Below are 55,965 nucleotides of genomic sequence, written 5' to 3'. Positions count from 1 at the left end.
TTCGCGATGAAGATAAGGAGAAGTACAAAACGATAGAAGACTTGAAGGGTAAAAAGGTAGGAGCGCAGAAAGGTACGATCCAGGAAACGATCGTGAAGGAACAGCTCCCCCAATCGGAGCTGAAGGCCATGGGAAAGATCTCCGACTTGATCCTGGAGCTCAAGACCAAGAAAGTCGATGCGCTGATCTTGGAAAAGCCGGTTGCGACTTCCTATATGAAAAATAAGGATTTTGTTTTTGCTGATGTCAAGCTCACCGCGGAGGATGCCGGATCTGCGATTGCTGTAAGGAAGAACAGTCCTGAGCTGGTCGAAGCGATGAACAAAACCATCGATAAACTATTGGCGGACAAGTCGATCTATCGATTTGTCGCAGAAGCCAACGAATGGGTGGAGCAGAAGTAGAACTCAGCCTGATCTGCAGCCTTTTAGAACATCTGAATTGAACGATACGGAAATGACTGGGATGCTAAGGCAGCCTGCGCTCTATATGCAACCATCAAAAGCCGAGAACATGAAGAAGCGGACACTGTGTTCAGGTGTCCGCTTCTTCCGCTTTCAATCACGGCTTATTGATTCTTCTCGCTACCTGTCTGAGGGAGCTGCTTTTCCTCGTTGGCTGCCAAGGTCTATGAAGTTAATTCTGAGCCAGGTTTAGCTGCCAGGATACGCCGAACCGGTCGGCGATCCAGGCAAATTTTTCGCTGAACGGATAGGCGGCCAGCGGCATTAACACTTTGCCATCTCGAGACAGTGCCGCGTAGACCCGGTCCAGCTCCTCTTCCGTACCGAATGTGACAAAGATGGAGATCGAAGGTGTGAACGTAAAATCATGCTTGATGCTGCTATCCATACACCGGAAGGCCTGACCATTGAGGGAAAAGGATGCCTGCTGAACGGTACCTTCGGAGCCGGCCTCGTCAGGTCCATACCGGGTAAGGCTGATGATCTTGGAATCCGGGAACAGCGAGGTATACAGATTCATTGCTTCCTCAGCCTGTCCATCAAACATAAGAAATGTAGCGATAGGGGGATGGGCAAGTTCCATGGGTATCTCTCCTTTGGCCTATTAAATTATGGAGACTCCAAAGCTCATGAGCCGCGGCCCGTGCGCCGCAGGAACTGATCTTTGACCGACTGCAGCAGCTCCGGAGACGAAGCGACCTCATAGGCTGTCATCGCCAGCGCCTTCGCCCCCAGCAGCATGCCCTCGTAAGCACGAGGCTGTTGGGCTAGATCACGGAATTCGGGTGTGTGCAGCAGATGCTTTTCGTCGATCACCTTCACGTAAGGGTGAATAGCGGGGCAATGACGGGACACGTTGCCCAAGTCCAGTGAGCCGTGATCCTTGCCGTACTGAATATCCTCATCCCGGATGCCTAAGGCATGCAGCTGACGGGTGAAAGTGTCCGACAAGGCTTCATTGGTGATCAGCTCGTCATAGGAGTACTCATAGTTGGACCAGGTCACCGTACAGCCGGTCTGCAGGGCCGCTCCTTCCGCACAGCGGATCAGCTTGCGGGCCAGATCATCGGTATAGGGACGGTCAGCGGAACGGACATAGAATTGGGCCACGGTATAGTCGGGAATAACATTCGGCGCCTGCCCGCCTTCCTTGATAATGCCGTGAACTCGGGCATCGCTCCGGAGCTGCTGCCTGAGCAAGCCGGTCGATTGGAACAGCAGCAAGACGGCATCCAGCGCATTCACACCCTCATAAGGACTTGCCGCCGCGTGGGCGGACTTGCCTCTGAATTCAAATTGGAGCGCGTCCATCGCCAGAGACTCCCCGGAACGCTCATACGCGTAATAGGGATGGGCCATCAGGGCGATATCCACGTCGTCAAATAACCCTTCGGCTGCCATGGTCACCTTAGCACCCTTGGTTTCCTCAGCCGGAGTCCCGTACACCCGGATCGTGCCTCCGGTTTCCTCGACGACGCTCTGATAGCCGACAGCAGCCGCTAGCCCCATCGCGGCAATCAGATGATGTCCGCAGGCATGGCCGATCTCGGGCAGGGCATCGTATTCGCAGAGAAAAGCCACGACAGGTCCCGGCTTGGAAGAGGTATAGGTCGCAATAAACGCTGTAGGCAGTCCCAGTACGGGCGAGGCGATCTCGAACCCATGACTGCTCAGAGCTTCCTTCAATCTGCTGGAAGCCAGCCATTCCTCATGACCCAGCTCGGGGTGGTTCGCGATAAAGGCGGACAGCTCCTGGAATTCCTGGGCATGCTGGTCGATGCAGGACGTAATTGTAGTATGCATAAGAAGTAGCCTCCTGTAACCACTGAATTGATGTGAGTAGAGCATATACCTTTTATTATAGACGTTGGAAACGTGGGGGGCAATGAAGCAGGGTTCGCTGGATAACCGCTGCTGCAACAAAAAAACCGCCGGATCTGTACCCGGCGGATTCGTTATGAGATAAGCTTATTGCAAATCTTTACGGCGGTCAATAAATTGTTCTTCCATTTGCCTCTTGATCTTGTGCATGGCATCAACTTCCAGTTGATGGTTCTGAGGGAACCGGACGCCTGTCAGGGCAAGGGCTTCGTTCCAAGTCAGCTCAACAGAGATTTTCTTCTCCTGAGCCGGTTGCTGCGCTTCGTAAGACATGGTGCATCGCTCCTTTTAACTTATTGGTGAGTGGTGCATCAGTAAGTGCGGCTATATGGAGTTCGGGGACATCATGTAAGGTATAAACCCTTGATATTCCTTGATTTCAATATAACACATCATGTTATATTTTACAAGCGAGGCTGCAAAAAAAGAGGCGCATTGATCAATGGCCTCTGTTTTACTCGACGCTCTGGTTCATCTTGATTCTTTGGATAGTCAGGACAAGGCGATCGATTTGTTGACTGAGTTCAACCACTTGGGGATCTACAAAGCTGCCTCTTTGTTCAACCAGCAAGTAGAGCTGGATTTGCATTCTCTCCAAGCGACGTTTCAATTCCACTTCTTCCATCTTACCTTACCCAACTCCCAACAAATAAGTTGTCCGTATCTCGCATCATTATAATATGGATTCCTTGTAAAGTTTGTAAATCGTTGTCGAATGGGTAATAATTTTTTTATGACATATTGAAACATATTTCGTATAGCGGATTAGTCTTTGCGGCATATTACAAGCGGAAACGGAGGTGAGTCGGAAATGAGCCAAGAGGAAGGGAAAGCGAGAAACAGCGCGAATTTTAAGGAAAACAAGTTCGTACAGGAAGAAAATCCTGTCCATGCCGGCAAAGCAGCCAAGCGCCCCGCGAGCCTGAACGGCGTATCGAAGGAAAATAATCCGCAATAATGCGTTTGAGCTTGTCAGCAAGATGAATAACTGACCCGCGCACGGCTTCGTGCACGGGTTATTTGCGTCGCGGGAAAACATGGCCAGTGGGGAGCGGGTGGTATTGTGGAGGAAAAACATGCTATAGTTAGGAAAAAGGCCGATCCGCCAGCAATATGAATGAGAACGGATTCAGGCTGTTCGCATAAAGGAGAAATCGCCCGCCATGATCATCGTACGAAACTTATCCAAGACCTACCCGCCCGACCACCGGGTGCTCGAGCGGCTCAGTTTTCAGGCCGACGAGGGCGAGCTCGTCGCGCTGCTCGGTGCCAGCGGAAGCGGCAAGACGACGCTGTTCCGCTGTCTGATGCTCAAGGAGAAATGGGATGACGGGCAATATATTTACGATGGCAAGGATATTACGGGCATCGGTCCATGGGACAAGTTCAAGCTGCGCAACCAGTGGGCGTATCTGGAGGAGAAGCCTCAATTCAATCCTAAGAAATCTGCGCTGAAGAACGTGCTCGGAGCTCTGTTATTCAAAAAATCGGTGTGGCGCTTCATTACGAATTCCGTCTCCCAGGAGGACCATATGGAAGCGATGGATTATCTGGACCGCGTAGGTCTGCTGGACAAGGCTCATGAGCCTGTAGAGAAGCTCAGCGGGGGAGAAAAGCAGCGCGTCGCGCTATGCCGTGCGCTGATCAAGGGTGCCCGGGTTATTTATGCGGATGAGCCGGTATCCGGACTTGATCCCGAAGCGGCCAGCCTTGTCCTGCAGGATTTGCAGACGATCTGCCGCCGGGAGAAGCTGCTGGTGTTCTGCAGCCTGCATCAGGTCGAGCTGGCCGAGAAGTTCGGGTCACGGATCTGGGGGCTTTCGGGCGGCAAATTTGTCGTAGATATTGCAGGACGGCGGCTTACCCAGCGCGAGAAGGAGCTTATTTTTTAACTTATATACAAGTGAACAACCCATCGGATACATGAGAACAAGGCCGGGATACGTCTGCTTCAGACGCGATCCCGGCCTTGAATCGTCAGGCATGGTAAGACAGGCTAATCCAGCTCCTGCTTGGCTGCCAGATCTGCTGCTATCCAGCGGCCGTGCAGACGGCCTGTCTCAATGAATACTTCATTGGCGTTCCGGCCTGATGCTGCTACTCCCGCGATATAAATGCCGGGGACGGTAGTCTCCATCGTCTCGGGGTTATACAGGGGAACCTCATCATCATCCTTAAACTCCGCTCCCAGCGACCTGAGCAGACTGCGGTCGGGGTGGAAGCCCGTGAGCGCCAGCACGAAGTCGTTGGCAATGTCATAGGAGGAGCCGCCAGAGGCGATGGTTACAGTCGAGGTCCCGATACGTATGACCTGTGAGCTGAATTTCATATGGATACGTTCCTTGTTGACCAGGCTTTCGAATGATGGCCGCACCCAAGGCTTGATGACAGGGGAGTAAGTATCGCCCCGGTATACGACCGTTACCTCGGCGCCCGCGCGGTGAAGCTCCAAGGCCGCGTCCACGGCCGAGTTGCTGCCCCCGATCACAGTAACCCGTGTTCCCGCGTACGGATGCGCTTCGCGGAAGTAATGAGTTACTTTAGGAAGCTCCTCCCCGGGGATGCCCAGCAGGTTCGGATGGTCGAAATAGCCTGTCGCTACGATCGCATAACGCGTGCGAATAACCTGAGTATCGCCGCTCTGGTCCACGACGCTCAGCTCGTAGGTGCCGCCCGCTGCACGGCTAATCTCGGTAACGCGATGATACGGACGGACCCGAAGCTTGCGCCTGGCGGCGACGGTCCGATAATAATTCAGGGCTTCGAGCCGGTAAGGCTTGTCATGCGGCGTGGAGAACGGATGGTCTCCGATTTCCAGCAGCTCCGGCGTACTGAAAAATTGCATGTAAGTAGGATACAGATAGATGGAGTGCACGACATTTTCCTTCTCAATAAGAAGCGGATCAATGCCGATCTTCTGCAGCTCCAGTGCGGCAGACAGCCCGCAGGGGCCTGCCCCGATAATAACGACTTTCTCCAAGACTGTTCACCTCGCTGCTGCGGTTCTTTAGGAATAAGTGCTCCAGCACATTCATTTCCATAGTAACCGATCGGGCGCGGCGATTCCAGCATGTCCGGCAGTTCCCTGCTGAAGAACATCATGATGGTTCTGCACCGGAGGAGGACATCGACCGGGTAGGCCTGTCAAAACGAAACAAGGCCGCATCCGGATGCTTGCCGTCTTTCACGAGTCCGGTGACAATTCGTGAGGCGATAGCACTGTAAATCGTCCCGTTCCCTCCATACACCAGAGCAAAGTAACAATGCGGAAATCCTTCCTGCTCTCCAATCAGAGGAAGACCATCATGAGTGCTTCCGAAGGTTGCGGCCCAGGCATAGTCGATGCGCGTCCCCTCCAGCGCAGGGAAGAGTTTGATCGTCTCTGCCAGAAGCTTCTCCCCCTTGGCCTTCAAGCGTCGATCCCGCTCGGCAGGCTCAATGCCGTTAATATCCAGCCCTCCTACAACAACCCGGTTGTCTGCTGTTCGGCGCAGGTACAGAGAGGGTTTTGCCGTTTCCCAGATCAGACATCTGTCGGACCAACCTGCGATGTCACCGCCAGGGATAGGTTCGGTTGCGATGACATAGGTGCTGGTCAGCACAGCATTCGGATTATGTTTGATTTCTTGTGATTCGTAGCCCATTGTCAGCACGGCTTTTTTGGCCTTAATCGTCTTGCCGTCAGTCGTTAGAAAGGAAATACCGTCTTGTCCAGCCGTATGGCTCTGGACCTCTGTATGCTCAAAGACGCGAATACCGCGCCGGCTGGCTGTAAAGGTAAGGGAACGAGCGTAGGCAAACGGGTTAATCTCCGCATTGTCCCGGCTTAGAATTGCCCCTGCCTTCTCAAAGGAGAATCGGGTACGAAGCTCGGCTGAGTCCAGATAACTCACGGGAAATCCGTAAGCGGAGAGCGCAGCGAATTCATCCCTGAGCTTGGCCTCGTCCATAGGGTGCGAGGCATAGTAGAGACTGTCTCTGCGGTAAAAGTCCGGGAAAAGATCAAGCTCTGCAATCACGGCCTCCAGATCGTTGAGCGCTTCAAGGCACATCCGGTAGAAGCCGACGCCTGATTGCTCGCCGAACGTGTGGATGCACGAAGTCAGCATTTTGTCATTGCTGAATTGCAGCAGGCCCGTATTGGCTGACGTGCTGCCGAAGCCAATACGGCGTTTGTCGATAAGCACCGTATCTACGCCGGCTTTTTGCAGGGCGTAGGCACAGGAGGCACCTGCCACGCCGCCCCCGATCACGAGGCATTCACAAGAGATATCTTCCTCGAGCTTGGGATATTCAGGCTTCAGGCTTTTTTGGATATCCACCCAGTAGAGCTGTCCGGATGTCAGATTCATAAGAAGGGCTCCTTCAGCTATAAGAATACATGCAGCGACATATGTAGTATGGAGGGATAACGACCATTTCATTCTTATATAGGGGATAAATTCCATAGGGGCTGGGGCAATCTATGCGAGTAGGGATGGAGGAGAGGCCTATCCGCTCCTTTCATCCGGCAGGAATCAGAGTGATGACAAGCAACAGGGAGAGGAGAGAATTTCATGCATATGCAACCCATGACCTCCAAGGAGCTGGAGTACATCGTAGATTCGATGTCAAATGAAGATTTGCTGATTAAGCACAATGCCGCAGTAGCCGCTAGCATCAAGCTGCCTGCCGCCAGCCAGCTTTGCTCGGAGATGGTATCCATCCACCGCAGACATTATGATTTGCTGCTGCAAAGCCTGTATCAGCATCAGGAAGCTGCTCCAACGCAGCCCCAATAAGGAAGAAAGGTTGATAACATGAACGCCAACTCAAATTTAAATGCTTTTATGCCAGACGGTGACCTGCTTCATACGATTCTCGCCGATCTGAAGCGAACTTGTCGCGAATATACAACAGCCGCAACCGAGGCGAATTGTCCGGCTATCCGCCAGTTGTTCACTCATCTGCTGAATGAAACACTGCAGCTTCAGGGCCGTCTGTATCAATTGATGCAGCAGCATAACCTGTACAGCACATCGTCCTCTGCCCTGCGGCAGGAGATCGACAAACAAGTGCGGGAATATGCCCAGACCGCCCAGGAAACCGCTCAGTTCGTGCAAAGTAAGTCCTACAACCAAGGGTTCCAGGTTCCGCCAGCCTTCACCATCGGACAAGGTCAGAGCGGTAGTGCAACTCACTACTATACGTCTTAGCTGCTTGACACTGATGCGATAGGGTTGGGAGCGGTTGCAGGAATCAATAAAGGTCTGGCCGTGAGGTCAGGCCTCTTGGGGCGCGTATCCATCTTGGAATCTCCCGGCATAAGGCATAACACTAGCAGTCCGATCATAGACTGGTTGCTAGAGGGATGCTACCGGAGAGGACGATGAGGATGCGAACGCCACGGTCTGCCCGACTGAGTATGCCCCGCTGGACGCGGGCGGATACGAATTACTTGCTGCTGCTGCTGACCGGATTTGTGCTGGGCACATGGATCGGCTGGCTTTGGGGCGGACAAGCCTCGAATCACACAGCCAGCCTTCAGCAGGAACGGGGAGCCTATCAATATGCCGCCTATCAGGCTGCCGACGGGACGCTTCTGCATACGATGCGGACGAGCCCGGATAATGTGAAATTGCTCGCGATCGGGACGAATGTGACGGATACGGATGAATACGGGATCAACGGGGGATTTTTCTGGAATGGCGATCTGCTCAGCATCGCGGTCGAGGGCGACCTGCCGCTCAAGGGGCAGCCGCATGATTATGGTTCAGGCTGGAGCAATATTGATGTACCCAAGGGGACGCTGGTATGGGATAAGCAGTCCAGGCAGTTCTCCGTACAAATCGTGGAGGCGGCCAATCAGCTGCAGGTTAGCGATCGGGGACGATATTGGGCTCAGGGAGGTGTCAGTATGTCGCTGCAAGCGGAGGACCGTTGGCGCAGCCAGGCTATAGCGGAGGATATGCCTCTGATCGATCAGAGGCGGCTGCGTTCGGCCGCCGTCTATGATAGTGATGGCCAGCTATGGATGATTGTGTCGGATAAGCCGAGCACAACCTCGCAATTCCGTCAGGCGATCCTGGAAACGGTGGCCCCTGGCAAGCTGGTGGACGGGGTGTTCCTGGACGGGGACGGATCGTCCCAGATGCGGAATGCCGAGACCAAGCTTCTTGGCGACAGGCGAGCGGTATACCAGATGATGTCGCTGATCCGTCAATCCCTCGACCGCTAAGCCGAATATACAGGCTGCGGTTTTTTTTGCCTGGGAAACGGTCGTTTTTTGTCAAATGGGAGAAAATGTGCAACTAAATGGAGATTTTCACGTATTAACTCATGTATAGCAGGGCAGAGACCGGGAGGGATGGAAATGCTGGACGTGTATGCGGGGATGCTGGTAACAGGAGTGTTGTTCGCTCTGGTGACGGTATTGTTCGGGGATTTTCTGAGCAATGCGCTAGACGGCATATTCGATTGGATGAGCGGGGATTTGCATCATGCTCTGCAGCCCATGGTAATCTTCAGCGGAATTACGGTTATGGGAGGAGCAGGCTGGCTGCTTACCCGGTACAGCGCATTCGGAACGGCCGTGATCCTCATACTGGCCGTTCTCACGGCAATCGGCGGCTCCATCCTGATCTACCTGGGCTATGTCAAGCCGATGCAGAACACGGAGAGCTCGGTGGCCTTCTCCATGAGGGATCTGGTCGGCCGCATCGGCGAGGTTTCCGTCCCGGTGCCGGCATCCGGCTGCGGCGAGGTAGTGTACCGGATCGGAGGAAGTCTGACCAATCAGATTGCCGAGAGCTTCGACGGGGAGAATATTCCCTCGGGCGTACGCGTAGTGACGGTCGACATCCGGGACGGAGCGGTGCTGGTGTCGCCGTTGGACACCCATTCTACAACAAGGAGTGATGTGAATGAACTTTAGCGACGTATTGGTGGTTCCAGGGATTATCGTTGGCGTGATTATCGTGCTGGGTCTCGCATTCTGGGCCCGGTACAAAACGGTTAGCCCGGATGAGGCGATGATTGTAACCGGTTCCTTCCTAGGAAGCCGCAACGTGATGGAGGATGAGACGGGGCGCAGTATTAAGATCGTTCGCGGTGGCGGCTCCTTTATCCTTCCGGTGTTTCAGCAGGCGGATTTTCTCTCGCTGCTTTCCCACAAGCTGGACGTATCCACCCCTGAGGTTTATACCGAGCAGGGCGTTCCCGTGATGGCGGACGGTGTCGCCATTATCAAGATCGGAGGCGCGGTAGAGGATGTCGCGACAGCGGCCGAGCAATTCTTGGGCAAGCCTACGGAAGCGCTGAAGAGCGAAGCTCAGGAAGTGCTGGAAGGACATCTGCGGGCGATTCTCGGATCGATGACGGTAGAGGAAGTATACCGCAACCGGGATAAGTTCGCTCAAGAGGTGCAGAGCGTGGCAGCCAAGGATCTGAAGAAGATGGGGCTGCAGATCGTTTCCTTCACGATCAAGGATCTGCGCGACAAGCACGGCTATCTCGATGCGCTCGGGAAACCTCGGATTGCAGCGGTCAAGCGTGATGCGGAGATCGCTGAAGCGGAAGCGGTGCGGGATTCGCGGATCAAGAAAGCGCAGGCGGAGGAAGAGGGACAGAAGGCCGAGCTTGTGCGCGATACGAACATCGCGGAAGCGAGCAAGGAGAAGGAATTGAAGGTTGCTTCCTTCAAGAAGGATCAGGATATGGCCCGCGCCGAAGCGGACCAAGCCTATCATATCCAGGAAGCGCGTGCTAAGCAAAGCGTGGTCGAGGAGCAGATGCGGGTCGAGATCGTCCGCAAGGAGCGGGAGATCGATCTTGAGGCGAAGGAAATTCTGCGTCGTGAGAAGCAGTATGACGCCGAAGTGAAGAAGAAGGCGGATGCTGACCGGTACTCGGTCATTCAGGCGGCCGAGGCGGATAAAGCCAAGCAGATTACACAGGCCGAAGCGATGCAATTCCGCATCGAAGCCGAAGCGAGAGCCAATGCGGAGCAGAAGCGTCTGGAAGGTCTCGCGATCGCAGACGCAGAGCGTGCGAAGGGTACAGCGGAGGCCGAGGTTATCCGGCTGCGTGGTTTGGCCGAGGCGGAAGCCAAGGAGAAGCTCGCTATTGCGTTCGAGAAGTTCGGCGAAGCGGCGATTCTAGATATTATCGTCAAGATGCTGCCTGAGCTGGCCGGACGGATCGCGGAGCCGATGAAATCCATTGATAAGCTGACCGTAGTCGACACAGGCAATGGTCAAGGCGCTGCCCGCGTCAGCAATTATGTGACCGAGCTGATGGCGACAGCACCGGAGATGTTGAAAAGCGTAAGCGGAATCGATGTTGAGCAGCTGATCAAAAATTTCACCGGAGGCAAAATCGCACCAGCACCTGCACCAGCATCCCAAGCGCCTGCACTTGTGCCGGTTCAAGCTGAGCCCAAGGTTAAGCCGCTGGCTCCCGAAGCCGAGTAGCAGACTGTAAAAAATTAGTTTACTTGCAAAGTTTCAAGCGGTATAATATTAGGTAATCGTCATATACAACGCACAAGGGCAGCGCAAGCTGCCTTTTTGCATGGGTGGAGGAAGAGGGCATGGCTGCAACGCTGCAAAATGGAATGAATCTGACCGAAGGTCCACTGGCGAAGAAGCTGCTTCTTTTCGCTATGCCGATCCTGATGGGGAATGTCTTGCAATCGCTTAACGGGACAATCAATGCGATCTGGGTAGGCAATTACTTGGGTGAAAGCGCATTCGCGGCCACCTCTAATGCAAACAATATTATGTTTTTTCTGCTCAGCCTTGTATTTGGAGTGAGTATGGCCTCGACGATTCTAGTCGGTCAGCGGATTGGAGCGAAGGATGAGGCAGGGGCCAAGCGCGTGGTCGGAGCTAGCGCCTTGTTTTATGTGCTGTTATCGCTCGTGATTGCAGCTGCGGGTCTCCTGCTCAGCACCCAGATTCTGCGGTGGATGCAAACGCCGGATGACTCCATGGGCTATGCGCTGGCCTATCTGCGCATCACCTTCCTGGGGATTCCATTCATGTTTTTCTTCAACTTTGTGATGACGGTGCTTCGAGGCGCGGGCGATGCGAAGACGCCCTTTTATTTCCTTCTGATGTCGGCGGTCCTGGACATCGCGTTGAACCCGCTGTTGATTTTCGGCCTCGGTCCTATACCGCGTATGGAGACAGCAGGCTCGGCACTGGCGGCCGTTATCGCTCAAGGGGTTAGCCTCGTCGCGTTTATCCTCTACCTGTACCGCAAGAAGCATCCGCTCCGGCTGACGAGAGCCGACCGGGGATATGTTCGTCTGGACCCGCAGATTATCAAGCTGCTCGTACGCAAAGGCATCCCGATGGGATTGCAAATGCTGATCGTCTCCACGAGTGCGATCGCAACGGTGGCGCTCGTGAACGGGTTCGGCTCCGCTGCGACCGCCGCCTTCGGGGCGGCCATGCAAATTTCCGGCTACGTGCAGATGCCGGCGATGGCGATCGGCGGGGCGGTGTCCGCCGTAGCGGCCCAGAATGTCGGGGCGGGGAAGTGGGAGCGCGTTCACCGGACCACGTGGATCGGCTGTATATTCAATCTGGGGATGACAGGACTTCTCGTAGCCTTGATTTACGCATGGAATGAGCCTATTCTTCATATTTTCTTGAAGGATGAAGCGGCAATCCGAATCGGAGCAAATATCAATCACATTACACTATGGGCCTATATCTTATTCGGCATCACCTTTGTCGTCTCCGGCGTCGTCCGATCCACGGGGGCGGTCATGATACCTCTGCTGACAACCTTTCTTGCTCTGTGGTGCTTCCGTATTCCTCTAGCCTATTACCTGGGCAGTGCCTATGGGCTGGATGCCGTCTGGTGGAGCTTCCCGATCGGCTTTATGTGCGGGTTGCTCTTGTCTGTTATGTACTATCTGTGGGGGAATTGGAGAAAGAGCAGCATGATTCTGAATTCACCGGCCTCGCAGAAGGCTCCTGCGTCTTGAAGAGAGCTAAGGCCTAAAAAATAAACGACATGAATAATTCATGTCGTTAAATACTTTTCTGTCAGGATAGACAGTAATTGAATGCCGACTTCGTTCTGCCCGCCCTCGGGGATGATGATGTCGGCATATTTTTTGGAAGGCTCGATGAATGCCTCGTGCATAGGCTTGACGGTGTTCAGATATTGATCATGAATCGACTGGATCGACCGACCGCGGTCATGGATATCGCGCAGTACACGGCGAAGGATGCGTACATCCGGATCGGTGTCGACGAATACCTTGATATCGAGCATCCCACGGAGCTGCTCGTCCGACAGCACATGCAGACCCTCGATAATGACGATCTTATTGGGCTGGAGATCCAGCTTCTCCGTAACCGAACGAGCATGATTGGAGAAATCGTAGACGGGAACCTGGATTGAGCGCTGCTCCCTCAACTGCTGCAGGTGCTCATAAAGCAGCTCGTTATCGAATGCCAGAGGATGATCATAATTAATCGATTCACGTTCGATCAGGGATAAATGTGCGTGATCCTTATAGTAATTGTCCTGAGAAATGAAGGTGACCTTGTTCCTGCCGAGCCGGTCGATGACGGATCTCGCCACCGTCGTCTTGCCGGAACCGGTGCCTCCGGCGATGCCTATAATTAACATGCTGATGCTGTCCTCCTGCGGCTTTCGTATTCGATTGTATATTGTATCACAACCAGCCTGGGAAAACGAGCAGGCAAGGGACTGGACCGCACTTGACGGGATAATCTTGCTTCGCATGGCAAAAGGTGATTACAATGGTCTCAAGAGACGGATTATTGTACAGACAGGAGTGCTTGGGTTTGCGGGTGCTGGTAGTAGAGGACGATAACCGGTTGCTGGATGCAATCGCAACGGTGCTGGAGGATGAGCATTATCAGGTGGACCGTGCCGATAATGGCCACGAAGGGCTGGCACTTGCGGAGCAGGGGTGGTATGACTTATTGGTGCTGGATATTATGCTTCCGGGCATGGATGGAATTTCCCTTATTCAGGAGCTGCGCAAGGAGGGAGTCCGTACGCCATGCCTGTTTCTGACGGCCAAGGATTCCGTCGATTCCAGAGTACGCGGACTGGATGCAGGTGCGGATGATTATCTCGTCAAGCCGTTCGCGATCGACGAGCTGCTGGCCAGGCTGCGGGCGCTGCACCGGAGGAAGGGAAACGAGCCTGAGACCGGGCTCGCCTACGGAGGACTATCCTTGTCGGAGCCGGATTGCGAGGCGCTGCATGGGGGGAATCGGGTCAAGCTAACGGCGAAGGAATATGATCTGCTTGCCTTTCTAATCCGCCACAAGGAGCAGATCGTCAAGCGTGATCAGGTGTTTGCCCGCGTGTGGGGCGTCGACTCGGAAGCCAATGAAACGGCCGTTGACCTGTACGTGCACTATCTGCGCAAGAAGCTGCATGCCTGCGGCTGCGAGCATTATATCCGTACGATCCGCAGCGTAGGCTATATGCTCAAGGCGGAAGGTATCCATGTTTAACCGGACACGGTACCGGCTGGCGCTGTTATTTTCCATCGTATTTTTCATTCTACTGAATGCCCTTGGAGCAACGCTGTATTTTTCCACAGAGAAACGCCTGTATTCGCAGATCGACCGGGTGCTCGAGAATGAAATGAACGCCTTCGAGGGCATATTGAACCGCCAGCTGCGGCGGGATTTTCCGTTCCGTCCCGTGCGTCTGATGACGATGCTCCAGTGGGATGCGGAGGGCAAGCTGCTCTTGCAGGTTCCCCGCGATACGGACGAGAAGCTTCCTGCCTTGCTGCGCGGAGCTGGCGTAGAAGGAAAGATCGTCAATGTGACGGTCGACGAGTCCGATTACCGGCTGCTGACGAGGCAAGCCAAGAGCGGTCGCCTGCAGGTCGCCTATAACCTGGAGCCCGAACGCAAGGTACTGAAAAATCTGCTCGTCGTGGTCGGAATCGGCAGTCTCGTCAGCATCCTGGTCGCGGTGCTGACCGGCTTATTCCTGGCCAACCGTGCGCTCATCCCGATTCGGAAGGCGTGGGAGCAGCAGCAGCAGTTCGTGTCGGACGCCTCCCATGAATTGCGGACCCCGCTCTCGGTGCTGCACATTCATCTGGAACGGCTGTTCCGCCATCCGGATAGAACCGTCGAGCAGGAGAGCGAGAAGATTGCGATCATGATCGACGAGACGCGCCGCATGACCAAGATGGTCGGCGACCTGCTGACGCTGGCACGCTCGGACTCCCATGAACTGAAGCTGAACGAGACCAGTATCGAGCTGAGTGAACTGGTTGCCAAGGCGGCGACGGGCTTCGAGGAGCTGAGCGGGATGCGAGGCATCTGGTTGGAGTCCCGGATTGAGGGTGACGCCATGCTGATGGGAGACCCCGATTACCTGCATCAGCTGCTCGTTATCCTGCTGGATAATGCGCTGAAATATACGCGCGAGGGCTCGATCAGCATACGGGCCTCCGCCGATGGCGGCCTCGTTCTGCTGAAGATCGTGGATACAGGAATCGGAATTGCCAAGGAGGACCTTCCGCATATATTCGACAGATTCTATAGGGCGGACAAAGTGCGCGGACGCGCAGACGGCGGGACAGGTCTCGGGCTCTCTATCGCCAAGTGGATCGTAGAAGCGCATAACGGAACCATCCGCGCGGAAAGCGTGGAAGGGGAGGGCACCACGATCGAAGTATGGCTGCCGCTGGACCGTCACAGCAGGCCGCCCTCCAGAAAAAGCCGGATTCGTTGAGAATCCGGCTTTTTGGGCATGATTTCAGCACACTTTCAGCTAATCTTAAGCTTTTCCAATGTAGATTTAATCTAGGTCTGATTTAATAGGTACATAGTTCGTGCAGATCAGTAGTCATATCGGGAGGTACGTAGCCTGTGAACAAGAAGAAGACAATCATTATTACGGTAGCTGCTCTGCTGGTGGCAGGGGCCGGAACCACGGTGTATATGACCCGGGGACCCCAAAAAGCGAAAACAGGAGCGGTAGCCCAGCAGCAGACGGCCAAAGTAACCAAGGGCAATCTGCAGGCAACCATCACAGGTACCTCGCAATTGGCGGCAGAGCAGCTTCAGATGATTACCCCGCCCAAAGAAGGTATGATTAAAACGATCAACTTAACGCGAAACCAGAGCGTGAAGCAGGGGGATTTGCTGCTGGAGCTGACGGATACAAACCTGGTGGAGAAGCTTGATAGCGCACAGGTGTCGCTCGATCAGTACAAAAAGGACTTGCAGGATCTGCTGGAGCAGCAAGGGTCGCTGCGGATCAAGGCTCCGGCCGCGGGCAAGCTGATCCTGGCGGCTAATCTCAGCGAAGGCTCGAACGTGTCCAAGACGACGAAGGTCGCGACGATCGCAGATACAGGATCACTGACGGTTACGCTGCCTTTTATCCAGGAAGAGGTGGCCCAGCTCGCGACCGGAGATACGGTTGAATTGACGGTGGACGGATATCTGCTGTCCAAGGCGGGTGTCGTTGAATCGATAGCGGCCGGCAGCAAGGCCGATGCCAAGGGGAACCGCATCAGCGATGTGAAGGTCCGGATCGATAACGACGGCACGTTGGATGCGGACCTGAATGTACAGGGCTCGGTAACGGTGAACGGCTTGAAGGTCGAGTCGGCAGGCAGCGCAAAGCTGCAGTACAAATCGACTACGACGGTATTTGCCAATGTATCGGGTTCGATCAGCAAGCTGGACATTACGGAAAACCGGGCTGTCCGCTCCGGCGAAGCGATCGCGACGATCGTCAACGATACGCTGGCTAAGGACATTTCCACCAAGCAGCAGCAGATCGAGCAGCAGACCAAAACGATTCAAGACCTGAACGACCAATTGGCGAATCTGAAGGTGTACGCTCCGTTCGATGGCGTATTCTCGACGGATTTTGCGGATACGAAGAGCAATGTGCTGGCTTCCTACCGGGTAGGCTCGACGATCAAGAGTGACGTGAAGCTGGGAGCCGTCGCGAGTCTGGATACGCTGCAGCTGGCGATCAGTGTGGATGAGCTGGATCTGCCGAAGGTTCAGGTCGGACAGAAGGCCAGAGTCCGGGTCGATGCGATCACCGGTAAAACGTATGAAGCCTCGGTTACACAAGTATCCACCGTGGGTACGACCTCCAATGGCGTCAGCACGTACAGCGTCATCCTAAGCATGAAAAGCAGCCCCGAGCTCAAGTATGGGATGACGGCCAGTGCCGATATCATCGTCACTGATAAGAAAGGCGTGCTGCTCCTGCCTACGCAGGCTGTACAATCCCGTAACGGCCGCAGCTCGGTCGGGATCAAGAAGGCGGATGGAACGATCGAACGCAAGGACATCAAGGTAGGCGTGAACGACAGCGCAAACGTCGAAATTACCGAAGGATTGGCCGAAGGAGACGAGGTCGTACTCGGCGGAACGGCCCCGCGGGGCAATAATTTGACTGAGCAGCAGATTCAACAGATGCGCAACCAGTTCCAGCAAGGAGCGGGTGCAGGGGGCGGCACTGGCGGCGGATTCCCAGCTGGAGGCGGCAACTTCGGCGGAGGCGGCTTTACCGGCGGCGGTGGAGGCGGCAACGGCGGAGGCGGTGCTAGGAGATAAAAAGCCGGGGAGAGGTGAACCAGATGAGCTTGATTGAACTGAAGGACATCGTGAAGCAATTCAAACGGGGAACGGAGGAGCTGACGATCCTCCGCAGCGTGTCCCTATCGGTACAAAAGGGGGAATTTATCGCGATCGTGGGACCGAGTGGTTCGGGCAAGTCGACGCTGATGAATACGATCGGCCTGCTCGATATGCCGACCTCGGGCTCCTATACTCTCGATGGCGTCGTCACCGAGAAGCTGAAGGACGATCAGTTGGCCGAGGTGCGAAATAAGAAGATCGGCTTTATTTTCCAACAATTCAATCTGTTGCCCAGATTGACGGCCATAGAGAATGTGGAGCTGCCGATGATCTATGCGGGGATCTCCAAGAAGGAGCGGAGAGCGCGCGGCATGCAAATGCTCGAGAAGCTGGGCATGGGCGCACGCTATGATCACCGCCCGAGCCAGCTGTCCGGCGGTCAGCAGCAGCGTGTCGCCATCGCAAGAGCTTTGGCGATTGGCCCGGCCATCCTGCTGGCGGACGAACCGACAGGGGCGCTGGATTCCTCGACAGGACAGGAAGTGCTGGAGCTGATGATTGAATTGAATGAGACGGGCAATACGATTGTGCTGATTACCCATGATCTGCATATTGCAGAGAACGCAAAGCGGGTCGTGACGATCCGGGACGGGCAGATTGTCAGCGACAAACGCAACGATCTCCAGCGTGAGATGATCCGTCAAGTGACGGAGGTAGGCGTATGAAGGCTTCTGAACTCATAGCGATGGCGCTCAAGACGGTCACAGCGAGCTGGATGCGCACGCTGCTGACGATGCTGGGCGTCATCATCGGGGTTGCCTCGGTCGTGACTCTCGTATCGCTCGGACGGGGAACGACGGCGGCGATCGAGAAGCAGTACGAGAATCTCGGGACGAATCTGATCACGGTGAACATTCTGGGTAACGGACGCGCAAGCAGCCTGGATTATAACGAAGTGATGCAGTTCGAAGAGTTTCCTGAGTTTAATTATCTAGCTCCGGCCGTGTCCGGTGGCAATGTGAATGTTAAGTATGACCGCACTCAGGATACCTACACGATCCTGGGGACCAATGACCGGTATTTCTCGATTACCAAGACAGATCTTGCCACGGGAAGGCTCCTGTCGGAGTCTGATCTCAGCTTCCGGACCAACGTAGCCGTGCTCGGAAGCACGGTTGCGACCGAACTGTTCGAGTCGACCAATCCGGTAGGCAAAACGATCAACATCAAAGGATATGAGTTTACAGTCATCGGCGTATTGAAGGCAAAGGGCGCAGGGATCGGCGTGTCTGTCGATGAATCGATCGTGGTCCCACTGACGACGGCACAGCGGCAGCTGGCTCTCGGCAACATCCGGACGACCTATATCGAGGCCAAGAGCAAGGACCAGATGACGATGGCCCAGACGACCTTCTCCAATTACCTAACGAGCAAGTACAAGAGCTCGAACGGGTTTCGAATCTTGAATCAGGACTCGCTGGTAGAGGCCCGAACGGCGGCGACTAGCTCCCTGACAAGCCAGCTCGTCAGTGTGGCCTGCATTTCCTTGCTGGTCGGAGGGATCGGCATCATGAATATCATGCTCGTTACCGTAACGGAGCGGACGCGGGAGATCGGAATACGCAAGTCCATCGGCGCCAAGCGAAGCAATATTCTGATGCAATTCCTCGTCGAGGCTGTCGTCATCAGCGGGTTAGGCGGTCTGATAGGGCTGGTGCTCGGTGTGGGCATCTCGCTGGCATGGCCTTACATGAACAAAAATCAACTGACCGTCATCTCGTGGGACATCAGCTTCTATGCGTTCCTGTTCTCCGTGGCAGTTGGTATCGTCTTCGGTCTTTATCCAGCAAACAAGGCATCTAAGCTTCGTCCGATCGATGCGCTGCGCACGGATTGAAGCAGCCGGATGCTTGCAAAGCGACTCAAGGAGGTTTCTACATTGAATAACCATCTGAATCTCAGACAAAACAAACGAATCAAGTACCCCCTCATCGCCTGGCTGCTGATCATTGCCTGCCTGCTGCTCTACAGCTTGTGCCCGGGGGTTTCCTATGCAGGCAAAGAAGGTGTGTTCGTCAATAACAACGTATTTTTTACGCTGGAGGAGGTCTCGCTCTCCAAAAGCTCGGATAGCCAATCGATGCAATTCCGCGTCATGCTGACCAACGGAAGCGGATCTGCTGTGGACTTTAACAATTATGGAGTGAAGGTCGCGACGGCCGACGGCCGCAGCTATTATGCGCAGCTCAGCGAGAAGGCCGATGCGCTGGTATCCCCTTCGTCGGACAAAACCTTCGCCTTTATCGCCAAGGTCGCCCCGGATCTGTCCGCGGATCAGTTGAATGTCACGTTCTTCAACCGCAGCCGCAATCAGCTGGAGCTGGGGGCATTGTCGGTATCCAAAGCGATGTCCTTCCAGCAGAACGATCATCAATTCGTCTTCAATCTCTCCACCGTCGATGCTTCCCAGACGGGCAACACCTTCGTTTCCGTTCAGGCAGGCCGGGCATTTGCTTATCCTTCTGAAGGTAAATGGAATGTACTGCTGGATATAACGGCCAAAGTATCCGGCACCGCTAGCACCTGGGATCCAACCGGCTTGAACTATGTGCTGCAGGATGCCCAAGGCCGGAGCATTGCGCTCACGGCTGCTAAGACGGAAGAAAGCAAGCTGGACGGAGCTTCCGTCACCAGGCTGCTGCTAAGTGCCAAGCTGGATGCCCAGCCAGATGCGGATAAGCTGGTGCTTGGCCTGAACGTCAAGTCGACAGGGAAAGATATCGGGCAAATCGGACTGCAGTCCTTGTTCCAATCGGTGAAGGTAGGGGAGACTGCCACACTGACCGGTCAAGGAAAAGAAGGCCTGACGCTGACAGCTAACAAGGCAGAGGAAATTATACAGTCTGGCAAGCACGTCGCTGTCGTGACAGCTACGCTCCACAACGGCAGCACTCGATCCATCGCCAATCCAGTGCTGACTGGCCTACTGGTATCTAAGGATCAGCAAAACTCCTTGGCGACAGACACGGTCGTAGGGACTGAGAAGTACACGTCGGCAGGTAAGGATGCCTCGTATCAATTCGTCGTTGAAATTCCCGATGAGCTGAAGTCGACCGGGTATGAGCTGTACATATCCGAGAAAACAGCCACGACGGGCAATGCGCAGAACGGATCGAACACGTCGAATACATCGAATGGGTCGAACTCGTCCGGCGCTGGCACGAATACCGGCAGTGGAAGCGGTACGGGCAGCTCCAACGGGACTGCCACGACTGTCACACTTCCACTGGTCGCCTTGAATCTGGACAATGGATTGCAGGCCGGTGAAGATGGAGCGCCAGTGAGCGACAGTGCGCTCGGATCCCCATTCGTATTCAAGGCGGACAATCAGACGGTAGATAAAAATCTGGAGATCTCGCTGGTTGAGATCAACTCGCACTCCAATCCCGAAACCGGCTATCAATCCGTGATCGCCAAGTACAAAGTCGTTAATAAAGGTCAAGAAACGCTGCCGCTGCCTGAACTGGCTACCGAGCTGCAGGACAGCTCAGGTAAAACGTACACGGGCACGAAACAGACGACAGTACTGAAGGAGCTCGTCCCACAGGCCTCATACGCCTACAGTTACTCGTATTTGCTGCCTCCAGGCATCAAAGGTACATTCAAGCTGAGTATTCTTGCCGGTAGCGCAAGCTCCGCCGTGAAGCTGCCGATCGCGACCAAGCAGGTTGCTGTCAAGTCTGCCGAGGGAGACAAGTCGGAAATTAACGGTACGACGCTTCAGCTGTATCCTTATGATGTCACTATCAACAGCTGGGAGCTGAGCGGCAATTACAGCAATAACACCTGGGCTTACAAGCTCGCGCTGGATCTGAAGATTGCCAAGCAAAGCGACGTCATGGTCGACGATTCCACCGGTTCGCTGGAATTCGAGCTGGTCGATCCGACAGGCAGGATTCTCGGCAGCAGCACCTACACGCTGCAAGGTGCGAATAAGCTCGTTACCGGCTGGCAAGCAGTCGCACTCACCAATGTCACGAATAATCAGTTCCAGTACCCGCTCAGCGTTCGCGTCTATGAAACGGTGCAGACGCCGAACGGGTCCGCCAAGCGCTTGCTCGTCACGTTGAAGCAGTAGAAAAACCGGAATTGAGGAATACCCAGGAGGCCGTCTGCTGAGGCTAAGCAGACGGCCTCCGTCTCTTCTTCAGGTGTAAGAGGCGGAGTGTAGCGCTCTTGGGATTATCTATGGTATTCTTAAAGGATAAACCTCGGCTGGACGAGAGGGATCGGAAGTCCGCAATACCGTTCGCCGGTTGAAGGAGGAAGACCCTTTGAATGAACATTTTATCCGGATTAAAGCGCTGGATGGCGAGCTGAAGCTGTCTCATAAAAAGCGTGATTTCGGGTTGACGGTTTCCACCAAGGAGCTCGTCTATCAGAAGCCTCATGCGAATTATCATATCCGATTGTCCGATATTATCAGCATTACACCGTTTGAACTGCCTGTAGGCTCCAAGCCGATGCGTATTCGCCGGGAGGGAACAGGTGCCAGCGAGACCGTTAGCGTCGAGACGGGAATGCAGCATTACCGGATCTATGCAAAAGAAGCGACGCTGCACAACCGCAGCGGGATTTTCCAGCTCCATTCGGTGCAATTCATCCTGCCGGTATTAAACGATCTGCTGCTCGCCATCTCCCGTTATGGCGGGTTGGATGCGGTGACCTGACCTGGCACATGATAGTGAGGAACTTAACTTATATGTAGGACAAGAAGCTCACGGGACATACCCGGGAGCCTCTTTCTTTTGGGCGGCAAAAAGAGCAGACAAGCTGCCCTAGGGGCAGGATGTCTGCTCTTCTCATGAGAGCTCGGCTGCTCTTATGTAGGTCTGAATGCAGCCAAGCCCGAATACACAACCTAAGCTTCGTTGGACAGCTTCAGCTTCTCAATGATCTTGAAGAATAAGCTAAGGACGATGGCCAGCACGGTAGCCAGCGCCATGCCTTTCATAGAGAAGCTGCCGATCGTGACGCTCATCCCGCTGATGCCGACGACCAGTACGATGCTGGTCAGGATCAGATTGGAGGTTTTCGCATAATCGACCTTCGTCTCGACCAGCATCCGGATACCGGAGGATGCGATGACCCCGAATAACAGCAGCGATACGCCGCCCATAACCGGTGTCGGGATGGTGCTGATCAGAGCAGCAAGCTTCCCGAAGAAGGACAGAACGACCGCCAGCACCGCCGCTCCTCCGATGACCCAGACGGAGTACACACGCGTAATCGCGAGGACGCCGATATTCTCACCGTAGGTCGTATTCGGCGTGGAGCCGGCGAAGCCCGAGATGATCGTGGAGATCCCGTTGCCGAGCAGGGATCGGTCGAGTCCCGGGTCCTGAGACAGGTTCTTACCGACGATATTGCCGGTGACGATCAGATGGCCGATATGCTCGGCGATGACGACAAGCGCGGCTGGAGCGATGATCGCAATGGCGGACCATTCAAACTTCGGCGTATACAGCGTTGGCAATTGCAGGATGCTTGCTTCAGAGACGGGAACGAAGTTCACGTAACCCAATTCGTAAGCGATCCAGTAACCGCCGACGATCCCGATGAGAATCGGAATGATTTTCAAGAAGCCGCGCAGCATCACGTTGCCAATAATGACGATCAGAAGTGTAGACGATGAGATCAGAATGGCTTTTGGATCGATCGCCCAGTCTGCGGCAGCATCGGACGGCTTGATGAAGCCTGCCATCTGGGCGGCAACGGGGACGAGCTCAAGCCCGATGACAGCCACGATAGCGCCCATGGCGGCGGGAGGGAAGACGATGTCCAGCCAGCGGGTGCCGGCGGATCGGATGATTAGGGCAACCAGCGTGAAGATGATACCCGATGCGATAAAGCCGCCAAGCGCCGCCTCATAAGGCATACCCGATGCAAATACGGCGAATACCGGCGAGAGGAAGGCGAAGCTAGACCCGAGGTAGGCGGGGATTTTGCCTTTGCACAGGAGCAGGTAAAGCAGTGTGCCGATCCCGTTCATCAGCAGCACGATCGCCGGATCGATCTTGAACAGGACCGGGACGAGCACGGTCGAGCCGAACATGGCGAACAGATGCTGTAGGCTGAGCGGCACGCTTAGCAGCAGCGGCGGACGTTCCGCCACTTGAATAACACGATCTCGATTCAAACAGACGCACCCTTTCGATAGTAGGTAAAAGTTCCGGAACTTATCATATCAAAATGTGCCGGAATTGCCATCTTTTTTTCGCAGAAAACGGGACAAGCTTAGATCTTGCTTCGATCCTAGGTCGCAACGTTCCTCCGACTTGTAAGCAGCTAATTGTTTTTTAGTTGTTTTCACTTCGGAAAAATAGTTGCTATAATGGTCTTTGGTTGTACCCATACAAGGAGGAGATTGACGATGAACTCGTTTGCATTTCATAACCCTACCCGAATTATTTTTGGTGCAGGAACGTTAGACAAACTCGGCGAGCAGCTGGCTGCATTCGGTACCAAGACCGCACTACTGGTGTACGGCGGCGGCAGCATCAAGCAGAGCGGGCTGTATGACCGTGTGCTGCAGCAGCTGGAGCAGGCTGGCGTGAGAACCGTTGAGCTTGCGGGTATCGAGCCGAACCCCCGTGTATCCACGGTACGCAAAGGAATCGAGCTGTGCCGCGCCCATGATGTAGACTTTATTCTCGCCGTAGGCGGCGGCAGTGTGCTTGATGCGGCCAAGGCTGTAGCCGTTGGCGTTCCTTATGAAGGGGACGTGTGGGATTTCCTGATCCGCAAGGCGCAGATTCAGAGCGCACTGCCGCTGGGTACGGTCCTTACACTATCGGCTACAGGGTCGGAGATGAACGGCAACTCCGTCATTACGAACTGGGAAGAGAATCTCAAGAAATCGTTCGGCAGCATTCATGCTTATCCGAAGTTCTCGATTCTTGACCCTACATTGACTTATTCGGTACCGGCGAATCAGACCGTGAACGGGATCGTCGATACGATGTCTCATGTGTTCGAGCAATATTTCAGTCTGACGACGGATACTCCGCTTCAGGAGCGTCTGTGCGAATCCATCCTGCAGACGGTGATTGAGAACGGGGAGAAGGCCCTGGCACAGCCGGACAACTACGAAGCTCGCGCCAACCTGATGCTGTGCAGTACCTATGCGCTGAACGGAGGCATGATCAGCGTCGGGATGCAGCAGGACTGGGCGACGCATATGATCGAGCACGAAGTGAGTGCTATCTACGATATCGCGCATGCGGCGGGATTATCGGTTCTGTTCCCTAACTGGATGACTTATGTGCATGGCGAGCGTCTGGACCGCTTCGTGCAATATGCGGTACGGGTATGGAACATCGACCCTAGCGGCAAATCGGATGAGGAAGTAGCTCGCGCCGGTATTCAGGCGACGCGCGATTACTTCACACGGATCGGAGCTCCTTCGCGCCTGAGCGAGCTGAATATCGGGGATGACCAACTGGAGAGAATGGCCGAGGAAACGGTTGGCTTCGGTCCTGTCGGTTCGTTCCGCAAGCTTCAAGCCGGCGATGTTCTTGAAATTCTCCGGTCCAGTCTGTAAGCTTGGCTGGAGAGATGAGTAACTCGGTTCCGAGCCGGAAGAACCGGATTGTTTTTGTCACAGTGACTCTTCTATTCTGGTGCTCGCTGTATGTATACGTGCCGGTTTTGTCGCCATATCTGGAGCATATGGGCATGTCGTACACGGTGATGGGCATCGTCCTAGGCAGCTATGGGCTGACGCAAATTGTACTCCGTCTGCCGCTCGGCATCGCTTCGGACAAGATGAACAAACGCAAGCCCTATGTAGTCATCGGGATGTTGAGCGTTGCCCTGAGCTGTGTCTGCTTCGCCATGGGTGAGCGTCTGGAATGGGCGCTGGCCGGCCGTATCATGTCAGGGGTCGCCGCCTCCACCTGGGTGGCCTTCACGGTCATGTTCGCAGGCATGTACGCCAAGGAACAAGCGACGCGCGCCATGGGTATGATCAGCTTACTAACGGCCGGAGGGCAGCTCCTCGGGATGAGCGTCAGCGGCCTGCTCGTTGAGGCGGGAGGATATACACTGACGTTCCAGATGGGAGCGGCAATCGGCCTGCTCGGCTTTGCGCTGTCATTCCTGCTCCAGGAGCCGCAGGGGACGGTGGCCCGGCCTTCTATGAGCTACGGAGATCTGGCATCCGTCATGAAGGACCGTCTGCTATGGAAGGTGTCGACCTTATCCATCCTGGCTCATAGCGTATTGTTTATCACCATGTTCGGCTTCACACCTTCCTATGCGTTGTACCTGGGAGCCGATAAGGTAGGGCTGACGATGCTCGTACTGGCGTTTATGGTGCCTCATGCCTTGGTCGCCTACCTATCCGGCCGTGTGATCGCTCCGCGCTTCGGGTCGTGGCAGGTCGTATTTGTAGGCTTCGTGGTCAGTGCGCTATGTACGGCCGCGACCTCGTTCGTCCCTGGCTTCGGGATGCTGATCTTCACCCAAGCGCTCAATGGTGCCGTACAGGGTCTGCACTTTCCGCTGCTGCTCGGCTTGTCCATCGAGCATATTGAGGAGAAGAAGCGGGCGACCGCGATGGGATTTTACCAGGCCGTATATGCGATTGGCATGTTCGCAGGTCCGTTTCTAGCCGGAGGACTAAACGAATGGGGCGGGCTGAAAAGCGGTTTTTATTTCGCGGGTGTGCTTGGCGTAGCCGCGTCCATCTTGACCTGGCGCTGGTTCTTGAGCCGCTCGGCACGGTCTGTTGGTCGGCCTGCCGCACCATCGGGAGGGAAGACCTTAGGCCGCTGAAGAAGGCCGTGGAGCCACTTTCGGCAAGCCGGCCATACCTTCACCGGAGGGAACATGCATAGCCGCTCTGGTTTTGCGTGAGACTAACGGCGAAGGAGATGGTTCACCGTGTTTGCGCTGCTTATTATCGGTTCTTTGCTTGCGCCATTGCTTCTGCTGGCTTGCCGGTTTCTTACTCCCAAGCTGACGATGGTGTTCGATCTGGCGGCATTAGCTGCCTTGTACGCGTTCGGCTGGATTGCAACCGGCGCCATTTACAAAATCCTGCGTGACGACATGGTGATGATGACGGAGGTTCACCGTGTGTTCTACAACTCTCTGTTCCTGGCCAGCGGAGCGTATCTGGGTGTCTATGCCGTGTATCTCATCTGGTGGAAAAGCTTTCGTCTCTGGCGAGAGCAGCCATAAGAGGCTGGATGTCCTGCATATGCGGACTGGCCGAGAGGGCGGAGGCTTGTCTGCAGGTTGAATGTCCGGGAAGTTCTGTCTGGAGAGAATGGGTCTATTCCTAAACCGGGAGGTTTGGAATGGGCCTGTTTGGCTTGAGCAGGTTTCGGGATTCATACGGAGTGTGTAGATCAGCCGGGAGAACAAACTGCGGCTGCTTGCGGGGCTCGGCGTACCTGCCAGGAGGTTAATATATTGTCACAAAAAGTACGTAATTCTGTATTAGTGGTATTACTATAAGTTACTATACAGATTGATAAAATGGATAAAAATATGCAAAAAAAACCTGGTTTCATAGGTTTTTTTCACGAAATGATCCAAAAAACACTATGCGTTCCTTGGATATACTGTTATACTGATGCCATGCTCCAGATATTCCAATTTATTCTTGAATTAGAGGAGGCGTTACAAGCATGACGGTTCTACCGAAAATGAACGAGCTCGGTTTTTTCGAAATCCGGCTCGAGTCCATCGGCGGGCTTGGAGCTAATCTGGCAGGCAAGATGCTCGCTGAAGCGGGCGTTGTTGGGAGCGGTTTCAATGGGGTCAGTTTTTCTTCCTACGGTTCTGAGAAAAAGGGTTCGCCCGTAAAGGCCCATATCCGGTTCTGCGATCTGGATACGAATATTCGGGATACGACTCCGGTGGAACGACCGCATGTTGTGGGGGTCTTTCACGAGAATTTGTCGAAGACGGTGAATGTGGTTAGCGGCATCTATGAGGATAGCGTGGTACTGGTCAATTCTACCAAAAATCCCGCAGAATTGAAAGACAAGATGAAGCTGATCGGCGGCATTGTAGCGGTCGTCGATGCGACGGGCATTTCCCTGGAAGAGAAGAACCGGGTTAATATGGCGATGCTGGGCGGTCTGTTCCGGTTATGCGAGTTCCTCGACTTCGAGCATATGAAAGGAATTATCCGTAAAAGCCTGGAGAAGAAATATCCCGGTGCGGTAGAGCCTGCGCTGCGTACTTTCCAGCGGGGCTATGACGAGGTAAAGTTCCAGACGTTCGCGCTGCCTGAGGGAGCCGTCATGCCTGAGCCGAAGCGCTGGGACATCCCCGTATACGGATATCTTACGCAGCCGATTGGCGGTATGGTTTCTAACCCGGGGAACAGCATCCTGAAGGATCTGAGCATTTCCCGCAACGGCATGATGCCTCACTTCGATGATGAGAAGTGCATCCACTGCGCGGCCTGTGATACCGCCTGTCCCGACTTCTGCTTCGTCTGGGATGAGGCGCCGGACAAGAAGGGCCGTCCGCAGATGTTTCTGCAGGGCATTGACTATCAATATTGCAAGGGCTGTCTGAAGTGCGTCGTAGCCTGTCCGACAGAGGCGCTATCCTCGGGTCGAGAGACGGACGGCTATGCAGAGACGCATCGCGTAGCGCATCGTTTTCAACTGGCAGAGTAAGTCCATTAACTCATACCGGGAGAGGTGAATGTTCATCCATGGCTATCGAAATCAATAAAGAAGTAAGTGCAGGCACGGTCGAGCAGCGTATGGTCTACGAGTCGGGCAACGAGATGGCGGCCTATGCGGCGCACCAGATCAATTATCACGTGATGGGATATTTCCCGATCTCTCCTTCCACGGAAGTCGCCCAATTTCTGGACCTGATGAAGGCCAACGGGCAGCATGACATCAAGCTGATTCCCGCGGACGGCGAGCATGGCTCAGCCGGGATCTGTTATGGAGCGGCTACGGCAGGGGGCCGGGTGTTCAACGCGACGAGTGCCAACGGCTACCTGTATATGCTGGAACAAATGCCTGTCCAGTCGGGAACACGCTTCCCGATGGTCATGAATCTCGTCTGCCGCTCGGTCTCCGGCCCGTTGAATATTCACGGCGATCACTCCGACCTCTACTACGCCCTGAATACAGGATGGCCGATCTTGATGAGCCGCGATCCCCAAGCGGTCTACGATATGAACATCATGGCCATCAAGCTGGCCGAGGACCCTGAGGTCCGATTGCCTGTCATCGTCGCTTCCGACGGCTACTTTACCTCCCATCAAAAACGCCGCGTTCAGACGTTCGCTCATAAATCGGACGTTCATGCCTTCATCGGCGAGCAGCCGAAGCAATTCCCCCATGTGCTTGACCGCAACAATCCGATTACAGTCGGTCCTTATATGAATGAACCCGATTATATCAACAACTGCTACCAGCAATCTGAAGCTATGTACCGTGCCGGCGGGGTTTTCGACCGGATCCGCCAGGAATACAAGGAGCTGACCGGCCGCGATTACCCGATTCTCGACCTGTACCGGATGGAGGATGCCGAGGTGGCGGTATTCCTGATGAATTCCTCGTCGGAAATTATCAAGGACGTCGTCGACCAGCTGCGTGAGCAGGGCATCAAGGCGGGCTCGATCGCGCCCAATATGATCCGTCCGTTCCCGGCCCAGGAAATCGCGGAGGCGCTGAAGAATGTTAAGGCGGTTACGGTCGGCGACCGTGCCGACTCCTATGGCGCCCATGGCGGCAACATGTCGCTGGAGATCAAGGCTGCATTATTCACAGCAGGTTACACGGATACGCTAGTCGTCAGCCGTGTCTATGGCTTGGGCGGGAAGGACTTCTACGCCGAAGATGGCCACGCGTTCTTCCGGATGGCAATGGATGCTGTAGAAGCAGGCAAGGTCGAGGTGCCGTTCGATTATCACGGCCACACGGCGGGCGATCCCAACAAGAAGCCGCAGCGTGTCATCGAGCCGATGAAGTATGAAGATTTGAACACCGGTCTAATCACGGTGAATAAGGATGAAGCAACCGGCCAGCTCAAGGTGAAGGTTCCTCCGATCCGCCAGCTGACCAAGAAGCCGAAGCGGCTTGCACCGGGTCACGGCGCCTGTCCGGGGTGCGGCATTTTCTCGGGTCTCGAGCTGTTCTTCAAGGGCATCGAGGGCGATATTGTCGCACTATTCCATACCGGCTGCGCGATGGTCGTCACGACCGGCTACCCGTATTCATCGCACAAGGCCACCTATATTCACAACCTGTTCCAGAGCGGAGCGGCCACGCTGTCCGGCGTCGTGGAGATGTTCTGGGAGCGCAAGCGCCGCGGAGAGCTGGATCATCTGAATCTGCCTGCGGATTTCACCTTCGTCATGATCACCGGCGACGGCGGGATGGATATCGGCATGGGACCGGCGATCGGAGCTGCGCTGCGCAATCATAAAATGATTATATTGGAGTACGATAATGAAGGGTATATGAATACGGGAGCCCAGCTGTCGTACTCGACGCCGCTCGGACATCGCACCTCCACATCCAACGTGGGCAAGCATCAGGGCGGCAAGCTGTTCCACCACAAGGATACGCCGCAGATCATGGCGGCCACCAATATTCCGTACGTGTTCACCGGCTCCGAGTCCTTGCCGCAGGATATGCTGAAGAAAGCGGCCAAGGCGCAATATTATGCCCAGAACGAAGGGCTCGTTTATGGGAAAATTCTCATCACCTGCCCGCTCAACTGGCTCTCGGAGGAGCAGATTGGGCAAACCTTGATCGATGAGGCGGTTAACTCCTGCTTCTTCCCGATGTATGAGATTGAGAACGGCGTTACGACGATCACGTATAACCCGGAGGACAAAAACAAACGTATCCCAGTAGGCGACTGGCTGAAAAATATGGGCAAGACCAAGCATCTGACCCGGCCTGAATACGCCGAAGCGCTCCAATCGTTCGAGAACGAGGTGGACCGCCGCTGGAGCAGGCTGAAGGCCCGCCACGAGAATCCGTACTTGTAAGGGGAAATGAAAGAGGGGCGCAAACTCGTGACCGAGCCTTGCGCCCTTCTTGTCCCCAGCCTTGCGGGGCCAATGAATAGCGGGTCAGGAGGAAAAATTAAAATGAGCTATGTATTGAGACATACGATAACCGGAGAGATTGCGGCTTGCCTGCAGAAAAATCACTATGATTTATCCTATTATGGCATTCGCCAATTTGTCAGCGAGCAGGAAGCACAGGAGCTGATGAAGGGATTTCTCCAGGAAATCGGCCGTGATGACGAGCATCGCTGGCTGGTCGTGTATCTGGAAGAGGGCCGGGTCAAGTTAGGAAATGTGAAGCTGAAAAATGACCCTTCACGCCGTCTGATCTTGCACGCCGAGGGAAATCTGGAGGCTGTCCTCATGTAAATGATGGGTTCCGGGAGTCTACTAAACGATAAGGAGCGAGAGGATGACCAACCCTTATATCACGTTCGAAAAGGCCGCTTCTGAGGAAGAGCTGCTGCAGTTCCAGCAAAAGGTAACGGAAGGAGGGTTTACGGCGTTCCGGTTATTCCTCGAGGGCTTCCGGAGCAAGCTGAAGGAATATGTCGATCAGGAATGCACAGCGGTGGCCGAGCGGCTGGCGACGGCTAGACGGCTATTTCCCGAGCCAACAAGGTTCAGCCCTTCCTGGGCTGCTATATGGGATGAATTCGAGGAGATCATCGCCTACAAGCTTACTGTGCTGCAGTCGATCCAGGGGGAAGAACGGGACGGAGAATGGCAGATTCTGATTGATAATCCTTATACGAATTCGGATCTGGTCTGTTACCCTTCGTTGACCTTCTTCGAGGGAGCCTATATGTATGCCTACTTCCGGTCTGATCTGAAGCAGAATGAATTCATCCGGCTGCAGAAAATTCAGACGGTCATTCTCGCATTCGGCAGCGAACGGATGAAGGAGCAGAGAAAGCAGCAATAGGAATAAAAAATGTGCTATCTAGAATATCGTACCGGACAAAGGATGTACTGCAGGCGTTCCGCAGGGAGGTCCTTTGTCCGGTATACGAGCTCTGCATTAGAGCACTATCGCCGTTCGCAGCTGCTGGTCCGACGGCGATTTTTTGCATTTGAATACCCAGGCAGGAGGAATGTTCATCCAAGTATAGCCTGTATCGACGACGGAAAAATAGGCTTCAAATTGTTTTCTGAGAAGCAGCGTGTATTGGAAAGCAAGAAAGATACCATTCGGGGCCAAGGCTTCATGGATCGAATGAAACAGGCGTTCCCGCAGTTCAATAGGAAAGTTGGCGAAAGGAAGACCGGAGACGATCAGGTCGAATGGACGGCCCGTTTCCTGAACCACTTCAGCTAGCTGCAGAGCGTCTTCCAGGATGGGAAGCTGTGGATACCGGACAGCCAAATCTGTTCGGAAGCTGTCATTCTGCTCAAACAAATATAGCTGGCTAGCCGAGCTTCTTTGCAACTGAATATGCTTCGTAAATACCCCTGTACCCGGTCCGAGCTCAGCAATCCGGCGCATTTTGTGCCAGGGCAGAGCCGGGGGCAGCATGTACCGGGTTAACCACGGCGAGCTGGGAATGATGCTTCCCACTTGACTGGCATGCGATAAAAACTCCCCGAAAAAAGACGGTTTGCTCATCGGATGTCCACCTTCTTCTCTAGAAGAAACCAGTTAAACAAGAACAGAACGATGAGGATGGCGGTCAAGCCGATCTCTGTCGGCAAGTTAGCGAATGCGACGATAGCCAGAAATAAGCCGGCAGCAAAGCTGAGGAAAGTAACAAGAAGAGAAAATTTGCCTGCCCGCTTGCCAAGAAGCATGCTCATTGTACTTAAAAAGATGACGGAAGCAGCGCAGATCAGAAGATTATAGATCAGGAGGACCTTGGACCAGGCGAATGTCGTTAAGGGCTCGGCTCGAAGCAGAAGCCCGCCGCTTAACTCATACTGAACCCATAGTCCAGCAAGCATGACCAAGGACAGCAGCAGGGTTTCCAGTAGAAGCGAAATTCCTTTGGACAGAAGCAAATAGACTCGAGGCACGGGCAGCATCAGCAGCTGATAGATCGCACGCTGCCTCCATTCCTCTCTCCACGCCGAGAAGCTGTGAAGAAACGGAACCTGAAGCACGAGGGCAAAAAGGGCAATATTTAATACCATAATGGATGCAAAGCCATCCGCTTGCGGATTTGAGTGATAAGTTAGGATCAGGATGGCAGCATGAAGAAACAGGATAGCCCCTGCAGCAACTACGATCGTATTTCTCCGGTTGCGCAGCTCGGTTACAAGAAGACGTCTAAAGGCGTGCAATGTCATACACCTCTTTCAAGATATCCATCAAGGATTTGTTTTTTTCTTGCTTCAGGGATTCGACATTCCCTGTAAGCAGCAGCTTTCCCTCGTGAATGAATAGCACCTCATCCAGTATGACCTCAACCTCTGACACCTCATGTGTCGTGATGAGAATGGTTTGCTGTTCCTCCAGAAAGTCACTTACGATGGCCTGCGCGATCTGTTGTCTGGCAAATGGGTCTATACCGGAGAAGGGCTCATCCAGCAGCAAGTATCTCGCTTGGCGGCTCAACGCCAGCAGCAGCTTCATCTTGGCCCGGGTACCCTTGGACGCATCGCGGATGAAGGTGCCTTTCGTTAATTCGAAATATTCCAGCAAATGACGTGCTTTGGCATCATCCCAGTCCCAGTAGATGTCTCTCATATAACTCATGGCATCGGATAGCTTCATCCAGGAGTACCAGACATCCACATCCGGCAGGAAAGCCGTCATGGCCCGAGTCGATAGGGAATGGGTCTTGCCGTCCAACGTAATGGTACCTGCATCCAACTGGAGCAGCCCTGCGATCGATTGGAGCATCGTCGACTTGCCTGCGCCGTTCGTTCCCAGCAAGCCTATGATTTGTCCATCTGCCGCGGTAAACGATACGCCGTCCAGAGCTTTTTTCTTCCCGAAGCTTTTGACTGCATCCTTCACAGTAATCATTAGGATTTCCCCCTTTCCAGATAGGCCGTGATGATCTCCAGGATGTTCTCATCCGATTTTCCCAGAGAGCGCAAAGTTTCAATGCTTCGGCTGACAGCCGCATTGGCCGCTTCTTCCCGAAGCGACTCGAGGATGAGGCTGTTGCTTGTGATAAAGCTGCCCTGGCCCCTTGCCGTGACGATCAAGTTCATATCTTCCATTTCCCTGTAAGCTCTCTGAATCGTGTTGGGATTGACTCCGAGCTGTTTGGCCAGTTCTCGGCGGGACGGGATTTCTTGGCCCAGCTTGTAGATGCCGGTAATCAGCTTGGTTCTGATGTCGTCAATAATCTGAGCATAAATCGGCTCTGACTTGTTAAATTCCATATCATCCTCCGCCATGAATCGCGTAATGCTGTATTAATATATTAATACAGTACAACAGAAGGAAACGGCTGTCAATGAATGACATGGAATAGGGAATCCGGTTGCCGGGGACGCTATAGCATACAATCCGTAGATGAAAGAGCTGCCAATGAACCGTTCTATTCTTATCGTTGAAGACGAACCGAATATAGCCCGCGTCCTCGAACTGGAGCTGCAGCATGAAGGATATGAAACCGCTATGGCAGCGGATGGCGCTTATGCGCTGCCTCTGGCACTGGCCCGTAGCTGGAGTCTCATCGTGCTCGATGTGATGCTTCCTGGCTCCAGCGGTCTGGATGTGCTGCAAGGATACCGGAGTGGAGGGGGCGAATCGCCCGTTCTGCTGCTGACCGCCAGAGACTCGACCAAGGATATCGTCCTTGGATTCGAGCTGGGGGCGAATGATTATGTAACCAAGCCCTTCGCGATCGAGGAGCTGCTGGTCCGCATCCGCAATCTCATCCGATTGACGAGTGCTAAGGAGGAGCCTGCCGCTGTGCTGCATGCAGCGGATCTGACGCTGGACGCAAAGAGTCGTAAAGTGATGCGTGGCCAAACAGTTATCGAGCTGACGCCTACTGAGTTCGAGCTGCTTCACTACATGATGAAGCATCCCGGAGAGGTGCTGAGCCGTGAGCAGCTGATTTCCGACGTATGGGGGTATGCTCATGCCGGGGATACGAATATCGTGGATGTATACGTTCGTTACTTGCGGTTGAAGGTGGATAAGGGCTTCAGTCCCAAGCTGATCAAAACCGCCCGCGGCGTAGGGTACTCGCTGTCGCCTCCTCCGGTATGAGCCTCAGAACACGTCTGATTCTGCTGTCGTCCGTCTGGGTACTGCTGCTGGTTATCGTGTTTAATGTGACGATCTACTTTTACATCCTCCAGAAGACGACGATGGCGGAAACCCGGCTGCTCTGGAACAAAGCGCAAGTCGTTCTGCGCAATCCGGAGACGTTAAATCCCGCGAATTGGGGAAAGCCCGAGCTGCTGGAAGAGTTCAATGAACCTGATATTCTCGTCAGGATCATCGATACGGAGGGCGTCGTGCGGGCCAGCGTATCCACCAACGATCGCCTGTCGGCTTATCCGACCTACTACCGCTCTTACAACAACAGCTTGATGGTCAATGAGTTCGGCATCCGTATGTTATTTGTTCAGGTGCCTATCCGTGAGCAAGGCTTCCAGCTAGGGATGCTGGAGCTGGGCAAGTCGCTCAATGTAGTCAGCGAATGGCTGGCTCTGATCGGCACGGGCCTATACATGACGACAGGAGCTGTGCTTGGTGTGGCGCTGGTCAGCGGTTATTTCTATACCCGGGTGCTGATTCGTCCGATCGGAGAGTTGCTCGATACGATGAATGAAATCCGCAGGAAACGCTACTTCGTTACCCTCAGTCCGCGGCATACTTCCCAGAAGGACGAGCTTGGACAGCTCGGACAGACGTTCAACGATATGATTGAAACCCTTAGAGAGCAGGACGCGCGGCAAAAGCAGTTTGTAGCCGACGCCTCCCATGAGCTACGGACCCCGTTAACGGTGATCGAAAGCTATGCCTCGCTGCTGCGCCGTTGGGGAAGTGAGCGACCTGAGGTCCGGGAAGAGGCGCTGGAGGCGATTCATTCCGAATCCGTGCGGCTCAAGGGCTTGATCCATTCCCTGCTCCGGCTCGCCGAGCTGGAACGGGGGGAGGAGGATTTCCAGGCCAGGTACATTTCACTGCTTCCGTTGCTGCAGGAAACCATAGACCGTCTTGCGCTGGCTTTCGAACGGGAGATCCTCTTGGATGCTCCCGAAGGGTCCGACCCCGCCTGTCTGGGCAATCTGGAGCAGTTGAAGCAATTATTCATTATCGTGCTGGATAATGCGCTCAAGTACAGCAAGACGACCGTGACCGTTCGTTGCGAGGAGCAAGGAAATGAAGTGCTAATTGTAGTTGAGGATCAGGGTGTGGGGATTGACGAGGAGGAGCTGCCGCATCTGTTCGAGCGTTTCTACCGGGTCGACAAGACCAGGCAGCGTTATAGCGGAGGCAGCGGTCTGGGGTTGTCTATCGCCAAGCAGATTATTGAGCGTCATGGCGGGCAAATCCGCATCGAGAGCACCCCGGGAGAAGGGACTCGGGTCGAGATTATGCTGCCGCAGGCGGATTTTTAATGGTTTTCTAATAATCGCCTCCAAATCACCGCCAGACCTATGATAACGGCGTCATTCCCAGCATCATCCATGGGTTAGGCTATGGTATAGTGGCTTCAGGCCATGAGCCGAACCAAACCCAAGGAGGACGAAAACTTATGACGCAACGGTTACCACAACGTTTCACGAAACTTTTCGTGTCCATCAGCTTGAGCGCGGCGCTGCTTATGACCGGGACACTTGCACTGCCAACCAGCCAGGCCCAAGCGATGACGAGCTCCAAAGCTCAGGATGTCATCAGCACGGCCAAACAATATTTGAACAGACCTTATAAGTTTGGCGCAGCCCTGGGACAGACGCGGAACTTCGATTGCTCTTCCTTCGTAGCGACGGTGTTCCAGCGTTACGGAAAGTCCCTGCCGCGAACGGCCAAGGAGATGTCCAAAGTAGGCACTTACGTAGCCAAGAAGGATCTGAAGCCGGGCGATCTGGTGTTCTTCTACTCGCCGATCCATCATGTAGGGATCTACATGGGTAATGGCAAGGTTATTCACACTTACGGAGCTCCCGGCGTGACGATTACGGACATGAATAAAGATTGGTGGACTAAAAATTACGCCACAGCCCGCCGGGTCATGTAGGTAGACCTGCGAAGGAAAGCCTCGTTTTCACCCCTCCATACCGGATACAGGAAGAAGCTGCCGCTCTGCCGGCGGCTTTTTCTCGTGGTGGCGGATAAATAGCCATACGCCGATTAGCAGCAGTATTCCCGCAATTGCCTGTCGCGAACCGATAGATTCTCCAAGCAGCGCGAAGGCAAGCAGCGATGCGCCGACCGGCTCTCCGAGCACGCTCATGGATACGGTCTCCGGGCGCATGAAGCGCAGCAGCCAGGTGAACAGATAATGGCCGAATACGGTCGGGATGACGGCTAACAATAGGAATAGTCCCCACTCGCGGGCCGGATAGGGGCCGAAGGGGATATGAACAGCTGCATTGTAAACAGCCAGACTGGCCGCTGCGAAGATAAAGACGAGAAAGCTGTAGACGAAGGGCGGAACGTCAGCCAGCAGTTTTTTGCCCAGGAGCATATGGACGGCTACAGCGATCGTGCCGAGCAATGACAACAGATCGCCCGTTAGGGCTGTGCCTGTCAGTCCCCAGTCTCCCCAGCCGATCATCAGCGCGCCGACCATTGCGATTCCCATGCCCAGCAAGGCTGCACGCGAGGTGCGCTGGCGGTATAACAGCCATGCTCCGAGCAGGATGAGCACCGGCTCCAGGGACAGGATCGCTGTCGAGCTGGCGACGGAGGTGAAGCGGAGCGAACCCATCCAGAGCAGAAAGTGCAGCCCAAGCGTAACGCCGGATACAGAGGTCAGCAGCCAATGCTTGACAGTCATCACCCGAAAATGTTGTCTGAACCTGTATAGGAAGGGCAGCATCATCAGGGCGGTAAGGGCTAACCGGTACATCGCCGAGACGGAAACCGGAGAATTTGACCAACGTACAAATATAGCTGAGAATGAAATAGCTATGATGCCGATCACCAGCAGCCAAAAGATCGGTACAGCGGGCCGGGAGGAGGACTTCATCAACGAACAGAATCCTATTCTTTATGAGGTTAATAAGTATGCAAGTTCTACATGATACCATAATACGGTGAAAAGCATAGGCGGATATAGGGAGGTGATTCGTCCGTCTCCGGCATGTTGCGGATGGACATTTCCGTTTATTTATGATATGAAAGAATGAGGCCGGACAAGAAGGACGGACGCATTACTTGAAGGAGGAATCAAGCATGTCCCGGCGATTCGTCATTGAAGCGGTATTGGTTGCCATATACGGAGAACTGATGGCGCCCAGTCAGCCCGTGGAGTATTTGATCCCATACAATACCATTATGGAGCTATATGAGATGAAGGACAGCCCTGAGCCGGTGATGCCGGAGGCGGGGGACGACGCTCATGTGAAGGGGAAGATTGCCGAACTGATCGCGTTTTTCGACGATTCGTTCAATAAGAAGAAGCTGGAGCGTGCGCTGCAGGCTCCATGGCGGCTCAGTCCGCCGCTTCCGATTAACGAGCACGTAACCTTCACGGTCGTCAATGCGATGGAGAGCGCCCAGTACGGGGAGGCTGTCGACCCGATCGAAACCGAGGTGATTCTGACGTCACTGCGGGAACAAGCTCCGGTCATTACGGATCAGGTCGAATTTATGGATAAGATTATTCAAGCGGAGATTCCTGTTCAAGTATACGACGTGTATGATTTTGAATTCGCCGTCGAGCAAGGGATCACCGCTGACGACTGGATGACTCCTTGAGTATTTGGTTCAAGATCCCCGGGTACCGGGGATTATTTTTTTTGCATGATGCCGGGGACAAAGAAGGGAGAACAGCCTGAATGAACGTCTATATTATCACAGGAACGACAAGAGGACTCGGTGCCGCCCTGGCAGCCGGGTGGCTGCGTGAAGGGGCGCTTGTCGTCGGGCTGGCGCGTACGTACGATGGTACCCTAGGGAGATTGGCCGAGCAGAACGGTGCCCGGTTCGAATGGATCGCTTGCGATCTGGCAGAAACCGGACGCTTGACGGAAAAGCTGGAGGAGGCACTAGAACGAATCCCGCTGGAGCAGGCTGACCGGCTGACCCTGGTTCACAACGCAGGGGTTCTGGAGCCTATGGGTCCACTGGAGGTGGCGTCAGCTTCCGACCTGGCCCTTCACACATCGGTGAACCTGACCGCGCCGCTGGTGCTGACCTCTGCCTTCATCCGACTGACCGAGCCTTATCGCCATACTGTGGAAAGGACCATCGTAGCGGTGTCTTCCGGCGCAGCGCGCAAGCCCTATGCGGGCTGGAGCGCCTATTGCGCGACCAAGGCGGGGCTGGATATGCTGGCTCGCTGCATCGCCGTGGAGCAAGGGGACGCTCCGGGCGCTGTGCGCTTTCTCTCAATCGCGCCCGGGGTAATCGATACCCGCATGCAGGAGCAGATTCGCGCGACGGCTGACGAGGCCTTCCCGGCCAAAGCGAGGTTCGTCAAGCTCCAAGCCAGCGGGCAACTGCTGTCGCCCGATGAAGCGGCCGGCAAGCTTATCCGCTTCATCGGCTCGAGAAGCTGGAAGCAGGGGGATGTGCTCGATCTGCGCGATCTCCCGCTTGACGGGACTTAGATCTGAGGGGCATGCCGTCGGGGCTGGCTGCAGGAGACCCCGTCGTGGAGCCTGCCCGGCCTTGGCGGTGTCCAGGTAACGCTAGCGTTCGCTCGGAGGCGCCGCGCTGGCAGTCTGCAGCTTGAGCTGCAGCTCGCGCACAGTCAATGCGTGATAGGCGGAGAATCCGCCCTGCTGCTGCAAGGCGATCAGGCGGCCGTCCTGCACCGGGTACAGCGCCTGCCAGCCCCCGGGGAGCGCGTAGAGTTCCGTGCCCGGCACGCGGCGGAGGAAAAAGACGTAGTCGCCCTCCGCCAGCGGCCCCGTGTAGGTCTGGTTCAGCGGGTCCGAGGCGGGAGGCAGCGGCTCCACTCCGTCCGTGACCAGCTTGACCGTGGAGGGAGGCCGGGTCCCGCCTCCGCTCAGCATCGTACGGACGGCTATCGTTTGTACATAATGATACAGCTTGTGGCTCCCAATAGAGGTGGATGTCGGATACGCAGCAGTCTGATTATGCAAATGTCCGAAGATTACAATATCGGCATGTCGTGCCATAGCGTCAGCAGAGGGCATCTGGGTATGAGGCAGCTTCAGTGTCTTGAGCTGCTCAGACAGGCCGGATGCCGGCGGGGGAGACAGCGTTGACGTTGAACTAGGCTGGAAGTCGTGGGCGGCGTCGAGGCTTCCCGTCGCCTGGTCTTCACCCGGACGGGCCGAGGCCGGAACCGTCCCAACCAGCAAGGCAAGGGCAGCGCCCGTCAATAGGCTAGCTTTGGCAGCGGCATGCAATCGTTTCATGGACTGATCTCCTTAGATGTATGTTCTTTCCAAGTTAGTGTCCCATGAACAACCCCTGATTTATACCCATTCCTAGCGGTAAGGAGAATGAGATGATGTTTGATCCTACTATTTTCGATAACCTGAAGGTCGTGATGGAAGGAAGACTTTACGATCTGGATGCAGAGGGAAGCATCCGCATTACGGGCCGGGAGGACCTCGTCGACCTGGCTTCGATGTCGCGAACGTTCCGGATGACCCTGCAGCCCGTCAGCGGGCGCTGTCAGGCTGTCATCACCCTCTCCAGCGGAATCACGGATTTCGTGATGGAGCGGCGCATCGCCCGTCCGGCGGACCAGCGCCCCGGTGCCGAGCTGCAGCTCGTACTGATACTCCCTGCTCCCTATAGCGACTATGCGGCCGCTGTGCAGGACTATCTCGTCCGCCTATGGGGCGAAGAAGCCGAGATCGCTCATGAGCTCACGGTCACTTTGCAGCCAGAGGCAGAGCCGGAAGGAGGCGGGACCTCGTCAGTGCCGGAAGCGTATCGCATCCGTATCCGCTTCGCGCATAAGATCGACGAAAGTCACATCGAGGATCTGGAACAATGGCTGGATATAGCCGCGATGTGCCTGGTGCATGTGGAGGAACGGAAGAACTTCGAGTAAGCGGGAACAAAACGATGCTCTGATGTGTCTAGTTCGTAGAGGTGATCAGTTTGGAACCCCATTACTTGCAGCATCTGAGCCACACATCAGACAAGGATGTGATTTTGCGGGACTTGATGAAGGCGTATGGCGAGGATGTGTGGCACTACGCTTTTTTTATCACACGCAAAGCGGATGCAGCTGATGATATTTCCCAGGAAGTCTTTCTGACTGTCTACGAACGCATGTTCACATTCCGAGGAGAATGCAGTGTCAAGAGCTGGCTACTGTCGATAACCCGTAATAAATCAATGAACCTGCTAAGGAGCTTCTTCCTGCGGAAGGTAACGCTTGTCGGCGAAGTATTCCTCAAAGAGACCTCGCCATCGGCTGAATCTGTGGTTTTCGAACGCATGCAGACACACAGAATCTGGAAGAAGGTGATGAGCCTTCCCCGCAAGTTCAGGGAGATCGTGGTGCTTGACGCTTACTATCTGTTCACCTCCCGCGAGATCGCGGAGTTGCTGCGGATCCCCGAAGCGACGGTCAGAACCCGGCTTTACCGGGCCCGACGCAAAATGACGGCGATGCTGGAGGCCGAAACGGATGGAGGCGATACAAGATGAACGATAAGCGCCCAGCATGGAGCGACCCTTTGAAGGAGTCACCATTTGAAGTGCGCAAGTTCACTCAGGAGCTAGCGGACGGTGTAGAGGCGGAGATCAGAAAACGTAGGCAGGCACCATCGGGGCTTCGCCGAAGCGGGAGGCGCCAAGTGATCACTGCGGCTTTGGCCGGAGTTCTTGCGCTGGGAGCCTTAGCTGCCATCGTTCCTCAGTTTGTGCAGGAACCGAAGTCCCCAGCGGGTCTAACCGCCCCGGCAGGAGAACGTTTGGTCTATGACGCCAAGGGGAACAAGGAGTTTACGGTTTATCCCGAACCTGGGCTTATTGCAGGTCAGCAAGCCGGTTATTTGTTCCAGTTTACCGCACCATTCTCCGAGTTCGCAGGCAAGCGGCTTTCTATTCAGGCCCTCCATGCGCTGTCCGGGCTAGAGGTTGCGGCTGTCAGGGAAGAGACAGTCACGGCACCGAGTCCCGGGTATAAAGGATTGGAGCGCTGGACGGCTGCGTTCACACTTCCGCTAAGCGGTCTGTGGCGTCTTGCTGTCAAGCTGGATGGACAGGCTTACGGAGATGTGGTTGTTTCTGTGAGTGAAGGTGAATGGTCAGCCAGCCCGTTGTTTGCGGCAGGTCCATATCAACTGCGAGGCATAGCAGGCAGGGCAGGTTTTATCGACCCGGGGTTCAAAGCCGGACAGTCCAATAAGTATATGTGGCACTTCTGGGGAAGCGACCGGGAACTGCAGGGGGAATTCCGCGTCCTGGCCGTCAAGCAGGGAACGGATAAGCTGATCGAGGTTTTCCGTTCCGGCGAGCTGGGGGGTGCTCTTAATGGAGCGGATCGTCATGTTCCTTCCACGATGTCGCTGCCGGAGTCTGGCAATTGGAGACTGTTGGCTTTTATCGGCGATATGCTGTTCGAAAGCATCGTCGTCCAGGTACAACCGTAACCAGGCTAATCGAGAAAAAGCATGAGCTTGTGGCAATCCCTGTCCCGCCCTTCCTTGACAAGTTTCTTTTATGTGTCATAATGACAATATGAAAGTTGGTTCAGGAGGGGTAGTATGACAGACCAAGATCCGGCCTATTCGCCCAAGCATTACCGGACGCCGGATGGCGCTCCTGCGGATATCGTCATCTTCACGATTACATCCACGGAGAAGCCAACCACGAAGAAGTCGCTCCCGCTGCGCAGGCTGGAAATTTTGCTGATTCAGCGGAAAAAATGGCCGTTCGAGGGGCACTGGGCGCTGCCTGGCGGCTTCTCCAGTCCGGAAGAGTCCATATATGCCTGTGCGCTCAGGGAGCTGCAGGAGGAGACGGGTGTGGAGTCTGTCCATCTGGAGTACTTCAATGAGTACAGCGAGCCCGGGCGCGATCCGCGCGGCTGGATGATCTCCCATGCGTTCTACGCGCTAGTGAAGGAAGACGCGCTGGCAGCACGCCGGGCGGCGGACGATGCTGCCGATGTACGGCTATTCTCTGTCGAGGAGGCGCTAGATATGAAGCTGGCCTTCGATCATCGCCAGATCATCCAGGACGCGCTGATACATATCCGCAGAAGCATGCTGACGACGACGATCGCCAAGGAGTTTCTGCCGGCGGAGTTTACGCTCAGCGAGCTGTATCAGGTGATTCAGACCGTTGTTCCTGACTTCGAGGAGAAGAACTTCATCCGCAAGGTGACCTCCACCCAGAGCCGCAAGGGAATTGTGGAAGCGGTACAGGAGGTGGACGGCTCGCCGAAAATGTCGAACCGCTACTCCCAGCGGTCGGCCCAGCTCTACCGGTTCACGGATGAGGAGCCTACGCTGTCCATATACGGGTAAGCGCGCCCATAAGCCAAACAGCGCCCGCCTACGCGATCAGATTCGTCGCGTAGGCGGGCGCTGTTTGGTTAGACGAAAGCTTTGTTCCAGTGCGTTAGCGGCGGGCAGCAAACTCCCGGATCATCTGTTCCGTGACTCTGACTCTTGTCGGGGAGATGCCGTGATGCGCATGCTCGTTAATCCGATCTGTCCAGGCGTTGATCTCCTCAACCTGAACGGGGCGACCCTCGGCGCAAGCAGCCAAGGCGCGGTCAATCGCCCGTTCCCGGGCTTCTTCCAGCTCCAGGAAGCGCTGCAAGTGAGCATGCTGCTTGGAGGTATGGGTCGTAATCGCTTCGTGTACGTTCATCTGGAGGCTCCTTCTCTATCATGCATTTCCATGAAATTCATGATACACTATCGGGGGTAAAGCTGACAATGAGAAACGGGTGGACATACTTGGAGATCAAGCGAATCTTAGTGACCGGACGACTTCAGGAAGAGCTGAAGCATCGTCTGGACGGTGTGATCGGCGCTGAGCTGCGCTGCCTGCCGGAGGATCGGGTAACGGAGCAGGATCTGGCGTGGGCAGATGCTTACGCGGGATTCCGGCCAGTGCCGGGGTTCCTTCCGGAGCAGTACCGGTGGGTGCATGCGCTCGGAGCCGGGGTAGACGCCTTCATCCACCGCAAGCCATGGAGTGAGCAGACGATCCTGACTCGCACAACCGGAGATTTTGGACGGAAGATTGCGGAATATTGCTTGGGTCATATGCTCGCGGATGCGCAGCATCATGAGGGATTCAGCGAGGATCAGCGCGCACGCCGCTGGGGGCCCCAAGCTGCAGTTCCGCTCGCTGGACAAGCTGTTGCTGTATTCGGGACGGGGACGATCGGCCAGACGATCTCCCTTACGCTTAGAGCGCTTGGCGTTCGGGCGTATGGCATCTCCTGGAGCGGGACGGCACATGAAGCGTTCGACAAGACGGTTTCCCTGCGGGAGGCCGCCGTGGTGCTGGACCAAGCGGACTGGGTGATCAATACCCTGCCCCTGACCGAGCAGACGGAAGCGCTGTTCGATGAGCGGCTGATCGCGCTGATGAAGCCGGGCTGTGCCTTCATCAACGTAGGCCGAGGCGGCAGCCTGGTCGAGCCTGATCTGCTCCGTGCTCTGGACCGGGGACAGCTCCGCAAGGCCGTCTTGGATGTGCTGAGCGTGGAGCCTCTGCCCGACACTTCTCCGCTGTGGAGCAGGCCGGACATCAAGATTACGCCGCATATCGCTGCAGTCACCGATGCGGAGGAAGCGGCCCAGGCACTGCTGGACACCTGGAACGCGCTGCAGCAGGGAGAAAACTTGCTGGCCAACCGGGTCAATATCGAACGGGGTTATTAGCAGAAGTCACGAAGAGGGAGCGAATGCAGCATGGGCAACACACAAGAGCGGTTCGATATTTTCGATGAACATAAGAACCATCTGGGGACGGAGGCACGTGCCGAGGTTCACGCCAGAGGGCTCTGGCATCAGACCTTTCATTGCTGGCTTTGGACGGTCGTGGAGGGCAGGGTAGAGGTGCTGATTCAGCAGCGTCACCCGGAGAAGGATACATTCCCCGGCTTGCTGGATATTTCATGTGCAGGCCACTTGCTCGCGGGGGAAAGCGTCGAGGATGGCGTGAGAGAGCTGCAGGAGGAACTCGGCGTAACTGCAGCGTTCAGCGAGCTCATCCCATGCGGCGTCGTAGAGGAGGAGGATATCATCGCGGAGGACTGTATCGACCGGGAGTTCTGCCACATCCATCTGCTACGTAGCGACCGGCCATTGGAGCAATATGTGCTGCAGCCGGACGAAGTTACCGGATTGTACAAGCTGGGGCTGGAGGAGTTTCGGAGCCTTGCAGACGGACGCTTCGAAGCCTTGACGATCCAGGGGGTCCGTCTGGATGAGAACGGCGTACTGATTCCGTATGAGCGGACGGTGTCGGAGACGGATTTCGTCCCGCATTCCAGTGCGTATTACCGCTTGGTCGCAAACGCGATTAAAGCCGCTTATCCAGGGAAATAAACCGGCGGCAAGCTGATCATTTCCCGGGCAAGCGCAGGAAATGATTTGTTTTTCGATTTTTCAGACATTTTCGACAATGGCAGTCGATCTACGCTTGGAAAAAGGGGCAATCTGTCTTAGGAACGGGTCTGAACGACGCGCCTGCGACAAATTGCCCTTTGTTTGGCTTAGGTTTGCGGACTGGAGATGCTTCGAATCGACATCTCGGCTTGAATGACTTGACCCGGTGGTACGAAGGTTAGCTCCTGCTTGCGGTTGATCTCATCCGGCATCGCCATCCAAGGCTCGACGCAGATGAACGGCCTGTCCTTGATCGACCACAGGACTACATACCGGAAGCTGCCGCTGTAGGTCAGGGACACTTGCTGGCGTCCTGTGAAATCGACTTCGATAGACGGCTCCTTCGCATTCTGAAAGACGACGGATTCCGGCAGCTTGTCCAGATCGACCGAGCCTTCATAAAGCTTGACCAGATGGTCGTTGAAGTCGAACAGCACGGTGGCATCGGTGCGGTAATGCGCTTCCTTGCGGTCGGCGAGGAAGTAGGGATGGAAGCCCGGATACATCGGCATAGCCTCATCCGAATGGTTCACATATTCTTGCTCGATGGTCAAGGTTCCGTCCAGCAGACGGTAGGTGAAGCGCAGCTCAAAGTCGAAAGGAAATGCGGCAAGCGTCTGTTCGTTGGCCCGGAGGTACAAGACGATATAGACACCGTGATCGTCTCCAGTCCGTTCTACGGTCCAGGCATGATTGCGGGCTACACCGTGATTTTTGATCGCATAGCGCTGGCCTTTCCACTCATATTCTCCGTTCGTGACAAATCCGCTCACCGGGAACAGGACCGGAATGCCTCCCCGGATGTTGGCTACGGGATCGAGCAGCGTATCGCGCTCCAGGTAAAGGCGTTCTTCGCCCGCCGTTCCATAGCTGGAGACAATACCGCCACGCTCAGGTACAATGCGGAACCAGGAATCCGTGGCAAGCTCCTTTAATTCATAAACCTGATACGTATCCTCATAGGAACGAATCTCGTAAGAACTCATGTTCTTCCCCCCCTTGATTTCTCTCCGTATTTTACCATAGTGAGCAGAAAGCTTGTCAATCTCTGCATAATTTTCGGCTGCGGGAAGATACTGGAACAAACGAGCCGAAAAGGTGGAGAGCATGATGTGCGACAGATTTACATTAACGACAGGTGTCCCTGGATTGATAGCGAAGTTTGCACTGCAAGAAGCGAGAGTAACGCTGCGCCCCCGGGGTGATTACTCCCCGAACCGGACCGTTCCCGTTATTGTGAACGATGGAGGCAAACTCGCGCTGGAAGGTCAGCGCTGGGGGTTGGTTCCGTTCTGGGCTAAGGACGCAATTCTGACGGACAGCGCTGAGATTCAAGAGAAGCGCGAATACCGCAAGCTATTCGCTAAGCACCGCTGCGTGATTCCCTGCGACAGGTTCTATGTGTCCACACCGGACGGGAAGAAGCGGAAGCATTATGAAGCAGCTGCTGCGGACGGGGAGACGCTGGCAGTTGCCGGCTTCTATGAGATATGGCGGGATAAGCAGGGAGGCGAGTTCCGCACCTGCACGATGATGACGACGGTGTCGAATCGGCTCCTCTATGAGCATACCGAGCGGATGCCCGCCATCCTCAAGGAACAGGACTGGAGCTCATGGCTGGATCATGGACGCAACGGCGAGCCGGATTATTTGCAAAGCCTGCTGACGCCGTTCCCTCCGGAGAAGCTCCGACTTCGCGCCGCGCTGGAAGAGGAGTGGACACGTGCCGGCGGAGCCGATTCGGATCAGGAGGGTGAAGCTCAGAAGCCGGAGCGGGGGGGCTCGCTGCTGACATCCGTGCTTCGGAAGTAAAATTAAAAGTTTCGCTACGTCTGTCGATTCAGATGTGTGGTGGCGGTGGAAAAGCTCCGGAAGGGGCTTTTTCTTCATATATCCCCTCTGCACACCGAGAATTGACATCGGTTGTGAGTGCTGGATTTGAAGTTCGGTCAACTTTAGGATAAGATGAGACTATCTATGTCCTGCGAGGTGAGCATGAAATTGCAGTTTGATGCTCAGGAGACATAATAATGATTATGTTAACTTATTACGAACGGTACTCAAAACAGCTTGTTACTGCGAATGCTATGAGATGCGGGCTTTTTATCAGATTCGCACCGTACGTTTATACGAACATGATTGGGGTTAATGCCCTAGAGTAAGTACAAGGTTTGGAGGGGGTCACATGGAAAAGACGCTCCGTGCCCGATATGTGCTGCAAAAGCCGATATTGCCTTCCCGTCACGGCATGTTGTTTGCGGGAACGGACCTGTCCTTACGCCGCGATATTGCTGTATTTGTATCCGAGCAGCCGAGCCGGATTGAACAGCAAGCCTATATGCGGCTGCTTCAGGCTGTCGCTCATTATAATGATAACCGGTTTCTGCACCTGCTCGATGTAGGGGTGGAGGATCTGTCGATCTATGCCGTATTAAAGTCACATGGCGGTGAGCCGCTTTCCTTCCAGCTTAAGCAGAAGGAATGGAAGCCTCTGGAGGCCGCTGCAGCTGCAGCTGAGCTTGGGCGGGGCATCCTGGATGCGGAAGACAAAGGGGTCGCCGGATTCTCGGTCCTGGCGGACAACATCTGGCTCGGCGAGGGCATGCTTAAGGTCATTAATTACTGGGAGAAGGCAGAAGAGCATGCACAGGGAAGCCGCGGCCTGGCTCTGCTCGTTCTCCAGTTAGCTTGCGGCAGCGAGGTGCTTCCTTCACATGAAGAAGGCCGTGAGCTGTGGCTCCGCGCGGCGTTGGCCGGAGAGCTGGCGGCCGGGAGACAGAGCGAGCCGTTCATCGCTTTGCTTCGTGAGGCACTGGATGGAGAACTGCCGCTTAGAGACTTCGTGGAGAAGCTGGCGCTTCTCGCAGGCAAGCCTGCCTCTGTCCAGCCGCCTCATCTGCTGCTTGACGGGGACAGACTCGCAGACGATGCAGGGCGTGGCTTGTCCTCCGGGGCATCCGAGGCGCTGTCTTCGCTGAGAGGAGAATTGTCACAACGTTCGCAGCCTGAGCATGTGTATGCTGCAGGTCCCCCTACGAAAGCCGTGTCTAGGAAGGCTGAACCGGCTGAGGAGGAGGATATGGAGGATGAGGAAGAGACCCGGTCTTTACGGCCCATAGGCCGCCGGATCGTCCGTAAAACCATCCTCGGGTTTACTTTAGCGGGCGTTGCGGTCGTGAGTGCGGTAGGGGTATTCTTTGTATTTCTGGAGATGGGCGCCTTCATGGGCAAGAAGCCGGCGGCAGAAGTAACCGAAGAGCTGAGGCCGCATGTGTCGGACAGCCAGCAGGGAAAAGGCCAGCCTTCCGCCAGCGGCAAGGTTACGGATAAATCGCAGGAGACCTCGGTCAAGCCTGCGGCTCCGGCCAATCAGCAACAGGTAGATGAGAATGCTGAGACGGTACCGGCACCCCAACTGATCGGCCTGAATAGGCAGGAGGCGGAGAAGACGGCGCTGGCCTACGGCTTGAAGTACGAGTTTTTCCTGGAATCGAATCCGAATTCCGCGAATACGGTCTTCCGCCAAAGCCCGGCTCCGGGGACGGTGCTCGCCAAGGGCGAGAGCGTATCGTTCTGGATCAGCAAAGGCCAGTAAATGCTGCCGGCTTCTGCACATTCTCATTCAAAAAAAAGGACGGTCACCCTTCGGTGCCGTCCTTTTGCTTATCAATGGCCTCAGACATCGTCCTATCCGTCAAATGCGCATAGATTTGAGTTGTCTCCGGAGAGGCGTGGCCGAGCTGTTCCTGGGTTCTGTACAGATCGTTACGCAAATAATAATCGGTGGCGAAGGAATGCCGCAGTTTATGTACAGACAAGTAAGGTTTGCCGAATCGCTTGGCGTACTTAATGACCATCTCCTGAATGGCGCGCTTGGTCATCCGCTCGCCTTCTTTTTTGCCGTTGGCGACGGCGAGGAAGAGTGCCTTCTCCCGCTTGGGCGCCTTGTAGGTCGTGCTGCGCAGCTCCAGATAGGCTTGCAGATCATCGACCGCGTCCTGCCGGAAATAAACGGGCGTTTTGAAGGTCTCGTCGTTTTTACCTTTGCGGAAGACATAGAGCAGCTTTTTCTTCATATCGATATCCTCGATATTCAGGTTGACTACCTCAGACACGCGCAGTCCGGAGTTAAGAATTAGACTGATGATGCACGAATCGCGGATTTTATTGATCTCGTAGGCATAGGTGGCTTGTTTGTTATTCGAGACGTCCTGTCCGTACCCGACCTTCACATACTCAACGAATTCGTGAATCTCTGCCTCCTGGAGCAGCTTGCCCTCTAGCTTGGCGGCGGTATCCTTGGGCTTGTGCGTGCGCTTGATCTCAACCTTGGCCATCACATTGCGCTTCAGCAGAGGGTAGAATTGCTCATCCTCGGCAATCTGGCTCAAGTAATGAAACAAAGAACGCAGCGACGATAGCTTGCGGGAAATCGTCGTCCGTGTGTTCGCACGGGTTTTATGCGTAGCCAGAAACATCTTGAAGTGATCGATGCTGTCCATATGCAGCCTCTCAAGCACAGTGATCGGAATATCCTGGATGCGCGTTGCGCCTTCGGCGAGTCCCTCGGCGAGCAGCCAAGAGAGGAAAGCCTCATAATCTCTGACGTACTCCAGCAGCGAGGAAGGAGAGAGGTCCGGCAGCTTGTAGTTGATGAACTTCTCGACGTACCAAGGCATGGAAGGGATGCGCTTATCCAGCTCCAGCCGGTCCTTGGCTTTGATTACATTCATGAGGGTCACTCCTTTTTCCTACTTCCATAGTATACATATTCCGCTCTGGGATCAACCTGTAAGGAGTGCGGCGTATGTCGGCCCTGCAGATCGTGGCGCCCGGCAAGGGCTGGACTTCTTCTTGACTATGCTATAAACGCCATCCTATAATATCTACAAAATAGCAAACAAATCGGGGATGTGTTTATTTCATGGAATTGTCTGAGCTGTTCTGGAATGCTTCCCTCGATGAACTGAAGAAAGGGTATGTTGTGCAGGAGGAGCATTATGTCTGTCTGCTGTGCGGGAGCGCCTGCGAGAAGGGGATTATTTATCCCGTGGACGGAATGCTCTACGAAGCGCAGCGTTACATACGCCTGCATATCCGGATGGTCCATCAATCCGTATTCGACTACCTGCTTGGGCTGGATAAACGGCTGACTGGGCTGACCGATCATCAGAACAGCCTGCTGCGCCTGTTCTATCAGGAGCTTAGCGATGCACAGATTCAGAAGGAGCTTGGAATCGGCAGTGCCTCGACCATCCGCAATCACCGCTTCGTGCTGAAGGAGAAGGAGCGCCAGTCCAAGATATTTCTGGCTCTGATGGAGCTGCTCAAGGCGAAGGATAAGCATGCTCCGCGGTTTGTCGACGTGCATCAGACGGCTACGATGATCGATGACCGGTACAATGTCACACTGGATGAACAGGAGAGTCTCCTGCAGAAGTATTTTCCCGATGGGAAGGAAGGCGGCTTGAAGAGCTTTCCGGCCAAACAGAAGCAAAAGCTGATCGTGCTGCGGCAGATTGCATCGCGATTTGTGCGGGAGCAGACTTATTCGGAGAAGGAAGTCAATGAGCTTCTTAAGGCGGTGTACGAGGATTTTGCTACGCTGCGGCGTTATCTGATCGAATACGGCTTCCTGAATCGCAAGCCGGATGGAAGCGAATACTGGGTGGCCGAAACGGAAACAGGTTATGTAAAAAAGGAGGAACCGACATTGAATGACCGAAATCGGAGAAAAGAGCTGCAAGAGCAGTATAAAGAAGTGAAGATAGAGGCCGGGGTCTATCAAATTTTGAACACCGTGAACGATAAGCGGTTTGTGGACGCCAGCCCGAATCTTCGTAATCTGAATGGACGGAAATTCGAGCTGAACTCCGGAGGCCATACGAACAAGAAACTGCAAGCCGACTGGAAACAGTATGGGGAAGCGGCGTTTAAGATCGAGGTGCTGGAGCTGGTAGACATCAAGGACAGTACATTCTTCAGCATGAAGGATGAGTTGAAGAAGCTCGAGGAGAAGTGGCTGGAGAAGCTTCAGCCATATGGGGAAAAAGGTTACAATTCACCACCTAAATAATTAATGATACTAATTGTTCATGAGATTAATTCATCAAGGAGGAACATCATGATCAGACCTGCAAAGCCGGAAGACAGCCGGGAGGTATCGCAGCTTGTGGCTATTATTCTTCGGGATATGGAGCTCCCGCTGGTAGAAAAGCTGACGGAAGAGCAACTGCTCGACGTCATCGAGCAAGCCTTTCTGAGCGAAGACACCCGTTTCAGCCAAAGCTATATCACGGTTCAAGAGATTGAGGGGCGAGTAGCGGGAATTGCGGTGGTCTATCCCGGACGGGATGCGGACCGGATCGATCGGAATTTGTCTGAGCTGATTACCCGCATTTACCCGGAGGAGCGAATCGTCTTCGAGAAGGAAGCGGAAGAAGACGAGCTGTACCTGGATGCCCTGTGCGTCTTCCCCGAGTATCGGGGGCAAGGCGTCGGCACCGCGCTGCTGGAAGCCACGATGAGCCGAAGCGCTGAGCCCGGCTGGAGCAAGCTGTCACTCAATGTCGAGCTATTCAATCAGCAGGCGCGGAAGCTGTATGAGCGAATGGGCTTCGTAGCGGAGAAGGACATACGGTTCGCCGGACATGACTACTGCCATATGTTCTATAAACTTTCATAAAGCTTTCACATGACGGACATGAAACTAGCCCGTTCTAGCCATCCGCAAAGCCTCTAAACCGGGTACAATAAGTGGAGAGAGATTTGCAAGGGGAAAGGGGCATGACAGATGAAACGGCTTCTATGGAGCATTCTCCTGTTAAGCTGTCTCGTGATCGTGGCAGCAGCTTGTTCGTCGGGCAGTCAGGGACAGGACCCGGCGATCGTCAAGGTGGAGCTGTCCACGGAGCCGACTGCTGCGGTGGCGGCCAAGCCGGTTACGTTGACGGCGCATATTACGGGACTTGTGAAGGAGAACGATGCGAACGTACAGTTCGATATTCGCAGTGAAAACAAAAACGAGCTGCCCGATCTGGTCACGGCAAGCTCAACCGGCAGCGGCTCTTACGCGGCTGCTAAAACATTCGATAAGCCTGGCACCTACACGATCTATATTCATTTGTACCAGGGCGATCTGCATGTGACCAAGAAGAAGCAGCTGGTCGTATCCTAGTTAGGATATGGCCGTTGGCTGTTCTGCGGCTGCTTGGATGCTGCCTGGCTTGTTTAAGGACAGCGTTCCTGAGGTAATAGAGGGTATCGGTTACCTAAGACAGGAGGCGACGGGCGATGGCGAACAGCGACTATAAAAACGAAGATCTGAAGACAGTTAAGGAACATGAAAGATTTGCTGAGCAGAAGGGAACGGACAAGCCTATCGAGGAGATTGTGAATGGCTCGATGGCTCCGAATCTAGAGGAGGTCCGGCGGCTCGGGAAAGATATGAAAAAGGTGAAAACAGAGACGGAGCTCAAGGAGAAGGGTCTGACGTCAGACCCCATCCAGCAGGAATAACGGCACGATCTCGAACAGCTAGTGAACGCAGACAGCGGCTATTTCTCGCATATGAGGAGCAGCCGCTGTCTGCTGTTTTCCAGGGAGTTGTTAGGAGCGGCGGACAAGCCGATACGGTTCAAGTATTGACACGCTTCATTAGCGGACCTATAATAATCGTCATAGCAACTATCATCATAGCTAGTAACTGGGGGCCTGCCGATGGAATTAGAAAAGTATATCGGTGTAATCGTCAGCCGGGCCGATCTGAAGCTCAGCAGCTATTACCAGAAGGTCGTGAATCCCTTCGACATCACGGTCGACCAGTGGGAAATTTTGGTCATCCTGTGGGAAGTGGAGGGCATCACGCAAAAAGAGCTGGCCGAGCGACTAACCAAGGATCAGACGAATGTTGCCCGCATGCTGTTTAAGCTGGAGAAAAAGGGATTTATTCATCGCGTGACGCACGAGACGGACCGCCGGTCACTGAGGGTCTATCTGACGGACAAAGGCCGGGATATCAAGGACGAAATTCTCGCTCCCTCGATTGAAGCCTATCGGAATACGATCAAAGGGCTGACGGAGGAAGAGGTGGAGACGTTCCGGAGAATACTGGGCGTCATGTATCGTAACGTGAAGGATTTGTAGAGGCTGCCTCTTCACGTTACGCTGCTTTTATCCATATAGTTGCTATGGCAACTATGATTAAGACTTGTTTGAGGCATAGCGGCTGAATGATTTTTATTATTACCTTATACTTGCCATGGCAACTAGTGACTTGGCAAGCAAATGGAGAGGACTAGGATGGAACATGCGGAAAGCAAAACCGGTATCTTTGACGCTCGTTACAGGGCGCTGACGATCGGTATTATTTTGGCGGTCACGACCGTAGCCTTCGAGGGCTTAGCGATTACAACGATCGCTCCTCGTCTGGCACAGCAGTTGAATGGCCTTCATTTGTATGGCTGGATCTTCAGTACATTTCTGCTTCTGCAAATTTTGGGAACGATGGTGATGGGCAATCAGATTGGCAGGATCGGCGTATTTCGTTCCTATACGATATCGATTGTCGTTTTCGTAGCAGGGCTATTGATTGCAGCCACTGCATTCCATATGCCGATGCTGATCGTGGGCAGGGCATTTCAAGGCTTAGGCGCCGGAGCTATGATCACCTGCGTCTATTACAGTATTACGTTAAGCTATCCGGATGCACTGCGTACCAAAATTTTAGGCGCCTTCTCCAGCGCGTATATTTTACCCGCTTTGATCGGACCTTATGTGGCTGGGCTGCTGGCCGAGTATACGTCATGGAGACTTGTCTTCTGGCTGGTGCTGCCCTTGATCGGGCTCGCAGTCGGATTGACCCTGCAGACCTTCCGCAAGCTGCAAACACCAAGTAGCCCAGCCTCATCCGCCAACCGGAAGGAAGGGTACGCGCTCCTGCTGACGATCGGTACAGGTCTGCTGCTCGCAGGGCTGGGCTCCATTACAGGCTGGAGCGGCATAGCACATGCGCTTGTCGGCATACTTCTGATGATCCGGCCTCTGCTCAAGCTTATGCCAGCCGGCACCTTGAGGATCAAAAAAGGGTTGCCTGCCACTATCGTCTCCAGAGGCCTGTACATGGCTTGCTATGTTGCGACCGAAAGCTACGTCGTCTTAGCCTTGACGGAGGTCAAGGGACTTCGGGCTGACATGGCCGGTCTGATCGTCGCGGGAGGCGCGCTGAGCTGGTCGGCAGCGGCTTGGCTGCAATCGAAGCTTGACGAGCGTGATGCTGGACGCGGACGGACTAAGCGAATTACGGGCGGGATCGGTTTGATGATGGTCGGGGTGTCGCTCGTCATCGCCGCTGTAGGGCTGGAGAGTGGAGGCGTATGGTTTGCCTTGATCTCGCAGTTATTCACGGGATTCGGCATCGGCTTGGCGAATCCGACGAGCGGCGCCGTTGCCTTGCAGCATGCGAAGCAAGGAGAAGAGGGTGAGGTTTCCGCGAGCTTGCAGTTTGTGGATGCTTTTGTACCTGGTCTCAGCATCGGGATCGGCGGAGCGCTGCTTATGATCAGCCAGAGTCTAGGCCATAGTCTTTTTACCGGGATCTTGCTGGCGCTGGGTCTGCAGTTGCTATTCATCGTGCTTAGCTTTATCGCCTCATTCCGTATAGTCACGAATTCGGAGTAATTCCACGGCTATTAGGTCCATGAACACGTAAAGCCCGATCAGTCCTGGAGGAATCGATCCTTCGGGTTGATCGGGCTTTTGCGGTAATTCAGGCGACTTGGCGGATACTTAGGACTTGTCCTCAAACCACATGGGGTCATTGCAATCTTCTTCTCCATTGTAGTTAATGAGAATTTCATCGCCTGCTTTAATATCTGTGAAGGCAAAGAAGTCTACCGTATGATTATCAAAGTTCAGATCGTAACGAGCATTAGGCGTGTAGGAATGGTTAAACAGCATGCCGTAACCGAGCAGCAAGGCCGAGTGGTTGGCCCCGTACTCAAAAACATAATCAGCGAGAAGCGTCTTTTCAATATGCTCATGCTCTTCATTCGGATAAGGAATGACGGGTGCTTCATGGATTAAATCGCCCTTGGCAAAATCCTGGGTTGCAAATACCCCTCTATTAAATTCCCCATCGCTAAGCTTCGAAGTCTTCACTTCAATCATTCTCATCACCTGCAAGCTCTTTATTTTTACAGAGCCCCTTGTTTGTATAGTGTTTTCTCAAAGTATTAATTATAGCTTATTATCCGAGAATTCGCAAATTAGAAAAGATAGATAAAAACTCATCTAGATGAGCGCCTTTTTGCGAATCTATGATACATTTTCAGAAAATTGAGGATAAATGTTGTTTCCTGCTAGAAACGAGATGCATAGGATATGGGGTAGTTATTTTCTGAAATAGGAGGAAATGGACAGATGAGCATTCAAAATTTACTCGTGAATGGAAGCTTCGAAACAGGAACGACTGCTGGATGGGTCACTTCCAATGCTTCAATTACCAGCCAACATTCACACACAGGAACGTATGCCGTAAGATTTCAAGGAGGCAACGTTGTATCTTACATTGGTCAGTATATACCTGTGAATGCCGGTGTTGGACTGGAGTTTATGGTTTCGTTAGCTAAAATTGGCGCAGCCCCGGCCGGGCCAGTCAATGTACAAGTATTTTATCTGGACAGCTTATATAATTCACTCGGACAAGGACTCTTTCTTGTTGTTCCATCAGATGGAATTCCTAGCGTGGAGGCGAATACTTGGTTAACCGTCTATGAAACCACGTCTCCGACACCTCCGGGGTCGGCGATAGCCTTTGTATTAATCAACAACTTGCCCCAAGCAGGTGCAGCCGATATTTTGGTTGATGATGTGGCTGTATTGGAATACGGAGGCGCGACCGGAGCTACGGGGGCAACTGGAGCCACGGGCGGAACAGGTGCAACCGGGGCCACGGGTGCTACCGGTGGAACTGGAGCGACGGGCTCTACTGGTGCTACTGGTGCTACCGGTGGAACTGGAGCTACTGGTGCAACTGGGGCTACTGGAGCCACGGGCGCTACGGGCGCTACGGGCGCTACTGGTGCAACTGGAGCTACGGGCGCTACTGGAGCTACTGGAGCTACTGGTGCAACTGGAGCTACGGGCGCTACTGGCGCTACTGGAGCTACTGGAGCTACTGGAGCTACTGGTGCTACTGGTGCTACTGGAGCCACGGGCGCTACTGGTGCTACTGGGGGAACCGGAGCCACGGGTGCTACTGGTGAAACTGGAGCTACAGGCGCGACAGGTGAAACAGGAG

The 55,965-nt window shown here is 54.5% G+C and carries 61 protein-coding genes (1 of these 61 only partly in view); 43 read left to right on the top strand and 18 right to left on the bottom strand.

Annotated elements, in window-relative coordinates:
• On the top strand, positions 1–404 hold the 3' portion of the coding sequence (locus WMW72_RS11120; RefSeq protein WP_341415535.1) for a transporter substrate-binding domain-containing protein. Its footprint begins 322 nt before the window's first position; only the last 404 of its 726 coding nucleotides appear in the window; the start codon falls outside the window, past its left edge; the stop codon is at positions 402–404.
• Positions 405–636: 232 nt separating this feature from the next.
• Here WMW72_RS11120 and WMW72_RS11115 read toward each other — a convergent pair whose 3' ends face one another.
• The 4 genes from WMW72_RS11115 to WMW72_RS11100 form a co-directional block, all read right to left on the bottom strand.
• Positions 637–1,047, bottom strand: a complete 411-nt coding sequence (locus WMW72_RS11115) for a VOC family protein (protein WP_341415534.1) — start codon at positions 1,045–1,047, stop codon at positions 637–639.
• 44 nt (positions 1,048–1,091) lie between these two features.
• Positions 1,092–2,267, bottom strand: coding sequence for a M20 family metallopeptidase (locus WMW72_RS11110; RefSeq protein ID WP_341415533.1), 1,176 nt, complete (start codon positions 2,265–2,267; stop codon positions 1,092–1,094).
• A 165-nt stretch (positions 2,268–2,432) separates the two neighbouring features.
• The gene (locus WMW72_RS11105) at positions 2,433–2,618 is read right to left on the bottom strand and encodes a hypothetical protein (protein WP_341415532.1); all 186 of its coding nucleotides are present in this window, start codon (positions 2,616–2,618) and stop codon (positions 2,433–2,435) included.
• 181 nt (positions 2,619–2,799) lie between these two features.
• Positions 2,800–2,970 carry a Spo0E family sporulation regulatory protein-aspartic acid phosphatase gene (locus WMW72_RS11100; protein ID WP_341415531.1) on the bottom strand — a complete coding sequence of 57 codons (171 nt, stop codon included), beginning with the start codon at positions 2,968–2,970 and terminating at the stop codon, positions 2,800–2,802.
• A 186-nt stretch (positions 2,971–3,156) separates the two neighbouring features.
• Between WMW72_RS11100 and WMW72_RS11095 the strand changes: the two genes are divergently transcribed.
• Positions 3,157–3,303, top strand: coding sequence for a hypothetical protein (locus WMW72_RS11095; protein WP_341415530.1), 147 nt, complete (start codon positions 3,157–3,159; stop codon positions 3,301–3,303).
• Positions 3,304–3,508: 205 nt separating this feature from the next.
• The gene (locus tag WMW72_RS11090; RefSeq protein ID WP_341415529.1) at positions 3,509–4,237 is read left to right on the top strand and encodes a phosphonate ABC transporter ATP-binding protein; all 729 of its coding nucleotides are present in this window, start codon (positions 3,509–3,511) and stop codon (positions 4,235–4,237) included.
• 104 nt (positions 4,238–4,341) lie between these two features.
• On the opposite strand, the gene WMW72_RS11085 is transcribed toward WMW72_RS11090, so the two are convergent.
• Positions 4,342–5,325, bottom strand: coding sequence for a YpdA family putative bacillithiol disulfide reductase (locus WMW72_RS11085; protein WP_341415528.1), 984 nt, complete (start codon positions 5,323–5,325; stop codon positions 4,342–4,344).
• 118 nt (positions 5,326–5,443) lie between these two features.
• The gene (locus WMW72_RS11080; protein WP_341415527.1) at positions 5,444–6,697 is read right to left on the bottom strand and encodes an NAD(P)/FAD-dependent oxidoreductase; all 1,254 of its coding nucleotides are present in this window, start codon (positions 6,695–6,697) and stop codon (positions 5,444–5,446) included.
• Between the two features lie 204 nt (positions 6,698–6,901).
• Here WMW72_RS11080 and WMW72_RS11075 point away from each other — a divergent pair, with 204 nt between their 5' ends.
• The 6 genes from WMW72_RS11075 (at position 6,902) to WMW72_RS11050 (ending at position 12,321) form a co-directional block, all read left to right on the top strand.
• Entirely contained in the window at positions 6,902–7,126 is a 225-nt protein-coding gene (locus WMW72_RS11075) for a hypothetical protein (RefSeq protein WP_341415526.1), read from the top strand.
• A gap of 18 nt (positions 7,127–7,144) precedes the next feature.
• Positions 7,145–7,540 (top strand): spore coat protein, encoded by a 396-nt coding sequence (locus WMW72_RS11070; RefSeq protein ID WP_341415525.1) that lies wholly within the window; start codon positions 7,145–7,147, stop codon positions 7,538–7,540.
• A 209-nt stretch (positions 7,541–7,749) separates the two neighbouring features.
• Positions 7,750–8,562, top strand: coding sequence for a phosphodiester glycosidase family protein (locus tag WMW72_RS11065; RefSeq protein ID WP_341415524.1), 813 nt, complete (start codon positions 7,750–7,752; stop codon positions 8,560–8,562).
• Between the two features lie 135 nt (positions 8,563–8,697).
• The gene (locus WMW72_RS11060; RefSeq protein ID WP_341415523.1) at positions 8,698–9,258 is read left to right on the top strand and encodes an NfeD family membrane protein; all 561 of its coding nucleotides are present in this window, start codon (positions 8,698–8,700) and stop codon (positions 9,256–9,258) included.
• On the top strand, positions 9,248–10,795 hold the full coding sequence (locus WMW72_RS11055; RefSeq protein WP_341415522.1) for a flotillin family protein: 1,548 nt from the start codon (positions 9,248–9,250) through the stop codon (positions 10,793–10,795). The genes WMW72_RS11060 and WMW72_RS11055 overlap by 11 nt, the downstream gene beginning before the upstream one ends.
• Before the next feature lie 119 nt (positions 10,796–10,914).
• Positions 10,915–12,321: an MATE family efflux transporter gene (locus WMW72_RS11050; protein ID WP_341415521.1), complete on the top strand. Its 1,407-nt coding sequence runs from the start codon at positions 10,915–10,917 to the stop codon at positions 12,319–12,321.
• A 38-nt stretch (positions 12,322–12,359) separates the two neighbouring features.
• On the opposite strand, the gene udk is transcribed toward WMW72_RS11050, so the two are convergent.
• Positions 12,360–12,974: a uridine kinase gene (udk, locus tag WMW72_RS11045; protein ID WP_341415520.1), complete on the bottom strand. Its 615-nt coding sequence runs from the start codon at positions 12,972–12,974 to the stop codon at positions 12,360–12,362.
• Positions 12,975–13,153: 179 nt separating this feature from the next.
• On the opposite strand from udk, the gene WMW72_RS11040 reads away from it, so the two are divergent.
• The 7 genes from WMW72_RS11040 to WMW72_RS11010 all read left to right on the top strand — a co-directional run bounded on the left by WMW72_RS11040 (position 13,154) and on the right by WMW72_RS11010 (position 21,684).
• On the top strand, positions 13,154–13,837 hold the full coding sequence (locus tag WMW72_RS11040) for a response regulator transcription factor (RefSeq protein WP_341415519.1): 684 nt from the start codon (positions 13,154–13,156) through the stop codon (positions 13,835–13,837).
• Positions 13,830–15,080: a sensor histidine kinase gene (locus WMW72_RS11035; protein WP_341415518.1), complete on the top strand. Its 1,251-nt coding sequence runs from the start codon at positions 13,830–13,832 to the stop codon at positions 15,078–15,080. The genes WMW72_RS11040 and WMW72_RS11035 overlap by 8 nt, the downstream gene beginning before the upstream one ends.
• Positions 15,081–15,217: 137 nt before the next feature.
• On the top strand, positions 15,218–16,930 hold the full coding sequence (locus tag WMW72_RS11030; RefSeq protein ID WP_341415517.1) for a permuted SH3 domain-containing protein: 1,713 nt from the start codon (positions 15,218–15,220) through the stop codon (positions 16,928–16,930).
• Positions 16,931–16,953: 23 nt separating this feature from the next.
• Positions 16,954–17,679 carry an ABC transporter ATP-binding protein gene (locus WMW72_RS11025; RefSeq protein ID WP_341415516.1) on the top strand — a complete coding sequence of 242 codons (726 nt, stop codon included), beginning with the start codon at positions 16,954–16,956 and terminating at the stop codon, positions 17,677–17,679.
• Positions 17,676–18,851 (top strand): ABC transporter permease, encoded by a 1,176-nt coding sequence (locus WMW72_RS11020; protein WP_341415515.1) that lies wholly within the window; start codon positions 17,676–17,678, stop codon positions 18,849–18,851. The genes WMW72_RS11025 and WMW72_RS11020 overlap by 4 nt, the downstream gene beginning before the upstream one ends.
• Positions 18,852–18,893: 42 nt before the next feature.
• Positions 18,894–21,092, top strand: a complete 2,199-nt coding sequence (locus WMW72_RS11015; protein ID WP_341415514.1) for a hypothetical protein — start codon at positions 18,894–18,896, stop codon at positions 21,090–21,092.
• Positions 21,093–21,288: 196 nt separating this feature from the next.
• Positions 21,289–21,684, top strand: coding sequence for a hypothetical protein (locus WMW72_RS11010; RefSeq protein ID WP_341415513.1), 396 nt, complete (start codon positions 21,289–21,291; stop codon positions 21,682–21,684).
• A 191-nt stretch (positions 21,685–21,875) separates the two neighbouring features.
• Here the strand turns inward: WMW72_RS11010 and uraA are convergent, their stop codons facing one another.
• A complete protein-coding gene (gene uraA, locus WMW72_RS11005; RefSeq protein WP_341415512.1) occupies positions 21,876–23,153 on the bottom strand; it encodes a uracil permease in 1,278 nt (425 codons plus the stop codon).
• Between the two features lie 234 nt (positions 23,154–23,387).
• Here uraA and WMW72_RS11000 point away from each other — a divergent pair, with 234 nt between their 5' ends.
• The 7 genes from WMW72_RS11000 (at position 23,388) to WMW72_RS10970 (ending at position 30,945) form a co-directional block, all read left to right on the top strand.
• Entirely contained in the window at positions 23,388–24,557 is a 1,170-nt protein-coding gene (locus tag WMW72_RS11000; protein WP_341415511.1) for an iron-containing alcohol dehydrogenase, read from the top strand.
• Between the two features lie 14 nt (positions 24,558–24,571).
• Complete coding sequence (locus WMW72_RS10995; RefSeq protein ID WP_341415510.1) at positions 24,572–25,792, top strand: MFS transporter; 1,221 nt, start codon at positions 24,572–24,574, stop codon at positions 25,790–25,792.
• A 108-nt stretch (positions 25,793–25,900) separates the two neighbouring features.
• Positions 25,901–26,200, top strand: a complete 300-nt coding sequence (locus WMW72_RS10990) for a hypothetical protein (protein WP_341415509.1) — start codon at positions 25,901–25,903, stop codon at positions 26,198–26,200.
• Positions 26,201–26,652: 452 nt separating this feature from the next.
• A complete protein-coding gene (locus WMW72_RS10985) occupies positions 26,653–27,657 on the top strand; it encodes a 2-oxoacid:acceptor oxidoreductase family protein (protein WP_341415508.1) in 1,005 nt (334 codons plus the stop codon).
• Positions 27,658–27,695: 38 nt separating this feature from the next.
• A complete protein-coding gene (locus WMW72_RS10980; RefSeq protein ID WP_341415507.1) occupies positions 27,696–29,999 on the top strand; it encodes a thiamine pyrophosphate-dependent enzyme in 2,304 nt (767 codons plus the stop codon).
• Positions 30,000–30,101: 102 nt separating this feature from the next.
• Positions 30,102–30,389 carry a hypothetical protein gene (locus tag WMW72_RS10975; RefSeq protein WP_341415506.1) on the top strand — a complete coding sequence of 96 codons (288 nt, stop codon included), beginning with the start codon at positions 30,102–30,104 and terminating at the stop codon, positions 30,387–30,389.
• A 43-nt stretch (positions 30,390–30,432) separates the two neighbouring features.
• Positions 30,433–30,945: a hypothetical protein gene (locus WMW72_RS10970; RefSeq protein ID WP_341415505.1), complete on the top strand. Its 513-nt coding sequence runs from the start codon at positions 30,433–30,435 to the stop codon at positions 30,943–30,945.
• A gap of 96 nt (positions 30,946–31,041) precedes the next feature.
• Here the strand turns inward: WMW72_RS10970 and WMW72_RS10965 are convergent, their stop codons facing one another.
• The 4 genes from WMW72_RS10965 to WMW72_RS10950 are packed head-to-tail and all read right to left on the bottom strand — an operon-like array spanning position 31,042 to position 33,350.
• Entirely contained in the window at positions 31,042–31,626 is a 585-nt protein-coding gene (locus WMW72_RS10965) for a class I SAM-dependent methyltransferase (RefSeq protein ID WP_341415504.1), read from the bottom strand.
• A complete protein-coding gene (locus WMW72_RS10960; RefSeq protein ID WP_341415503.1) occupies positions 31,623–32,297 on the bottom strand; it encodes an ABC transporter permease in 675 nt (224 codons plus the stop codon). Before WMW72_RS10960 ends, WMW72_RS10965 begins: the two co-directional genes overlap by 4 nt.
• Positions 32,284–32,985 carry an ABC transporter ATP-binding protein gene (locus WMW72_RS10955; RefSeq protein ID WP_341415502.1) on the bottom strand — a complete coding sequence of 234 codons (702 nt, stop codon included), beginning with the start codon at positions 32,983–32,985 and terminating at the stop codon, positions 32,284–32,286. The genes WMW72_RS10960 and WMW72_RS10955 overlap by 14 nt, the downstream gene beginning before the upstream one ends.
• Entirely contained in the window at positions 32,985–33,350 is a 366-nt protein-coding gene (locus WMW72_RS10950; RefSeq protein WP_341415501.1) for a GntR family transcriptional regulator, read from the bottom strand. The genes WMW72_RS10955 and WMW72_RS10950 overlap by 1 nt, the downstream gene beginning before the upstream one ends.
• 148 nt (positions 33,351–33,498) lie before the next feature.
• Between WMW72_RS10950 and WMW72_RS10945 the strand changes: the two genes are divergently transcribed.
• The 3 genes from WMW72_RS10945 (at position 33,499) to WMW72_RS10935 (ending at position 36,169) form a co-directional block, all read left to right on the top strand.
• Positions 33,499–34,188, top strand: a complete 690-nt coding sequence (locus WMW72_RS10945) for a response regulator transcription factor (RefSeq protein WP_341415500.1) — start codon at positions 33,499–33,501, stop codon at positions 34,186–34,188.
• A complete protein-coding gene (locus tag WMW72_RS10940) occupies positions 34,185–35,549 on the top strand; it encodes a sensor histidine kinase (RefSeq protein WP_341415499.1) in 1,365 nt (454 codons plus the stop codon). The genes WMW72_RS10945 and WMW72_RS10940 overlap by 4 nt, the downstream gene beginning before the upstream one ends.
• A 137-nt stretch (positions 35,550–35,686) precedes the next feature.
• Positions 35,687–36,169, top strand: coding sequence for a C40 family peptidase (locus WMW72_RS10935; protein WP_341415498.1), 483 nt, complete (start codon positions 35,687–35,689; stop codon positions 36,167–36,169).
• Between the two features lie 27 nt (positions 36,170–36,196).
• Here the strand turns inward: WMW72_RS10935 and WMW72_RS10930 are convergent, their stop codons facing one another.
• Positions 36,197–37,123, bottom strand: coding sequence for a DMT family transporter (locus WMW72_RS10930; protein ID WP_341415771.1), 927 nt, complete (start codon positions 37,121–37,123; stop codon positions 36,197–36,199).
• Positions 37,124–37,329: 206 nt separating this feature from the next.
• On the opposite strand from WMW72_RS10930, the gene WMW72_RS10925 reads away from it, so the two are divergent.
• Together WMW72_RS10925 and WMW72_RS10920 are read left to right on the top strand one after the other, a co-directional pair.
• Positions 37,330–37,854 (top strand): ADP-heptose synthase, encoded by a 525-nt coding sequence (locus WMW72_RS10925; RefSeq protein WP_341415497.1) that lies wholly within the window; start codon positions 37,330–37,332, stop codon positions 37,852–37,854.
• Between the two features lie 80 nt (positions 37,855–37,934).
• Positions 37,935–38,708 carry an SDR family NAD(P)-dependent oxidoreductase gene (locus WMW72_RS10920; RefSeq protein ID WP_341415496.1) on the top strand — a complete coding sequence of 258 codons (774 nt, stop codon included), beginning with the start codon at positions 37,935–37,937 and terminating at the stop codon, positions 38,706–38,708.
• Positions 38,709–38,789: 81 nt separating this feature from the next.
• Here WMW72_RS10920 and WMW72_RS10915 read toward each other — a convergent pair whose 3' ends face one another.
• The gene (locus tag WMW72_RS10915) at positions 38,790–39,485 is read right to left on the bottom strand and encodes a hypothetical protein (RefSeq protein ID WP_341415495.1); all 696 of its coding nucleotides are present in this window, start codon (positions 39,483–39,485) and stop codon (positions 38,790–38,792) included.
• Between the two features lie 92 nt (positions 39,486–39,577).
• Here WMW72_RS10915 and WMW72_RS10910 point away from each other — a divergent pair, with 92 nt between their 5' ends.
• From WMW72_RS10910 to WMW72_RS10895, 4 genes are all read left to right on the top strand, one after another.
• Positions 39,578–40,132 (top strand): hypothetical protein, encoded by a 555-nt coding sequence (locus WMW72_RS10910; RefSeq protein ID WP_341415494.1) that lies wholly within the window; start codon positions 39,578–39,580, stop codon positions 40,130–40,132.
• Positions 40,133–40,173: 41 nt separating this feature from the next.
• On the top strand, positions 40,174–40,737 hold the full coding sequence (locus WMW72_RS10905; RefSeq protein WP_341415493.1) for a sigma-70 family RNA polymerase sigma factor: 564 nt from the start codon (positions 40,174–40,176) through the stop codon (positions 40,735–40,737).
• Complete coding sequence (locus tag WMW72_RS10900; RefSeq protein ID WP_341415492.1) at positions 40,734–41,684, top strand: DUF4871 domain-containing protein; 951 nt, start codon at positions 40,734–40,736, stop codon at positions 41,682–41,684. Before WMW72_RS10905 ends, WMW72_RS10900 begins: the two co-directional genes overlap by 4 nt.
• Positions 41,685–41,798: 114 nt before the next feature.
• On the top strand, positions 41,799–42,563 hold the full coding sequence (locus WMW72_RS10895; RefSeq protein ID WP_341415491.1) for an NUDIX domain-containing protein: 765 nt from the start codon (positions 41,799–41,801) through the stop codon (positions 42,561–42,563).
• Between the two features lie 94 nt (positions 42,564–42,657).
• Here WMW72_RS10895 and WMW72_RS10890 read toward each other — a convergent pair whose 3' ends face one another.
• Positions 42,658–42,912: a DUF2533 family protein gene (locus WMW72_RS10890; RefSeq protein ID WP_341415490.1), complete on the bottom strand. Its 255-nt coding sequence runs from the start codon at positions 42,910–42,912 to the stop codon at positions 42,658–42,660.
• Between the two features lie 89 nt (positions 42,913–43,001).
• Here WMW72_RS10890 and WMW72_RS10885 point away from each other — a divergent pair, with 89 nt between their 5' ends.
• Entirely contained in the window at positions 43,002–43,937 is a 936-nt protein-coding gene (locus tag WMW72_RS10885) for a D-2-hydroxyacid dehydrogenase (protein ID WP_341415489.1), read from the top strand.
• 30 nt (positions 43,938–43,967) lie between these two features.
• Positions 43,968–44,606, top strand: a complete 639-nt coding sequence (locus WMW72_RS10880) for an NUDIX hydrolase (RefSeq protein WP_341415488.1) — start codon at positions 43,968–43,970, stop codon at positions 44,604–44,606.
• 167 nt (positions 44,607–44,773) lie between these two features.
• On the opposite strand, the gene WMW72_RS10875 is transcribed toward WMW72_RS10880, so the two are convergent.
• Positions 44,774–45,652 (bottom strand): aldose epimerase family protein, encoded by an 879-nt coding sequence (locus WMW72_RS10875; protein ID WP_341415487.1) that lies wholly within the window; start codon positions 45,650–45,652, stop codon positions 44,774–44,776.
• 121 nt (positions 45,653–45,773) lie between these two features.
• Here WMW72_RS10875 and WMW72_RS10870 point away from each other — a divergent pair, with 121 nt between their 5' ends.
• Together WMW72_RS10870 and WMW72_RS10865 are read left to right on the top strand one after the other, a co-directional pair.
• The gene (locus WMW72_RS10870) at positions 45,774–46,478 is read left to right on the top strand and encodes an SOS response-associated peptidase (RefSeq protein WP_341415485.1); all 705 of its coding nucleotides are present in this window, start codon (positions 45,774–45,776) and stop codon (positions 46,476–46,478) included.
• A 373-nt stretch (positions 46,479–46,851) separates the two neighbouring features.
• Positions 46,852–48,261 carry a PASTA domain-containing protein gene (locus WMW72_RS10865; RefSeq protein ID WP_341415484.1) on the top strand — a complete coding sequence of 470 codons (1,410 nt, stop codon included), beginning with the start codon at positions 46,852–46,854 and terminating at the stop codon, positions 48,259–48,261.
• Between the two features lie 43 nt (positions 48,262–48,304).
• Here WMW72_RS10865 and xerS read toward each other — a convergent pair whose 3' ends face one another.
• Entirely contained in the window at positions 48,305–49,399 is a 1,095-nt protein-coding gene (gene xerS, locus WMW72_RS10860; protein ID WP_341415483.1) for a tyrosine recombinase XerS, read from the bottom strand.
• 191 nt (positions 49,400–49,590) lie between these two features.
• Between xerS and WMW72_RS10855 the strand changes: the two genes are divergently transcribed.
• From WMW72_RS10855 to WMW72_RS10830, 6 genes are all read left to right on the top strand, one after another.
• The gene (locus WMW72_RS10855) at positions 49,591–50,742 is read left to right on the top strand and encodes a DUF2087 domain-containing protein (protein ID WP_341415482.1); all 1,152 of its coding nucleotides are present in this window, start codon (positions 49,591–49,593) and stop codon (positions 50,740–50,742) included.
• A 48-nt stretch (positions 50,743–50,790) separates the two neighbouring features.
• Positions 50,791–51,351 carry a GNAT family N-acetyltransferase gene (locus WMW72_RS10850; protein ID WP_341415481.1) on the top strand — a complete coding sequence of 187 codons (561 nt, stop codon included), beginning with the start codon at positions 50,791–50,793 and terminating at the stop codon, positions 51,349–51,351.
• Between the two features lie 108 nt (positions 51,352–51,459).
• On the top strand, positions 51,460–51,843 hold the full coding sequence (locus tag WMW72_RS10845) for a FixH family protein (RefSeq protein WP_341415480.1): 384 nt from the start codon (positions 51,460–51,462) through the stop codon (positions 51,841–51,843).
• Between the two features lie 116 nt (positions 51,844–51,959).
• Positions 51,960–52,184 (top strand): hypothetical protein, encoded by a 225-nt coding sequence (locus tag WMW72_RS10840; RefSeq protein ID WP_341415479.1) that lies wholly within the window; start codon positions 51,960–51,962, stop codon positions 52,182–52,184.
• Between the two features lie 201 nt (positions 52,185–52,385).
• Positions 52,386–52,811, top strand: a complete 426-nt coding sequence (locus WMW72_RS10835; protein WP_341415478.1) for a MarR family winged helix-turn-helix transcriptional regulator — start codon at positions 52,386–52,388, stop codon at positions 52,809–52,811.
• Positions 52,812–52,967: 156 nt separating this feature from the next.
• Positions 52,968–54,344: an MFS transporter gene (locus tag WMW72_RS10830; RefSeq protein ID WP_341415477.1), complete on the top strand. Its 1,377-nt coding sequence runs from the start codon at positions 52,968–52,970 to the stop codon at positions 54,342–54,344.
• Between the two features lie 108 nt (positions 54,345–54,452).
• Here WMW72_RS10830 and WMW72_RS10825 read toward each other — a convergent pair whose 3' ends face one another.
• A complete protein-coding gene (locus WMW72_RS10825; RefSeq protein WP_341415476.1) occupies positions 54,453–54,833 on the bottom strand; it encodes an SET domain-containing protein in 381 nt (126 codons plus the stop codon).
• A gap of 252 nt (positions 54,834–55,085) precedes the next feature.
• Between WMW72_RS10825 and WMW72_RS10820 the strand changes: the two genes are divergently transcribed.
• Positions 55,086–55,965, top strand: an 880-nt coding sequence (locus WMW72_RS10820) for an NTTRR-F1 domain (protein WP_341415475.1), incomplete at its 3' end; no start/stop codon positions are given.

It is taken from the genome of Paenibacillus filicis (assembly GCF_038070315.1).
GTDB lineage: Bacteria > Bacillota > Bacilli > Paenibacillales > NBRC-103111 > Paenibacillus_G > Paenibacillus_G filicis.
Note: the sequence above shows the minus strand (reverse complement) of the source record. Positions and strands in the feature narration are given on the sequence as shown.

Coding starts and splice junctions, on each gene's coding strand:
- WMW72_RS11115 (WP_341415534.1), bottom strand. CDS start 1,047: ATGGAACTTGCCCATCCCCCTATCGCTACATTTCTTATGTTTGATGGA.
- WMW72_RS11110 (WP_341415533.1), bottom strand. CDS start 2,267: ATGCATACTACAATTACGTCCTGCATCGACCAGCATGCCCAGGAATTC.
- WMW72_RS11105 (WP_341415532.1), bottom strand. CDS start 2,618: ATGTCTTACGAAGCGCAGCAACCGGCTCAGGAGAAGAAAATCTCTGTT.
- WMW72_RS11100 (WP_341415531.1), bottom strand. CDS start 2,970: ATGGAAGAAGTGGAATTGAAACGTCGCTTGGAGAGAATGCAAATCCAG.
- WMW72_RS11095 (WP_341415530.1), top strand. CDS start 3,157: ATGAGCCAAGAGGAAGGGAAAGCGAGAAACAGCGCGAATTTTAAGGAA.
- WMW72_RS11090 (WP_341415529.1), top strand. CDS start 3,509: ATGATCATCGTACGAAACTTATCCAAGACCTACCCGCCCGACCACCGG.
- WMW72_RS11080 (WP_341415527.1), bottom strand. CDS start 6,697: ATGAATCTGACATCCGGACAGCTCTACTGGGTGGATATCCAAAAAAGC.
- WMW72_RS11075 (WP_341415526.1), top strand. CDS start 6,902: ATGCATATGCAACCCATGACCTCCAAGGAGCTGGAGTACATCGTAGAT.
- WMW72_RS11070 (WP_341415525.1), top strand. CDS start 7,145: ATGAACGCCAACTCAAATTTAAATGCTTTTATGCCAGACGGTGACCTG.
- WMW72_RS11065 (WP_341415524.1), top strand. CDS start 7,750: ATGCCCCGCTGGACGCGGGCGGATACGAATTACTTGCTGCTGCTGCTG.
- WMW72_RS11060 (WP_341415523.1), top strand. CDS start 8,698: ATGCTGGACGTGTATGCGGGGATGCTGGTAACAGGAGTGTTGTTCGCT.
- WMW72_RS11055 (WP_341415522.1), top strand. CDS start 9,248: ATGAACTTTAGCGACGTATTGGTGGTTCCAGGGATTATCGTTGGCGTG.
- WMW72_RS11050 (WP_341415521.1), top strand. CDS start 10,915: ATGGCTGCAACGCTGCAAAATGGAATGAATCTGACCGAAGGTCCACTG.
- udk (WP_341415520.1), bottom strand. CDS start 12,974: ATGTTAATTATAGGCATCGCCGGAGGCACCGGTTCCGGCAAGACGACG.
- WMW72_RS11035 (WP_341415518.1), top strand. CDS start 13,830: ATGTTTAACCGGACACGGTACCGGCTGGCGCTGTTATTTTCCATCGTA.
- WMW72_RS11025 (WP_341415516.1), top strand. CDS start 16,954: ATGAGCTTGATTGAACTGAAGGACATCGTGAAGCAATTCAAACGGGGA.
- WMW72_RS11020 (WP_341415515.1), top strand. CDS start 17,676: ATGAAGGCTTCTGAACTCATAGCGATGGCGCTCAAGACGGTCACAGCG.
- WMW72_RS11000 (WP_341415511.1), top strand. CDS start 23,388: ATGAACTCGTTTGCATTTCATAACCCTACCCGAATTATTTTTGGTGCA.
- WMW72_RS10995 (WP_341415510.1), top strand. CDS start 24,572: ATGAGTAACTCGGTTCCGAGCCGGAAGAACCGGATTGTTTTTGTCACA.
- WMW72_RS10985 (WP_341415508.1), top strand. CDS start 26,653: ATGACGGTTCTACCGAAAATGAACGAGCTCGGTTTTTTCGAAATCCGG.
- WMW72_RS10980 (WP_341415507.1), top strand. CDS start 27,696: ATGGCTATCGAAATCAATAAAGAAGTAAGTGCAGGCACGGTCGAGCAG.
- WMW72_RS10975 (WP_341415506.1), top strand. CDS start 30,102: ATGAGCTATGTATTGAGACATACGATAACCGGAGAGATTGCGGCTTGC.
- WMW72_RS10970 (WP_341415505.1), top strand. CDS start 30,433: ATGACCAACCCTTATATCACGTTCGAAAAGGCCGCTTCTGAGGAAGAG.
- WMW72_RS10965 (WP_341415504.1), bottom strand. CDS start 31,626: ATGAGCAAACCGTCTTTTTTCGGGGAGTTTTTATCGCATGCCAGTCAA.
- WMW72_RS10955 (WP_341415502.1), bottom strand. CDS start 32,985: ATGATTACTGTGAAGGATGCAGTCAAAAGCTTCGGGAAGAAAAAAGCT.
- WMW72_RS10950 (WP_341415501.1), bottom strand. CDS start 33,350: ATGGAATTTAACAAGTCAGAGCCGATTTATGCTCAGATTATTGACGAC.
- WMW72_RS10945 (WP_341415500.1), top strand. CDS start 33,499: ATGAACCGTTCTATTCTTATCGTTGAAGACGAACCGAATATAGCCCGC.
- WMW72_RS10940 (WP_341415499.1), top strand. CDS start 34,185: ATGAGCCTCAGAACACGTCTGATTCTGCTGTCGTCCGTCTGGGTACTG.
- WMW72_RS10935 (WP_341415498.1), top strand. CDS start 35,687: ATGACGCAACGGTTACCACAACGTTTCACGAAACTTTTCGTGTCCATC.
- WMW72_RS10930 (WP_341415771.1), bottom strand. CDS start 37,123: ATGAAGTCCTCCTCCCGGCCCGCTGTACCGATCTTTTGGCTGCTGGTG.
- WMW72_RS10925 (WP_341415497.1), top strand. CDS start 37,330: ATGTCCCGGCGATTCGTCATTGAAGCGGTATTGGTTGCCATATACGGA.
- WMW72_RS10920 (WP_341415496.1), top strand. CDS start 37,935: ATGAACGTCTATATTATCACAGGAACGACAAGAGGACTCGGTGCCGCC.
- WMW72_RS10915 (WP_341415495.1), bottom strand. CDS start 39,485: ATGAAACGATTGCATGCCGCTGCCAAAGCTAGCCTATTGACGGGCGCT.
- WMW72_RS10910 (WP_341415494.1), top strand. CDS start 39,578: ATGATGTTTGATCCTACTATTTTCGATAACCTGAAGGTCGTGATGGAA.
- WMW72_RS10900 (WP_341415492.1), top strand. CDS start 40,734: ATGAACGATAAGCGCCCAGCATGGAGCGACCCTTTGAAGGAGTCACCA.
- WMW72_RS10895 (WP_341415491.1), top strand. CDS start 41,799: ATGACAGACCAAGATCCGGCCTATTCGCCCAAGCATTACCGGACGCCG.
- WMW72_RS10890 (WP_341415490.1), bottom strand. CDS start 42,912: ATGAACGTACACGAAGCGATTACGACCCATACCTCCAAGCAGCATGCT.
- WMW72_RS10880 (WP_341415488.1), top strand. CDS start 43,968: ATGGGCAACACACAAGAGCGGTTCGATATTTTCGATGAACATAAGAAC.
- WMW72_RS10875 (WP_341415487.1), bottom strand. CDS start 45,652: ATGAGTTCTTACGAGATTCGTTCCTATGAGGATACGTATCAGGTTTAT.
- WMW72_RS10870 (WP_341415485.1), top strand. CDS start 45,774: ATGATGTGCGACAGATTTACATTAACGACAGGTGTCCCTGGATTGATA.
- WMW72_RS10865 (WP_341415484.1), top strand. CDS start 46,852: ATGGAAAAGACGCTCCGTGCCCGATATGTGCTGCAAAAGCCGATATTG.
- xerS (WP_341415483.1), bottom strand. CDS start 49,399: ATGAATGTAATCAAAGCCAAGGACCGGCTGGAGCTGGATAAGCGCATC.
- WMW72_RS10855 (WP_341415482.1), top strand. CDS start 49,591: ATGGAATTGTCTGAGCTGTTCTGGAATGCTTCCCTCGATGAACTGAAG.
- WMW72_RS10850 (WP_341415481.1), top strand. CDS start 50,791: ATGATCAGACCTGCAAAGCCGGAAGACAGCCGGGAGGTATCGCAGCTT.
- WMW72_RS10845 (WP_341415480.1), top strand. CDS start 51,460: ATGAAACGGCTTCTATGGAGCATTCTCCTGTTAAGCTGTCTCGTGATC.
- WMW72_RS10840 (WP_341415479.1), top strand. CDS start 51,960: ATGGCGAACAGCGACTATAAAAACGAAGATCTGAAGACAGTTAAGGAA.
- WMW72_RS10835 (WP_341415478.1), top strand. CDS start 52,386: ATGGAATTAGAAAAGTATATCGGTGTAATCGTCAGCCGGGCCGATCTG.
- WMW72_RS10830 (WP_341415477.1), top strand. CDS start 52,968: ATGGAACATGCGGAAAGCAAAACCGGTATCTTTGACGCTCGTTACAGG.
- WMW72_RS10825 (WP_341415476.1), bottom strand. CDS start 54,833: ATGATTGAAGTGAAGACTTCGAAGCTTAGCGATGGGGAATTTAATAGA.